The sequence below is a fragment of the Enterococcus sp. AZ071 genome (genome assembly GCF_050499065.1).
In the GTDB taxonomy this organism is placed as follows: domain Bacteria; phylum Bacillota; class Bacilli; order Lactobacillales; family Enterococcaceae; genus Enterococcus_A; species Enterococcus_A ferrettii.
The window spans coordinates 1-49,601 of the sequence record NZ_JBIPAS010000003.1 but is presented as its reverse complement, the minus strand read 5'-3'; the positions used below and the strand labels follow the sequence as shown (position 1 = coordinate 49,601).

Sequence of the window (49,601 nt, the reverse complement as noted above, 5' to 3'; positions counted from 1 at the left end):
GAGGAGCTCATAACTCATCAAGCAATTAAATTAGAAAAAAAAGATCGTTCACGACGTAGGTATACGGTCTACTCTCTTACCTACAAAGATGGATCAGAGTATCTTGTTTATGGGTCTTCCCAACGAACTGCCTGTAATATAGTAGGAAAATCAGAGAACAAGCTCTCTAGGGCAGTCATAATAAACAAAGAGTATCATAGTAGCTATTATTTGGAACGCGACACCGGAGCGCTCACTCCCCTTAGTTTATACTTATCGGAACGGTCACGAAATAAGAGCTACCTTATTGCAGAGAAACAACAAACAAAAATTAAGGCTTCTGGCGTTTGCTATAACGAGGCTCCAATCCAATTTTTCAAGTACTCTCCTGGTGCACTCAAACAGTTGGGCGTCTTTTGTGATCACTTACCTATCGTAAAAAACAAAAAATTCAAGTCTAATGGACGAGTTACTATTCAAACAAAACGTGGAGCGATCGGTTTAGGTTCCGGACAACTATTAATAAAAATAGGACAGGAGATATTTTTCACTATGGACAAAGAGGAGTTCGAACAAAATTTTGTTGTAGAAGAATCGCTGGTGTGGGCTGAAAAATAGTTCTATTCCAACCAAGATTGCTACCTGGGATTTGTTGAATCAGGGGTTCATCATGCAATCGTACAAAAAAGGACCATAGGATGATTCAAATAAAACACAAGAATGCTATTATACCAACATTCTTGTGTTTTTCTTCTAAAAAAATAGGAATAATTCCTATTATCAACTGTACAAAAAAAGACCATAGAATTTCTAAAGACGAACATTCTCAACTCTCCGTACGATTTAATGCACGTAGCTTCCCATTCTCAAGATCCTTATCATATTGAAAACTGTACTGGCCTACAAAGTTAATATGTTCAAATAATAATGGAGATAAAGATTCAATATCCTGATTTGTATAAGGTATCCCTTCTGCAGTTATTTGTGTCAAAACTTTTTCTAGATATAATGCATTCCAGTAAATAACGGCGTTGGTAACTAATCCTAAAGCAGAAAGTTGTTCTTCCATGCCTTCGTAATACGCTTGATACAGTTTCCCATTCTTCCCAAAATATATTTTTCTACATAGATTATGTCGAGATTCCCCTTTATTTAATTGATTAAGAATCGCTCTAGCATAGTTTTCATCACAATAGTAGCGAAGAAGGTGTTTTGTCTTGTAAATCTTCCCAACCTCTTCAAGTGCTTGCCCTAAACTTGTTGAATGATTTTCTCTACGTAGCGCCCGAATAAGCTCTGTTGCAGAAACAAGGCCTTCTTTTAATGAACCAATCACTTTTAAAATGTCTGCCCAATGTTTTTCGATTAGATCTACTCGAATTGTATTTTTAGAAAATGGATTTAATTCTTTATAATCAGCTTGTTTATTTGTCCGCCAGATCTTTGAATTTCCTGAATCTGCGATTCGAGGACTAAATTGATACCCTAATAATCCAAAAAGACCAAATACGAGATCGCTGTACCCAGCTGTATCTGTAGAGATTTGTTGTATGGACAGTTCGCTTGATTGCTCCAGCAATCCTTCTAAAATGTATAAAGAATCTCTTTCCGTCCCTGGAATAGCCATTCCCTGAAAGCCAATGTAGTGATCAGAAACAAAATTATAATAAGTAATGCCCTTATGTCCTTTACCGTAATACTTATTATTTGCTTTACTATAGATTGATTTTCTAGGCGTAACGTAGCGGATACCGTCTGCTGAAGCTACTGTTCCATCACCCCAATAGGCAGCCATATCTAATTGATTATACGAAGTGGTAATACAATTATTGGCAGCAATTAACGTTTCTAATCGTTCATAGTTTAGGCGGACATAAGAAAGTCGCCCTTGTTTTAAGCTTGCTACATTCTTTTTAGAAACTGAACCAATGCCAATATTCGTTGCTTCTGCAAGCAACACAGCCATCATACTAATATCTAAGTCAGTCATTCGGGTTTCGTTTTGACTAATATGATAAAAATATTGGGTAAGATCTAGTCTCTGATTAATTTCCATTAATAAATCCGCCAAATCAATCGCAGGCATCAACTCTTTTACTCGTTTTAAGAATCGTTTAAATTCTTTTGTTTCTCTCTTCTTTCGAATAGTAGAAACAACCAAGTGATCTTTCTCAATTCTAGCCATCGTATTTTTAGACCACTCTTGAAGCGTGTGATCGTAAGATAAATGAAGTTCGCTCGAAAGTTTCTGAATGGCTTTTTTGGGATTTTCAGATAAATTTAACTGCTTTAGTAGAGGATCTCTTCTGGATTTCCATGTGTCATCTGAGATAAGTTCTGCCATAGGATCTTTAAACGCTCTACTATAAGAGATATAGGCATTATGGTTTTTCAAAGAAGGAACTAGTAAGTCAATAATAACAATGCATAGCGCTCGATTGCACTCGTCAGGATTATTTTCAATAAAATGTTGCCACTTCTTTGGAACAAATTGCTTAACCGCTGAATAATCTTCGAAAGTAAACTTCTTTGGATGACGGTTACAAAGTAAATTCCATAGTGATTTTAGTTGATTACCTTGCTTCGTTTCAGCAAATTGTAAGGGTAAAAGTTCAATCATGTCTGTTAAAAAGCAGGTAAATATAGGATATTTATCAATCAATTCCTTTACAGCCACGGGTTCATAAGTACTTTTAGCAGTTTGTTCTATAAAATCTAATTGATCTTCTAAACTTTCTTCAGTTAATAGCTCTTTTAAGCGGTCTCTCGCTTGCTGATCCGTTAATGCTTCATTTTTCACAATTTCTTTCATTTCTGAAAAAGCTTCAGTTAAAGATAAGGTAGCAGAATCGTATTTTTTCAAGGATTGTTTCCTTTCAGAAAGCTCTTTGTTCTTCGCGTGTGTAAACTTTTCAGAATAGTAAACAATCAATGCTTGAAGCAATTCATCCAATGCTTTTACTCTATAGATAGCAACAAAAGCTACTAAATGGGCAATCTTTTGATTTCCTGTAAAGCGCTGAACGGATTGAGAAGTTGAAACTGCTGTGTATTCTGCCATTTTCTTTAACCTAGTGTGTGGAATGCCTGATAGATCCCAAGTTTCTGTTTGAAATGCATTTAGTTGTTTTAAACGTTGAAAACCTCGTTCAAGCTCTCTTTTACCTTCTGTAAGAGATTGCTTGAGGTGATCCATCTTGGTAATGGAAGAACCAAATTTATTTGCAGTAACAAGGACTAATAAATCTTCTAGTTGCTTGATTTTTTCCTTCGGAACAGCGGCTACCAACCGCATATAAATCTCTTCTTTTGCTTGATCAAGTGTTGACGCTACTAATCGTTCAAAAGACGTAATTTTTGGTAGCAAGATATGTTCTGTGAGTAACAAATGAAGAAATTGGTCAATTAAAACACTCTCTCGCTCACTAGTGACCACTGCACGTTCAAAAAGCCAAGCTAGCATTTTTTTCCGTGTTTCACCAGTAAGTTTACGGTAGTTAAACGTGTTCTGAATTTTTTGCTTATGATTTTTTATCGTTGTAGCACTTGTATAGTCATTAACGATATTGGGGTTAAGTTTTAGTTGGCTGGCAACATAGTGAACAACCGTAATCGGAATATCTTCTATTGAATCAAAAAATCCTCCTAAAAAGCGGACAGTTCCTAACTGTAAAGCAAAACCCAGTTTATTGCTATCCGTCCTAGCTTCATTGATTTGTTCCAGATCGATTTCTGAAAAATAAAAGTATTGATCTAATTGCACTATGGATAGCTCTCCTGCATATTGTCGATAAAAATTTCTTTGTTCTTCTTTTAAAACTGCTCTAGGCAATCGTTCACTTCCTTAATTATTCTAAAAAACTAGAGATTTTTAGAATAGTAATTTATTTTTGGGCTTCCGTATAACAGCAAGGTTTCTAAGTTCTAAAAACTCGTTAAAAAAAAGATTATACTATACCCTTGCAAAAAGAAGTCATTTTTTAGATAATAAAAAAATAAAGGAGGACGACTACCGATGATGATTGGCTACGCACGCGTATCAAAAGAAGAACAAAATTTAAATCGGCAAATCGATCAATTAACCGCCTATGGCGCTGAAAAAATAATTCAAGAAAAATATACAGGAACCCGAAGAGATAGGCCAGGGATTGATACACTTTTCAATATTTTACGACCAGGAGATTCTTTAGTGGTTGAAAGTATTTCTAGATTGGGGCGGAATACATTGGACATATTACTGTTAGTTCAGGAATTAACAATGAAAGAAGTGCAATTTATTTCATTAAAAGAAAACATGAATACCGCTACGCCTACAGGAAAGGCTATGCTTCAAATGATGAGTGTGATTTCAGAATTAGAGCGAAATTTATTAGCAGATCGTGTACGTGAAGGTATTGCGGCTAGCAAAAAACGGGGTGTTAAAATGGGCCGACCAAAAGTCACACAAGAAAAACTAGATGTCGCTATCCGCATGTATCAAAGTGGTGAGTATTCAGTAAAAGAAATTGCAGAAACCAACCAACTTTCTTTAGGGACTTTGTATAAAGAACTTAACCGAAGAAAACTTTCTAAGATAAAGAACAAAGCAAGCAAGTGATGGTATTTGCTTGCTTTTATAAATATTTTGTGCAATTAAAGTCGGATTTCGATAGTTTAAATAACTTATTCTTGATATATTTAGATTGGTTGAGTGACTAAAATTAGAAAGAACGAGGAGGAATCATATGAAAAAGAAACTATCCACATATTTGAGTTTGTTGGTAATGATAAGTTCATTCATTACGACACCGCTAACCGTTTTAGCGGAAACAACAAGCACTACTAATAGTACGCAGCAAACACAAGCTGACAGTACAAAACTTGAAGAATCGATCACAAAAGAAACGGAGGTAAGTAATGCTTCGCAAGTAGAAAGTCCGGTTAAAGAAACCACAGAGACCACGACAAATGATTCCTCTACTTTAGAGAGCACGCAAACAGATCGAAAACAAGCATCAGAAACTACTCAATCAACGGATCAACAAACCCGTGCGCCAAATCAAACTGGAAGTATAAAAAAGTCTACGTTAAAGATACTTGAAAATAGCTTAAGTGTAAAATCATCTATCAGTTATCCCCCCGGACAAAATTACATGACAGCCACTTCAGATTGGTTGAAAGTAACTATGAATTTAACATTACCACCTATGAAAACAGGAGAGACAATACAATTAACCGTAGCTAATTCAGAATGGGATTATTCTACAGAACCTTTTATTGTTGGGGATTATACAATAACACCTGATAGCAAAAAAGATGGAACTTTTAGCATAAAAGCAAATACAGATACTGGAACAGAATCTATAGTGGTAAACATTAACATTAGATACAAGGAAAATATTTCATCCTCTAAAGAAATAAAGGAAATACCAATATCTATTCAATATCAAAATCAAGTTAGTAATGATAGTAAGAGCGTCGAAGTTCATAGATTTGCAGATACTGTACCAAAAAACGAAATTATCAAGAAAGTAGCCTACGGAATAGATAAAAACGGAAATGCTTTATGGGGATTATTTCTTAATTACAATAATTTTAATTTAAGAGGAACAGATACTGCCCCTTTTATATTTAAAGATATTTCAAATAAGGGACAAAAAATAATCCCAGAATCAATTCTGGCATATAATGTATCGAATCCTAAAGTTGAAATTGACGGAGCATTAGAAAGAAATACATTACATGATGATTACAATTACAATTTGTCAAAATATTTAATGGATAACACAGAAAATGGAATTATTGACATTATGTCAACTTCCTCTAATCCCATTGGACTTGATGATATAACAAAATCCTTTTATATCTTTTTTGCAACAAAGCCAGATAAACAAATCGAATCTGGAGAAATCCTTTCGAATAAGGTTGATATTCAAATAGTAGGAGAAAACGGAGAGACACAAAAAGATGATAGTGAAGCTTCGGTCACTGTCCCCCCTAATAATAACGGAGATCAATTTATTAAGATATCGGGGACAAAAACCTGGAACGATGCCAACAATCAAGATGGCAAACGACCGGACAAAATTACCGTGAACCTCCTTGCAGATGGTGAACAAGTGGCGACAAAAGAAGTCACAGAAGCCGACGGCTGGAACTATGAATTTAAGGATCTACCAAAATTCAAAGACGGCAACGAAATTGTCTATACGGTGACTGAAAATCAAGTGGCGGATTACAATACTGAAGTTAAAGGATTTAATCTTACCAACCGCTATACACCCGGTAAAACAAGCGTCTCTGTGACGAAGAAATGGGAAGATGCCAATAACCAAGATGGCAAACGGCCAAACAGTATCCAAGTACAATTGTTAGCGGATGGCAAAAAACAAGGCGACGTAGTGGAACTAAACGCAGCCAACAACTGGACTACAACGTGGAATGACTTGCCGCAAAAAGCCAATGGGAAAGACATTGCCTACACCATTGAAGAAGTAAAAGTCCCTGGTTATACCACGACTGTGAACGATACGGATAAAGGAAATATTCTCTTAACCAACACTTACACACCAGAAACAACAGAAGTCAAAGGGACAAAAACTTGGAACGATGCCAACAATCAAGATGGCAAACGACCGGACAAAATTACCGTGAACCTCCTTGCAGATGGTGAACAAGTGGCGACAAAAGAAGTCACAGAAGCCGACGGCTGGAACTATAAATTTAAGGATCTACCAAAATTCAAAGACGGCAACGAAATTGTCTATACGGTGACTGAAAATCAAGTGGCGGATTACAATACTGAAGTTAAAGGATTTAATCTTACCAACCGCTATACACCCGGTAAAACAAGCGTCTCTGTGACGAAGAAATGGGAAGATGCCAATAACCAAGATGGCAAACGGCCAAACAGTATCCAAGTACAATTGTTAGCGGATGGCAAAAAACAAGGCGACGTAGTGGAACTAAACGCAGCCAACAACTGGACTACAACGTGGAATGACTTGACGCAAAAAGCCAATGGGAAAGACATTGCCTACACCATTGAAGAAGTAAAAGTCCCTGGTTATACCACGACTGTGAACGATACGGATAAAGGAAATATTCTCTTAACCAACACTTACACACCAGAAACAACAGAAGTCAAAGGGACAAAAACTTGGAACGATGCCAATAATCAAGATGGCAAACGACCGGACAAAATTACCGTGAACCTCCTTGCAGATGGTGAACAAGTGGCGACAAAAGAAGTCACAGAAGCCGACGGCTGGAACTATGAATTTAAGGATCTACCAAAATTCAAAGACGGACAAGAGATCGTTTATACGGTGACTGAAAATACTGTAAAAGATTATACAACTAAGATTAAGGGCTACAATATTACCAATACGTATAATCCAGGAAAAATTAGTGGGACTGTAACCAAGCGTTGGGAAGATGCTAATAATCAAGATGGACTTCGTCCAGACAGTATCAAGATTCAATTATATGCTAATGGAAAAAAACAAGGTCAGCCTGTTGAATTAACTGAAAAAGGACATTGGACCTATTCTTGGAAAGAATTAGACGCAACAGATAAAGATGGAAAAGGAATTCACTATTCAATCAAAGAAGTTGATGTCGTTAATGGCTATGCTGCAACAATCACAGGTGAAAACACAGGAAATCTGTTAATTACCAATACGCATACGCCAACAACTCCTAACAAACCAAAAACACCGACAAAATCTGAGACACCAAGCACACCTGGGAAACATTTACCGAAAACAGGAGAAATAAACGCCATTTGGTGGACTGTAGTAGGTGCACTGTTGATTAGTAGTATCGGTGGGTATCTTTATTTTAGAAAAAAAGTAGAACGTTAGAAGAAGCTAAACGTTAAATCAAAAACGAATGATTAACATTTAAATCATGTTGTTCGTTCGTTTTTCTATGGTCCTTTTTTGTACGGTTGCATGATGAACCCCAATCATAACTGGGTGAGAAATGGTATAATACAGACAGGACAGTAAAAGCGAATATGACGGTGGCTATCTTTTCTGAAACGAGGTGGTGCGTATGATCTTACGCAAAAAATCTGAAGAAAGGAGATGCCCTTTTGTCTGCTTACGAGACGGTCCAAGTGATTTTAGGTTTTGGTATGTTTACCATTGCTCTAATTAGCTTGGTTGTCGAGTTGCTAAAAAAAGACAAAAAAAAATAACCGTCGCTTTTTCGCTGAGGACGATTATTTTTAAGTAATTAACCGAAGCCGCCGTCTTAAACGGTGAAGCTGTCCCAAGGGAGGTTGTTAGTGCAACTTCCCTTTTCGTCTATATTATAGCATATTACCCGGTAATACGAAAACTTATTACCATATAAATTTTGGTATGATAAAAGACAAACTATCTTTTAGTGCCAGAAATTTTCAATATGCTATTAATTATATAAATATCGATAAAGTATACCAGTATACTGGTATACTATTTTTTTATCATTTCATATTGCATTTCGTACATGGATTTAAATGCTTCTTGCTGCCTAGTAGTTAATCTAGTACCAGTATAACTGTCAATCAATAGATCGATAATTTCGTTAACTGTAGCTTTAGGCATATTCTCTAATTCACCTAAAAAGGGTTTTAATGTGTTAATTTTCAAATTAACAGCAGGAGATACCTTCTGGGTCATAGTTGCTTTCAATCGTGGATCTTCTTCATTTATCATTAATTTCTTTTGTGGAGCAACCTTTTTTGTATTAGAGTCACCAGCAATCCGGCCAAAGTCCTTATTTCCTTTTATAGCAACCTGTTTTTCTTCTAGGGTTGTTTTAGCAGGGGTAGAGCTTTTTGAGTTATCAATTAAGGGAGTAAATTTTTTTGTCATAATTTTACCCTCTTTCTAAATAGTCTTCGTGCTCATTTAATTCATTCAAAACGTCTATGAAGACTTGATGTGCTTTTAAATCCCAACCATCAGGCTTTCCAGTGTATGAATAATTTATTTTTATTCCTTCAACATCATATACCTTGAGCCGTTCTTGGTATTTAACTATGGTATCTATTACATTGCCACCATAAAGTTCATGTGCTTGATTCAATACCTTGTTGTCCACACGTCCTCCAGGTCTGAGCATACATGGAATAATTCCTAGGACTTGAAGGCTGTTCGAATAATTATCTGCTAAATATTGCATATAAGCAATGTATGTTTGTGCTCCATCTAATGATAATTCTTGTGTTTGTAAGACGATGATGCAATAGTCTGCTGCTAACATAGCATTGTCGCTATAATCTGAAATTGTTGGTGGAACATCAATATATATGGAATCATAATCAGCTTTAAGAGGTTCAATCAACTTGTTTAAATAAGTGATTTGACTACTTTCATCATCAGGAAAATTTTGAATAAGAATTTTAGACAAATTCCTAAATGCGGTATTTGAAGCAATTAAGTCTAAATTATTAATGATTGGTGTAATCTGACTGGACAAATCCCCTTGTAAAAAACCATCAGTGACATTTTTTGAAATATCCTCTACGTTCCCGGTTTTTGCAAGAATAGTTGTGGCATTGCCTTGCGGATCTAAATCGATAACTAGTGTTTTCTTGTTGAATTGGGTAGCATTTTCATAAGCCAACATAGTAACAGTCTTGGTCTTCCCTACACCACCTTTGAAATTTCCGACAACATAAACTTTACCCATACTATATCCTCCGTATACTCTTATTAAGTTAGCAATAGTATACCACGGTGAAGTATCAAGAGCAAGCAAATAGAAAACTTTATTTCAAAAGTATACTAGTATACTTTTGAAATAAAGAACATAGATCTTATAAGTATACTAGTATACCAGTATACTTATATACTAGTATACTAGTATATTTTCAAATTTTGTCTTAATCTCACGGGAGTAGTACAAGTTAAATGTGGATGTAGTATACTGGTATACTTTACAAAAAGTATACCAGTATACTTTTGTGGTATACCAGTATACTGGTATACTTATACACTGGTATACTGGTGATAAAGTTGATTGTATTTTTTCATTTACAAAAGTCTGCTGATAATATACTTTGAAGATAGTAAAAAAAAAACAGTCATTAATTCAACTTCGACCCTGAATTAATGGCTGCTCATGCTTTTGGAAAATCCAATTTATTGATTACATAATATCAAAAAAGCGCTAAAAACTCAATTGTTTTAGGCTTATTTGAGTATGAGAATGAATCAATAAAACAAATGCATGACTTTTTAGTCATGCATTTTTAATTTGAGAATAGTAGGTGATTATATGTACCAGGCAAACGATATGGTAACAATGGTTTTGAATGATGGTTTGAGAATTTACAAGTATAAGAATAGCAAGATTAAGCCAGCTGGTACTGCTGAGGAGAACAAAGGGGCTGTTTTTGGTTACCGGTCTAAGGAGCATATGATTCAAGGGAGAGGCATGGTCATTACTTCTGAAGAAGCAGCAATAGAGAATGGGGATCAACTTACTCATTGGACACCAAACGTGTATAGATTTGGAACATATGCTGATAAAAGCCGCCAGTTTACAAAAGGGCATAGTGAAGAAAATCTGCGTCAAATCAATACTTTTGTTGTTGATATTGACGTTACCGGTGAAAAATTTAGTCATGGTGAGATTGTACTTGCAGCGTTTGATCGTATTGGTTTGTTACCAACGTTGATTGTAGATACACCTGGAGGATACCAGGCTTATTTTGCTTTAGAAAAAGCTGTCTATGTTACTAAGAAAAGTAACTTCAAAGTGATCAATGTGGCAAAGCGGATCTCCGAGAATATTCGCAAAGAACTTGCTAAAGAATTACCAGGAGTGGACCTGGGTTGCAATCATTTTGGTATTGCGCGAATTCCACGTAGCGACAACGTTCTTTTCTTTGAGGAATCTTACCGGTATTCTTTCCAAGAGTGGATCTCTTGGTCTATGAAAAAATCTGGAGATAAGCCAGGAGTGGTGATCCCGTTCCCAACTGCTAAAAAAAATGAGATACGTCAGGTTGATGAAAAGTGGTTTGATTTGCTGCTGCATTCTGAAAAATTAAAAGGATCAAAAGGCTTATTGGGTCGAAACAATGCTGTTTTTACCCTTTCTTTAGCATACTATTCTTCAGGATATGATAAAGCCACATGTGAGTACAACATGATCATGCTGAATGAACGCTTCAGCAATCCTTTGAGAGAATCAGAGATCCTGCGAGTCGTGAAAAGCGCCTACTCAGGAGAGTACCAGGCAGCTTCAAAAGATTTTGTCCGGGAGATTTGCCATGCTTGGGTTTCACCAAATTTGACAGATGATCAGCTATTTAGTAACAAAGCCGGTTGGTGGAAATTCAAAAAGGATCGAAAGGATCGAGTGAAAAGTCACTCAAAAGAATGGCAGCAAGATATTCTCCATTACCTAAACGAACAAAGTTATACCTATAAGCCATTTGTTTACTCTACAAAGAAAGAGATTCGTGAAGAAATTGGCGTGCCGGAGAGAAGTTTTGATGCTGCACTGAAAAAGCTGAAAGAGAGTAACCAGGTGTTTTATCGAGTTACGCGCGGCCGCGGCGGCGGAATCATGATAGCTTCAGTTAAAGCGTTGATGCGAACAATCATCTTAACCAAAAAAGAAGTCCGCGAGGCTTATTTTCAAGCGATTAGGGAAGCTTTTAGTGTGGCCGGTACATTAGTTCAAGAGATTTTTGAACAGCTATTACCGATGGGAAATGGATACACTCAAATTGAATTGCTGAAGGCGGCTCCTGGCTGAAAATAAAACCCGCAAACTGCCTATACAATATATCTATGATACTGCTTTGTCTTTCCGTGGTGTTGTGAATACTAAGTAATTTGGCAGTCCTTTGATTGCATTCGCGATATTTATAAGGCGTTTGTTGCTGTCCGCTCTTATCCTTTATTCTTTTTAGTTTCTTTATTGTTGATTGATAGTGGTTGCTGCATTAGCAGCTTCTTGGGTTTTTGGATTAAATGAAATTAGCTTATTTTAGCTGGGCCTTAGCCCAATGTTGATTCTATATTTCATCTTTGAACGCTTTAGCGAACATACGTTTGCATTCGGTTAAAAATCTGTTATAATTTTATGTGAGATTAAGACGTTAATTTCATTTTGAGTTAATCGCCATGGCTAGTTCCCCAGCAAGAGATGACTTATTTTGCCAGTAAGATGCTAATTTGTTTAGTGAAATCTCTATCCAGTATTGATAAAAAAGATTGCTAAAATAAATAACGATAGTTTTGGTTGGTTAAATACTTTTGTTTTTGGGAATAATTGTTTAAACATTCTAAAAATGATTAGTGAGAGGAGACTGGATATTTTATAAAAAAACAAAAAAATGAGATGTAAGGTTTGAAGAACGGTGAGGAGTGAAGTTTGAGCAGTTTGTTTCTCAGAGGAATCACAGAAATATTGCTTGACTTATCAGCAATAAAAGGATTAGACTGAAAGCGAATTGATTCTTGCTCCTCAAGCAAGATACCAAAGTGTTTGAAAAAAATAACCAAAGGCTCAGCTGATCTCAGGAGTTTCTCAGGCTCCGTCATAGACCAGCTGTAGGCAGTAAGTATAGGCCTTACTGCGTTAACCTTCGGGTCATGGATTTCTCCAGACATTCGTCATTATATCAAAATTGGATCGGTATTGTTAGGATTTTCATCGAAAAAGGGGAATAATTTTTCTCGAAATTCCTAATAGTGTCAGTCAAATTAATATAATGATCAAGCGGAACTTGGGGAAATGATACACATGATCTGATAAAGGGAAACGTAGTGTAGACTGCGTTTCCCTTTTTTTGTTGTTTTTCGGGCAGGAATCAATTCTTTAAGTTTTTTGTTTATTCACGTCGCATATAAACGAGTAAAGGAGTGAAAGTATGTCGAAAGGTATTGTTGTAAAGGTAACCGACCTAGAGAAAAAACGATGTAGGGTCCAGTGTTTCAATAAACACACATGGAATATTCGCCAGGGTGTGGCGTATAGAGTAGTTCCTACAGGGAACATGGGAGAAGAAGTTGAGCTCTATGAAGTACCAGTTAGTAAGATCTTTAACCAAATAAAATTTGTTTGGTTTAGAGGGGACTTGGTAGCCTGCTGGAACGGTGAAGTAGTTGTAACGACGGGTGATAATAATTTTGTGAAAATTAGAAGCAAAAATAGCGACAAAATCCAATCCGAATTGAATAAGCAGGCTTTCAGAGATGCAGTACACTATGAAAGCCGTAAAAAGATGTTGGATCAAGCGAGAAAGATCTATTCTAAACTGGACAGGCAAGAGTTCCAATGTTGGGTTTTTGGTATTCGAGATTTTTGGTATACGAAGAAAGATACTTAAATGCCAGGGTTAACTTAATTTCACTTCAAAATAAAAAAGGGAGAGTGAGACGATGATTATAAAAATTGTGATTTTCTTTGTTGGTTTTTATATTGGAGCAGCGATCATGTCGGTTCTGGCTATGGGGAAAATATCAGAACTTTATCGGCGCCTAGAAAAATGAGCGTACGAGCTTAAACACCTTTTGTTTGCTAGGCTTTCAAAACAGGAACTAGCAAAGATTTTCTAACACAAAGAATCTGGATTTATACTCGCTGTGGTTGTTGATAACGAACACGACAGACAGTATATACTCGGAGGATAATTGAATATAAAACTAGCTAGACTTACTCCAAGCTAATCATCAGCAGCTACTAAAGGGCTTGGAGGAATACCTGCAATCAGCAAAATGTTGAATAGGTGTGCTGCTACTATCAGAGGGAGAATTGCCAAGATCTGTAAGAGTTTTACAGGGAGCGATTAACCATACTCAAAGGTTATCTTGTGAAAATAACCTTGTTTCTCAAAGTTTGGACGTGAATGGATGCTTAAACGTCTGAGGTTACTGTTAACTCAGTGATTATCACATTGTCTATGCAAAGCTAGTAAACAAAAGGTGTTTAGGAGTATGTACCATTTCATTGAGTTAGTGGATGATTTTAAATACAAGGAGAAAAAATGCCAGAAGAAAAAAAGGTAACGATTCAATTGTTGGTCGTGTTGTTGGTAGCAAGTATTGTCATGTTAATTGTCTCATGGATCAATCAGGTCGGCATCGGGATTTGTATCCTGTGTATCTTTTTGAACCTGGCTGGTATGGTCCTAATTACTTTCGATCGAGAGGAGGAATCCAACGTTGAAAAAGTTAGAACCACTCACACTAGACGATCTGACCCTAAATAAGTATTGCAGATTGCAAGGAAAAGGGTACACCATCCAAGAGATCTATCAAGCTTTATTAGAAGGATCGAAAAACGAAAAAAAGTCTGTCATAAAAGCAGAATTTCTATACTGGCGGAAAGCCCATGGTTTTTCGTCAGCAAAGAAAAGATAAATAGGATTCAAAAAAAGAATGGAGGCAACCGATGCAAGAGAAAAAAACAATCACACTTCCAATTGGGAAGACAGTTAATCCGGTTTTTGATGGGCAAAACAACCTGTCTTTTCTGAAAGTCTCTCCCAATATGACGGCCTCGTTGATCGATAATAACGTAGTGGATGATCAATCGATTTTAGAAGTAAAAGAAGTGATCTTGTTATCTAAATTTCGGATGAAAACAATCATTCCGATTCAGTCTGTACGAATAATCTCGAGTGGTACGTACTGTCTATATGTGAAAAATGGTGTGAAAATTAATCGAGGTAGAATTGTTCAGCCACGAGGCAGGCAAAAAAGAGGCGGATAAGTGAACTGGTCTTTTGTTGGTGGGCCCATTTCCACTAACTCAGCAATGGAGGAAACAGTCCACAAATGGGCTTTAGAAGGTCTTTTTAAAGGAGATGAATGGTCTTGTCAGAAAGACTACTGACGTACAAGAATGATGTTCGAGAAAATTTGATAGGTTATGAGGACGAGAAAAATCTTATCATGAATCCCTCAGCCCAGTTGGAATGGAGCCTAATAGCTAAGTTTGAAAAAAAGAAAGGTATTAAGATTGAAAATTTAACTGACGATAACGAATTTTTTTGTTGGAAACAGAAAGAACTCGAAAAAAGAACGATCCCTGTTTATAAGAAGATAATTGCTTTTTTACTCAGAAAGTAAGCTAGCGGAGGAAATCGAATAGATTTTATGTCCGCACATGACCGAAAGAACGGAATAAGAAAGAGGATGACAAATGAAAAAAGAAGAGTTCTTAGAAAAAATTGATAAAGCAATTACTAATGGTTGGGGGATCAAAGTATATGTGAATATGCCAGATTTACCCAAACCAGAAATCATCTGCAACCCACCTGAAAATATAAAAGGCAAGCGGGATTATTATGACAAGGCCTATGACGATGATATGAAGTTAAAAACGCTTGACCAAATAAACATTATTGATCTTCAGTTTTTGAATTTGAAGTGAGGCGAAATCTTATGAAGTACTGCAACTATGAAAGAGATTTTGTGGATGAAGGTACAACTCCTAAATGGGATGTAACTACTGATTGCGGTTGGAAATTCAGACTTACCCGAGACAATAGATGGTGGCGTTTGTATCTTAGAACACTTGAACCTCATCCGACAGGAACGTTATTAGGTGTCAAATGTCCTAAGTGTGGTAAAGAGGTTAATTTCTTCGATCCAACCTCTGAAACGTCCTGGCGGATTTTACCGCCAAATAAAAAATGAAATGCGAGGAAGAATAATGATCAATCAAAAAATAATTCAAACATTACTTGAAATGGCAAAAGCTGAACCCACTGATAATAGAATTGATGTGAACGATGATAGAAACCCAATGTGGGTCGACGGATATGTGGAAGGTGTAAAGCAGTCAATCAATACAATTTACTCGGTAGAAAAAAGTATCAATACATCTGGGGCAAACCTTGATTTATTGAAAGAAGCTGCTAAGGAACTGCAGGCTATAAAAAACGGCAAGGGAATTAACAAACAGATGGATAAGATGACCGCTTTTAGAGCTTTACATGAGTTAAACGTCCTTATTGAAAAATTGGAAGCAGGCAATTAACCAAGGATAGAAGGGAGAAAAGTATGAGTCTAATTTACAACAATGGTAAACCGATTGGGCGATGTGATTCTTTTTCTATCGAAGAAGTACAAGGAACCAGTGATTTTATAAAGCTGAGAAATTTCAGCTTTCTGAATAGCAATCTAACAGAAAATCAGGATATTTTGCTTAATTGGATGTTAGATGAAACAAAAGAAGTTCGAGAGTACGGCTTTCATCCGACTGGCATTATCAATGAGTTAGCAGCTGGGAGGTCGTGGGTTCCACGTCAATTAGTTGAGCTTTGGAAATGTATGGAAGAGTACAAAAGGCAAGAAGTGCTATTGCGATTCCTGGCAATAAAAAATGATTATGCAGTTAACTAACCACCAGGATAGTGGAATAGTAAGAAGATAAAAAAGATAGCACTAAAATCGCACTATCTCTTAGAAGTTATTTTATTTTTCTGCCAAATTATTTCCAGTAGAATTCTCATCACTAATAAAAAGACTACAAAACAAATTATAATTAATTGAGGACGGATGTTGATTCTTATAACAAAAGTAACTGAAAGTAAAATTAGTGAGCAGCAGCCAACAACTAGCCAAGTTTTTCCAAGAAAGCTATTGGAAAATTTGAGGTACTCTTCTTTCTTTTCTTTGCGAAAGAGAATAGTAAAATCACGCCAAGGAACATTAGGTGTAAGTATTGAAAGACTACCAAAAAAACCGAGAGCACAAAAAGCAACAAGTAGAAACTGTACTTGGCTCATTCTAAATCACCTCAATCTTTTTTTATTAATTATATCATTATCAAAAAAATTTAAAAAGGGAATGCAGTAGTAAGAGATTGAAACAAGTCAGTTAACTCAGCAAATGGAAGAATTAACGGAATTAGGAGGGCAGAGATGATTACGATTAATTTAACTGAGAAAGAGGCTAATTATTTAGTGGCACTATTGAAGAACGATACTGCTAAGAGCCAATCAGTTATGAAAAAGGAGCCTGCATTGAAGGGGTTCTTCTCGGAGAATAATTCATTAAATGGGACTATTTGTAGAAAAATCACTAATAGCCGTAAAAAATCCAATGAAGCAGAATGCAATTGACAAGATGTGAAATATTAAAACGAATCAACAAGTGCAGGAAATTCGATAGTCAGTTAACGACCGATTGTATGCAAAGGAGAGGCATTACCGTGAATAACTCTCCTTATCTTAAGTATTAACTAATCTTCGATTGATTGATCAAGTACAAGTTGAATGTCATTTTTCATTCCGGGGTGTCTTTTGTATTCAGATTCAAGTCCTAATTTGACTAATTCCTGTATGGCTCTAGATCTTGATGAATATTTTTTTACTTGTTTGTAGGCGTCAATTTCTTTAGTAAGATCTTTTGGAGTTGTAATAGGTACACGGTCAGTTTTATTTCGATTAATAGACATAGTAAACCCTCCTTTATGAACATTATAAAGTGACGTCACTTTACTTGCAATAGCTTTCTAAATATGTTACATTACTTTTGTGAAGTGGCGCCACTTTTTCGTTTTGACTAAAGATCCATGTGGATCAGTAGGAAAGAAATCAGAATCGACCTAAATATGGTCATAACGCAGAAGGATTATTTTTTTGGTTAAGGTATAATGTACGTATGATTGTTTTAAAGGTAATTAAAAATCCAAGGAGGAAAATTAAAATGAAAAAGGTAAATTTATTGAAAGCAGCATTAATAGTTGGTTTAGGATTAGGAGCATTTGCAGCAGGGAGTGAAGCTGCTGATGCAGCAACCTTGTACCGTGCATACAATCCGAACACTGGGGAACATCTATATACAGCAAATGGGAACGAAATTCCATTTGTGGTTAATGCAGGTTGGAGAGCTGAAGGAAATGCCTGGGAAGTGCCTGCCAAAGGGACTCCAGTCTACCGAGTATTTAACCCAAATAACGGGGGAGATCATCATTATACTTTGAATAAAAATGAAGTCACTAACCTGACCAATCAAGGCTGGCGAGATGAAGGAATTGCATGGCAATCAGGCGGTTCCACACCAGTTCACAGACTGTATAATCCCAATGCTAAGACCGGAACACATCACTTTACAACTGATGTGAACGAAAAAAATAACTTAGTGAGTGCTGGCTGGAGATACGAAGGTGTTGCAATGTATAGTGGAGGAGATCAGGGTACAACGAATCCTACTAATCCAACAAAGCCTGTTGAGCCTAAGTTAGTTTGGACAGTTTGGTTTGATGTTGCACATTCAGAAGATGCTAAATATGGGATTAAGGAAGGTTCAAAAATATTCAACACGGAAAGTGAAGCTAAAGCTTGGATTGATGATTATGCTAGAAAAGTATTGATCGAAAATAGCGTGTCTTCACCAAGTTATGGTTACAGACAAATTTTCAAATAAAATAGTTAAAATTCAGACTTCACAATAAAATTGTGGAGTCTTTTTTATATAAATTGAAAGGTGGGATAAAATGAAATTAAATAGTTCATAGAACAGATTCTACTAATGATGTTGGCTAATCGAATTCGATTAGCTATTTTTTTTGGAAGGAGAACGAGATAATGAAAAAATCTTTCTTAGGATTTTTTAGCATCATCTTAGCTATAATCCTTTTTCTTTGTGGTCAGAGTGTTGTTCATGCCACTGAAGATAAAGACCAGGATATTAAGTTAAGAACTACGAGACAGACAGTAACAGGTAGAGTTTTTTACGATACTGACAATTTATATACTATGAGAGGTACAAAAAGTGGGGTTGCTTGGTCAGATGTAACAGCTTCATTGGCTGTTCAGTATCCAGATGGTCATAACGAAATGGTTTTTTGTGTAGCTCCAGGAGTTCCATTGACAGGTGGTCAGTGGACCGATGGGTATGAGGGAATAGAATCATCTGCGGTAGATAGAGACGCATTGATTGCCGCTTGTATTTGGCAAAATGTTTTTCCAAATAAGACACAACACGAAGAGATTGCTACAAGAGCGGTGGTTTGGAGTTATTTGAAAGCATATGATCTCAACATTACATCAATTGATCAAATTCCAGAATTTCCTCAGCTGAAGCAAACACTGATGAATGCAGTTGAAGATTATAAAAAAGCTCCTAGTTTTGACAAAAGTACAGTTCAATTGGAATATGGAAAAACGAAAACACTAAATAGTGGAGGAGTAGATTTAAGAGCCTATGATAATGTTGTGTCCAACGATTCCAATGTTAGATTTGAAATTGCTCCTGATGGATTATCGGTTAATGTTACTCCAACAGATCCGACCAAGGTAACAGGTACTTATGCTGCCTTGAAAAGTTTTGCTAATGGAACACCAATAATTTGGACAAAAGAAAATTCTCAAACAGTTGTTACTCCTAGAATTTCCGATCCAGCAAGCTATTCGGTCAAATGGGATATTAAAACCACTGGGGACATTGAAATCGGCAAAGTAGACAAAGACTCGAATGCCTATTTGCCAGATACAAAATTTAAAGCGGAATTCAGTGGAGAAAATGCACCAGCTGCTAAAACAGTCACTACCGGCAGTAACGGAAAAGTTAAAGTTATAGATATTCCAAATGGTGTGAAATACAAAATAACTGAAATCGGTGTTCCAAAACCCTATGTCTTGGGTTCGGCTATCGGCGAAAGCGATACTTACGAAGGTGTTGTGAAAGCAGGGGGGACGGCCATCGTGACAGCACGAAACGTCAAAGCTACCGGGCAGATCGTGATTGAAAAAACAGGTGTTGAAAGTGGAAAAGACCCTTGGAACAGTAACTATTCTCGTGCTGGGAATGTGTTTGAGATCCGCGAAAAAGATAAAGACGGCAAGGTAGTAGAAACGATCACTTCAAATGACCAAGGGATTGCGACTTCTAGCAACAAGCTGCCTTTAGGAACCTATTATGTCTCCGAAAAGACTGCTGCTAACGGGTTTGTGAACACCTTTAAACCAGTGACCGTAAAAATTGAATATAAAGATCAAAAGACACCGGTTGTTGTAGTGAATGACAAGGGAACAAACCAAGAAGTGACCGGATCCTCTATCTTAACTAAAGAAGATGAAGAAACCAAGAAGGACACACAAGGCCGGGCTTCGTTTGAAGGTGCTGAGTACGGTTTGTTCTATAAAGATGGTAAACCTGTGAAATGGACGGATCGGGTAAAACCTGAGTTGACAAACGGCACGAAAGTAAAAATGGACGATGATTCTGTTGTTATTCGTATTGACGATAAAGATCAGACCGCTGGAGTGAAGCACTTAGCACTAAATGGCTATTATTGGCTAGAAACGAAAGCGCCCGAAGGGTACCAACTTGATTCAACAAAACGTGAATTTGAACTGAAGTACAAAGATCAAGACACGAAAGTTGTTTCCGACGACGTGACTTCCCAAGAAAAGGTCATTAAATTGTCAATCGACGGCTTTAAGTACCTGCAATCAAAATCCGGAAAAGTGAATTCTGGCTACAACGGGATCAAGTTTGCTCTGACACCGATTGATCCAACAAAAGGTGAACCTGTAGAAGTTGAAACACAAACAGATGCGAACGGTTATGATGGCTATTGGGCGTTCAAAGAGTTTCCTTATGGCGATTATCGTATTTCTGAAGTAGCCGCACCAGATGGCTACAAGAAAATGACAGACCTGATCTTAAAATCTACGTTCGATACAGAAAAACGTGAATACAATGTGACAATTACAGAAGAAGGACAAAAGGAACCAATCAAAACGCTGACTGTTGAAGAAAGTAAGATCAATGAAGGATCTAACCATATTTCTCTAGGCAAGTTAATGATTACCAACGATTTGGTTAAAGCGCCTCAGATTTCCACTAAAGCAAGTGTAGATGGGAAACAAACATTTGTGCCAGGAAAAGAAACACCGATGAAAGATACGATCAGCCTTTCTGATCTGAATAAAGGCGGAAATTATCGCCTAAGACGAATCAAACTGTGGAGAATCCAAAATGATGACAAAGAAAACGCAACAGTTGTCTATGAAGCAGACGAAGATTTTGTCGCTGAAAAAGAAACCATGGAAAAAGTCGTTGAAACTATCGTAGATACGTCAAACGATGATGAAAATACGAGGTATGTTTGGACAGAAGCACTCGACGAATTGGATAAAGAGGGCAATGGGAAAGAAGCGGCAGATCACAACGATTTAGACAACAAAGAACAAACAGTGACGCCAGAAATTCCTAATGTGCCTGAAGAGGAACCAAAAATTGAAACGTTGTTTACTACGCTGAATGGTGATCAGGAAATAGACGCGACAAAGGATCAAAAGCTTGCGGACAAAGTAAGTCAAGAATTTCCTGAATCACAAATTGGTCAGAAAAAGTATTGGATTCACAAATTGCACAAGGTCCAAGATACAAAAGCTACGACAAGCAGCGATGCAGCTGCCACAAAAGACCCTAAGTCTGAAGTGTTAGAAACCATTAAAGACACACGAGAAGTCAAGAATGGAAAAGAGGAATTCACGGTAGACTTCCAATACTATGCGAAGAAATACAATTTGAAAAAGGGCGAAAAACTGGTTGTAACGCATGAAGTGTTTAATGATGAAAAGCATACAGACAAATACACCGAGCACTTCGATTTAAATAATGAGAAACAAACCATCCGCCCTGAGAAAGTAGAAGAAAAACCAGTGACTCCAGCTGTAAAAGAAACACCAAAGGAAACTCCAAAAGAGACTCCACAAGAAAAAACAATGCCTCAAACGAGTCAAAGTAATAAGAAATCTGTCTTGCCAATCTTCTTAGCAAGTGTTGGTGTGATTGCTACGGGTGTGATTGTTTATGATGTTAAATTCCAAAAGAGTCGTTGATGGCTTATGGTAGTAAAAAAAATTACAGTCAAAAAAAGAAAATATCTTAGTAAAGGAGCAATGATCGCTATTGCTCTTTTATTTATTCTGTCAGCGGGCGCTTATACAAGTTATCGTCATTTTCTGGCACGAGATTTGAAACAGGAAAAAGTGCATGCTGCGGAAGTAAAAAGGAACGCTTCGTTGAATGAAAAAACTTCTCCAAAATTGATTACTTATGATCTAAACGATGTTGTAGAAGTAAGCGCTGATGATGTGGTAGCCGCCAATTTTAGGAATGCTAGAGGTACCAGCAAGAAAATTCTAACTGGAGGAATGTACATGCCAGATACAAACATCCATTTAGGCATCTTTAAGGGGTTTTACGGCGATAACCAATATTTAGGTGCATGTACCTACTATGATGCTGAGAACAGCAGCGAGAGACAATTAGGCAAAGGAAATTATGTTTTAGTTGGTCACAATATGGCAAGTAGAACATCTTTATTTGCTCCATTGAAAAACTCGAAAATTGGCAGTTATGTTTATTTAACTGATTATCAAGAAGTATTCACTTTTCGAGTAACCAGTAATGATGTGTTCAATGATACAAGGACGGACTTGTTAGAAGATATTCCTGACGACGAAACACCGATTTGTACCCTAGTAACTTGCTACGGCGGTGCTGGTACTAAGAGACGTCGAATCGTGAAGGGTGAGTTGATAGAACAAAAAACTCTTTCTAATAGTCCAGCTCATGTTAAAGAAGCTTTTCAAGTGAATTAAATCAATGAAAAAAGAATAATATCCCCCCTACTTTAAAAAGGATTGTTGAACATATTTCCAGTAGCAATTAATAGGGGAATAAAGATGGAGGAATATATGGCAAAGAAAAGATTGACAGATATAGAAGCAGCAACAAAAAGAATTCTTGAAAAAAAGGGCATCCATAATTTAGAAGAATGGCAAAAGCAAAAATTGAATGAGCGAAAAATGTTAGTGCTTCAAGGTGACGATAAGGAATGGGAAAAAAGCGTTTTAGATCAAGAAATGATGAAAGTTGTTTTAGGCAGCTTAAAACAAGGGGGCAATTAATATGTTGGAAAAATTATTATGGAAAGCAAATTTTTGGGTTGTCGGTAGTGTTGGCGACAATCTAGCAAAGTCATTTAATGATGTAGTAAAAGAAACAAAAAAAGTAGCACCACCATTAATGGTTCTTTGTATCGTTGCTGCTGGTTTTCTTTTTATGAGTGGTAGAAAGGGAGCGGATACGGCTAAACCTTGGCTGCTGTATATTTTTGGAGGTGGGGCGCTAATTTTTGGTGCTTTAACGATTGCCTCATGGATTCAGACAACAACGACATTTTAGGATTAGGGATTCTTCTTAGAATCCCTTTTAAACTGGTAATTTTTGAAAGTTCGTTTTTTTCTTAAAAAATGCGTGGATATTCTTCCTTCAGCTGGAAAATATTTAAGTAAATCCGAACGAATATCCGCCCTGGCATGAATCCTGATGGTGATTATTCTGAACAATATTGAGGGGTGTACAAATGAACACAAATGAAATTTATACAATACGCTTCGATAGATTGAACAAAGAAGCGAAAAAATTAAAGAAGTTGTCGCTAAAAAAAGAAATGAACCTTTCTTCTGCTGATATAGCTTTGCAAGATTTATTAGCCAGCTGTGCAGAAAATGGCGTTAGTGTAGTGACTCTTTCTATGTCGTTAGTCGGTAAGGAATTCGGTAAAAATTTCGTTTTTGAGGACATAGAGATAGATACTGATGATCCTTCAAGTCTCGATAGTGTGCTTGTAGATGATATTTATCAAACACTTGCATCTGTGAGCAGTGAAGAAGCGCAAGAACTTGAAGTATTGAGTGATACGCTTCTTGAACAATTTCAAGACGAAAGAGAAAATCCTTCTAAGTATAACTTTAGCAAAGACAATAAAATGACTAAATTCAAATCAGCTTTGCTATCTAAAGGTCCAAAAGGGTTTCCAAAATTAAGCCCATCATCTTTAAAAAATAATGGACAGCAAAAGGAAGCAACCGCGCCAAGTGACACGCATCAAAAGGAAAATGATACAAAGGAAAAGATTCCACTAGATGTCTTAACGAACACAAAAGAGTCTGAAAAGTCTCTAGGTTCACTTTCAGAAGAATCAGCACCTATTGAATATGATGATATTCCAGAAATTTTGACGGCGAATAATCCTGAAACTAGCCAAGAAGTAGATGCTGCAACTCCTACTTTAGAAGTAAATCCTATTAACAATATTCAGACTGAACCTGCTTTTATAGATATTAATGACTATCTTAATATCGAAAATTCAGAAAAAGTAATACAAAACTATATAGATTTGCTGGAACAAAAAGAGAAGAGAACCAAAGAAATATTTTGCGATCTCTTAGGATTTGTTGATCAAGAAAGTAGATTAGGGCAGAAGAAAAAAGCGCTAATATCTGAAGCTATTGATCCGAAATTTTATCAAAAAGTGAAGACTGATTTTGAGTCTAATGTTTTAGAATTGAAAGAAGCAACATCTGATACTCTTGAAAGTGTCTTTTTTGAAAGTGATTTGAGTGAGGATAACTTCGAAAAAAAGATCGAAGAATTTCAACAGAGTCTAGAGCAACAGCAAAAGGCGAAAATATCAGAAAGTATCGCTCAATTAGAAAAAGCAGAAAAAGACAAATTTGAAGTTGAAAAAGAAAATTTAGTTACCGAACAAGAGGAAGAAATCGCACAGCTGAAAAAGAGACATAAGAAAGATATGGATATCTTCATTAAGAAGCGATTTGCAGAAATTAACGAAATTGTCTGTGACTTTGAAAAGGCGAGGGATCTTCAATTTCAATCAGAATTCGTGGTAGCTGTTAGAGAAAAAGAAGTATCACTAAAACGCTCCGCTACCGAGTCTATTTTACTGACGAAAAAAGAGATTTTAGACCGGATGACAAAAGCTATTCAAGAATTGAAAGTGACTGCTGAAACATCCGAGACAGCCTACTTAGCTGAGTTGCAGAATACTTTAAATGAAAATGAACAGAAGCTTAAAGACGAAGTTCAAAGAGATTTAGAGAACCAGCAGCGAGAAGCTGAATTGAAGTTGATCGAAGAACAAAACAAATTGAAAGAAAGAGAGATATCTTTAAGTGAAACAAACTTTAAAGATAAGGAAATCAAATCAGCGCATGTTGAAAAATCTTATGATGATTTGTTATTAGCCCAATCAACTTTATCTCAACAATCATTAGAAATTCAACGTGAACAAATGAAAAGTATTATGGAAATGTTGAATCAGCAAACAAACAATGTGCCCGCTGTACAACAAAATGTAGAAGCTCCAGCATTGATCAAATCATGGTCGCTTTCGAAGGTTCTTCCATTCGTAGCTTTGTTCACTTTAGCAGGTGGTTCGGTTGCTTATGGTGTTTCTCAGCATATTTCCAATAAGAACATGCAATCTGATCTTGCAGCGACTAATCAAGTTCTGTCAGAAAGCAAAAAGGCTCTTGAACAGTTCATGACAGGCGATTCTTCAAACAGCGAAATAGAGAATAAGAGCTATGATTCACTCATGCGTGAAGGAAAGTACCTCGAAGCTGCAAAAGAATTTCCGTCAAAAGTGAATGAAATCGAACAAGCAATATTTGCAGACAAAGACTTAGAAGCTCTTAAGAAGTTCAACCGTTCTTTTTCTTCTGATAGTGGTTCTTTAGATGAGAATTTATTGAAAGATGATGTAGATAGTGTTGTGGCAAGTTTTGAAAACGACAAAGATTACTTCAAAAATCTTAGCACGGATCGTAAAGAAGCCGTTGCTCTGTGTTTATATCAACGTGGTAAAGATAAGGAAGCGAATAGTCTATTGGGGAAGTAGCAGAGAGAAAAGGAAAGGGGTGATTCCTCTGTGGTTCAAATAAAGACTAAAAGTAAAGATTCTGGATTCGAAATGATTAGGAAACAGATGATTGAGAGAGTAAACATAAATAAACGAAAAAATGTTTCCATAGATGGGGAAGACTTACCCGACGAAAAGCCGAGAGTTCCACAATGGGTTTTTTACTTTTCTCTGACTACTGGAAGTGTCATTTTTCTGCTAATAAACTATTTCTTTTCAACGATATATCTTTTGTTACCGCTACTATTTCAACGATTGAGAGGGATACTTACAAGCGAGAGATACACCAGTTTGTATGATGAGATTGAACCAGTAAAGCTTATCAATGCGTTTAAATTAAGAATGCCTATTCCAGCATATGTTGTGATCCTTTGTATCTCTGCTGGGATAGTTTTTTTTGTATATAAAAAATTATCATTTCGTTTCAAGAAACTTGCTATCGGTCAAAAAGGGGATAGCCGATTGCTAACTATTGACGAAATAAAAAAACAGTATAAAGAGATACCAGACCGCAAAGAAACCTATAAAGGTCGTGGCGGTTTTCCAATAAGTCATCATAAAGGGAAATACTACATAGATACTAACACTGTGAATAACAGGATTATTGGTATTTCTCGTGTTGGTAAAGATGAAATGTACTTGATTCCCAACATTGATATTTTGTCTAGGGCAGAAATAAAAGACTCTTTGGTACTAAATGATATAAAAGGAGAAGAATTTGCAGCTGCAAACGACCCTTTGAAGGAACGCGGCTATATAAACCTTGTATTAAATCTTATTGATCCGTTGCAAGGTATGAGTTTTCAGCTTCTTCATTTGGCAATAACTTACTGGAAATTGCAGGATTACGATACTGTGCAGCTGCTGGTAAACTCTATCACATTTTCTTTATATCATAATCCGAAAGCTACAGGCACTACAGTTCACTTTAACGAGACAGCGCAAGGTGTAATTAATGCGATCATTTTAGCTCTACTAGAAAAAGAAAGCCAAACCAATGAACTACACAAAGTCACTATGTATAATGTCGCCCAATTTTTGATAGAAATGGGAAATTACAAATGGGTGAATCCTGAAACAATGCAAGAAAAGAATGCGTTAGATGAATACTTTCGGCAGTTACCACAAGGAAGTATTGCAAAGGCGCAGTATGCTTCAACAGGTTTCGCTGGAGATCGTGAGAGGGGAAGTATACTTTCAACCGCAATTAGAGGGCTAAGAATTTTTCAATTTGAGAAAGTCGCAAAAATGACATCAATTAATAGTTTTGACTTGAAGCGACTTGGTTTTCCGAAGGATATAGAAATAGTCTTTTCTAAGGAAATGAGCAACCAACGTATAAAGGTGAAATTCATGCGTGGCAAACGACTTCTTGGAATGGAAACCATTAAACCTAGCGTAAATGGAGTTGCAGTTTTGAACTTCAACTATGATTTGAAAAATGGAGATATCTTGAAAATTGTTTATCAGGATTCCAAAAAAGCTATATTCGAAAATAGCTATTCAATCGACCTATCGAGTTTAGGTGAAGACTATAAAGTAAAACTCACTAAGATAACTGATCATTTTGACAAGCTACTTTCTATTGAAATGACCTACTTAGATAAACCGATTGCTGTATTTATGATTATTCCCGATGCAGACAAATCACTACATCCTATTTCAAGTATCTTTGTCTCTCAGGTTTATCAAGAGCTGGTCAAAAATTGCACAATAACAAGAGGTGGTTCTTGTCACCGATGGGTAGGGCATAAGCTGAATGAATTTGGTCAAATGCCAGTGATTAGCAATTTAGAGAACATCGTAACTGCTTGTTTGGGTCGTAATATTTACTTTGATTTCTATGTTCAGAGTAATTCTCAATTTAATAAATATGGAAAAGATGAAGGAAAGACAATCAAAGAAAACTGTCAAAATACCATCTACTTAATGTCAAAGGATAAAGACACCATTGAAGACGTTCGAAGAGAAGTTGGAAACAGGACAATTGCTGAGTCAAATTCGAGTGAAAAAGCATTGAGCCTAGAGAATAATGCGACAAAGAAACCAGAAAGCGAATACTTGCTTACCTACGAGCGATTAAGCTCGTTGTTAGAAGGAGAGACGGTTGTTACTAGAACGTTGCACAGGAAAGATTTAGAGGGAAATAGAGTGCGACCTTATCCGATCTTTAACACGAAAGAAACAATTATGCCGTATCGTCATACTTTCTTAGCAGACGAATTTGATACTAAAAAAGATTGGATTAATTTTGATATTGAATCAAAACACAGAGACTTAGATTTAGAGGATTTTGCAATTGACTTCAACAAATACATTGAGGAAATTTTTATGTTTGATACGTCAGATGAAGAAGTTGAATTGGTAGAAGAAGAACCTGTCATTATTGATCAGCTCTTCAAATCTTATTCGATTTCTTTAGAAGATAGAGAAAGGATATTGAAAAAATTATCTGAGTCAGCAAGTCAAGGAATTGTTGAAGTTAAGCAGACGATTCAAAATTCAGAAGCAGCTGAAAGACTGATTGATTTTATCAAAGAAAATCATACTTAAAGGAGGACTTCGATTGGATGCGAACAACACACTAAAGAGATTATTCGTTGGAATGTTGCAGGAAACTTTTAAAGAAAGTGAGAGTTATTCGGATTTTAAAGTTGCTATTGTTTCAAAAGAAATAAAGTCAAAATTCGGACGATATACACCCAATGACCGAATGATTGAAGTGTTCAATTTATCAAGAAAATCAACCTCAGTTTTGATAACCGGCATACATGAATTAGCGCATCATGTTGAGTTTATGGAAACAGGAGAAAAGACACACAAAAAATCGTTCTATTCATATTACCATCAATTACTTTTGACAGGCTTACGTTTAGGGTTGATCTCGGTAGAGGATCTAAAATATTCTGCTACCGATTCTCCTGACTTATCGAAACTGGAAGAATGGTATGGAGATATTGACTCTTGGAAATTCTCAAAGAAAAGGGATTCAGAGGCCTATATTGTCGTTTTCAATTGCTTCAATGAAAAAGACGATTTAAAGCAGCGTGGTTATACCTATTTTCCTCACAACAAATCATGGAGGAAAAAATTTCAGAACGTTCAAGAAGCAGAAAAAGAACGAAAGTTACTGCTTTTCACGCTACATTTAAACGAATTAAATATTAAACTTGGTGATCTTTCGACTGCATTATTTACGCAACAATATACTCTGGCAGTTCATGGGGCTTTCAGCAAAAAAGAGACTCTTTCTAAGCTAGGCTACGGATGGGAAATATTCAACGTAAAAAAAGCTTGGGTCAAAAGGATTTTTGCGGATCAATACGAAGAAGAAGTACGAAATTTGAAAGAAGCAAGATTGACTTTCAAAAATTTGAAAGTGTAAGGAGGTGTATCTATTTTGCTAGATTTTCTACAGAAATACGCTGATTGGATTAGGCATGCGGATATCCTTTCTTGGATATTTCACACAATTAAATGGGGTTTTACTAAATTTCTTTATATTATCTCGACTGGTTCGGAGGATTTAATCGACAATGTTTTTTCAATTTTCGGATTTATGGATTACGGACCAGTTAAGAAGGCGTTCTCTGCTATGCAGACAGTATCCTTAAGTATTTTAGTGCTAGCGCTTGTTTGGATTGGTTTACGAATGATCACTAACCAAAAGGTAAAACTAAAGGATACTGGTATTCGCTTGATTGTTTTAACCAGCTTAATATTTCAACTTCCAACAATCATGGATTTTGGATTTAATGCTGCTAAGACTATGTTCAACGATTCAAAGCAGCTGGTCACCAGTGGGGCAAAAGAGAGTTTGTCCTACAAGATAATTCAAACTAACACAGCTGATATGAATTACATCGCCTATCAAGGATTTAAAAAGCTGGATAAATCAGAGACAGTCAAAAATAAAATGACAGAGAAACAATTTAAACTCGTCCAGCTGAATCAAGTTTTGACTATTAGTGACATAGAGGAACTTCAAAAAGAATCAAAAAATGAAGATGTAGAAAACCTGAAATACTACATTGCGATGAAGCAGAATGGAGACGGATTAGAGGAAAAGGAAATAGAGAATGGTTGGTTTGATATTTTTGACGAAGGGGTGTTTCGTTTCACTGCTACCTTTGGTCAAATGAATGTCGCTTTATTTGCGCTTGCCCTCTTCAATGCACTGCTCTTTAGTAAGTTAGTATTGATTGCTATTGACTTAGTTTTTGCTAAAGTTGCTTATCCACTTGTGGCGTATTTGGATGGTGAAACAGGTCAAAAGCCAAAGCAACTGTTGTTAGGAATCGTTTCTAGTTTCGCAACGATCGGCTTTTTAGGAATTAGCCAATCATTATATATCGCTTATTTTGCTTTCATTGGTACGTTGAGTTTTAACTTTATCGGATATGGCATTTTAGCCATCGTAGGGGCATTCGGATTCTTAAGAGGATCAGATACCATTGCAAGACAGTTCGGGATCAATACAAGCCTTAAAGAGGGTCTAGTAGGAGCTGCTGCGGTCTATGGTGCTTATAAAGCAGCAAAAGCAGCGCCAGAACTTGCGAAAGGTATTGGCGGATCGCTTCAGGCTGCTAAAGACACGATCAAACAGACTCCTAAAATGGCGAAAGAATCGTTTGATAAATTTCAAGATAAAATTGCTAACCCTATGGCGAATGCAGCTGGTAATGTAGCAGGTCATCTTTCCGAACGTGGGTTTAAGGGAACCGCTCATGACATGATTGATACATCTATGAACAAAGCAAGTGAAGCAGGAAAGAACTTTTCTGCGGGTGTTACTCAACCAGTGAAAGATGTTAAAGAACAATTTGACGAGGGTGTCGATGCTGGAATTTCATCTGGTATGAATCATCGAGCAGGGCATAATCGTAGAAAAACTGATCAGTCTGATCCAAAACAATACTCAAGTAATCCACGTACCACAACGAATTCAAGTGATGTTCCAGAATCAAATACAGGTAGCAAAGTTGGAGAAGGGCAACAACGAGTGAAAGATGTTCCCGTATCTTCTAAGAATTTTGTTCAAAACGATAAATCAGAAGCGGCAAGTTTCCAAGCTGAACCAATTGGATCAACATTAGAAAAACAAAAAAACTCAGATGGTGGAAATGCGACAGCAGCAACTAATACCAATTCTAACGTTAATGGCCAAAATTCTACATTCAACGAGTCTACGGTTGATCAAAAAAACAAAGTGAATATGAAAAATTCTACTGAGACAAGCGGGATCGGCAGCGACGGAAACGGGCTACACTCAAAACCGCCAATCAATACGAAAGCAGGGGAAACTTCTAACTCTGATGTAACGAACGTACAAAAAACGAATGTCAGTCAGCAACATATGACATCTACTAATGCTGAACCGAGAGGGACAACGCATACACCAGCACCAAGCAACAGTAACCTATCAATCAGTAAAGATAGAACGGTATCTGTTGAAGTTAAATCAAATCATCATGAATTCAGCACAAAGAAAGAGAATTCTTACAGTGATCTTTATAAGAATTTGAAAAAGAGAAAGTAAACAGAGGTGATCTAAATGGGAGTATATGGAAACATGCTTATACCTAAAACGTTAAACGCAGCAATAAAACTAGCATGGTTTTATCTAGTCGATCTTTTAATCGTTGGGGGCTGTATTGTAGTTGGATATTACATTCAAGAGCTATTGGTTTTCCCTCCGAAAACCTTCTTGATGTTACAAGTAACGAATATTTTATTTGGGATTTTTCTATGTTTGCCAACGAAGCATAAACCGAAAACAAGAACTATTCAGATAATTATTCAAGCGATTTTGAAAGATAGAAAACGATATCTTTCAAGTTTTTATCGAATGTAAAGGAGGGTTTAAATGGTACAGACTAAGGCAGTTAAACAAAAAACAGATAATCGAGTGGAGAATCAAAAAGACTTGTTGGAAATCGTCGATGTGTTCCCTTACAAAAGGATGGAGGGAACATATCTTGTAACGAAGGATAATACTTATCAAACATTGATGAAGATTGAAACAAAAAACATCTACAACCTTAGTGAAGGTGAGCAATACGATATGATGGACGCGTTCACTAACTTGTGTCGACTTTATGTAGAAGACTTCGGGATCGTAAGCCTAATGTTTCCTGCGAATACAAGTAAAAATCTGGAATTTTGGCGAAAAAAATTGTTGATCGCTCGTGAACAGAAAAATATTACACAAATGATGATCAACAACAATCAGATTAAGCGCATGATGTGGGTTGAAAAAGCTCTTGCAAATCATGAATTCTATGTGTTTGTATATGGAAAATCGAAACAAGCTTTAGAAACCAATAAAAAAGCTTTGGTTCGAAATAGTTCTTTGGAGCTGTCGATCGCTAATGTATCACCTGAAACTATTGAATTGATCTTGTTTAAGTTAAACAACCAAAATACAGAAATCTGATGTGCTTAAGAGAAGTTCGTTCCAAAAAGTAATTTCTGGTAAACGTTCTTCTCTAAAAAACACAAAAAGGAGTAGAAAAAATGGACGAAACAAAACGACAATATTTAATCCTCGTTTTTAGTAAATTCGGGAAATTTGCTGCAACAAGCATTGTAACAATTTATAGCATTCTGGCTTCATCAAAAATTATTTTCAAAAGGTTGCAGGAAATAACGATTTTCGGAGATATGACCATCATTGATAAAGGAACGACTGCTGGAGGTAAGCTGGTTCAACAAACAATCCCGATAACAGATTTCTTAATTGGGATTATTTCATTGATTATAACTATTTATCTGGTAGCCTTTGGGGCTAAATTCATTTACCAAATACAAATAACTGGAACGATTAACTTCAAAAAAGAAGTTTCTAAAGGTGTACTAATTTTGATGTTTATCGCTTTTATCTGCTTGGTTGATAAGGAGGATTTTTCACCTGCACTTCCTATTATATATTCATGGGTATCACTATTAATCCTTATTGAAATTCTCAACATGGAAATAGTAATCATCCAAAAAAAGATATGTTTCGGTTCTACTTTCGAAGAGTTTTATAATTTTGATCGAGCTATCACTAGAGATGTGAACAACTACCTATCCCCAAAATGGGAACAATGGCTAGTTCCTCAGAGAATCGAAAATAATAGTGTCGCATATGCAGTAAAAGAAACAGATATGACAAACAATACGACGCAGATAATTTGGCATTCAAATAGACCAAATGAAAGTATTAATATTGTATTTCGCTTGAAATACACACCATTTGCAATATCTTTACACAAAGATATTGGGAACTACTCCGAGTATGGGGAATTAGCTAGTGCTGCGCCAGCAGTTAAGGAAAGGACTGAAAAAGATGAGTGAGGTATTTGTATTTTTTGAGCTTTTGCTCCTTATGGGGTTGGCCGCCAGTATCAAGATGGAAGCAACGTCAATTTTTAGAGCAATCGTATTTGTAATTTTTTCTATAGGGGTAATCTCTTGCATAATGGCGGATGGATCATCAGGTGTTTTTTCAGGAATCCATACATTAGCTTTGATCCTTTGTCTGTTGCTGATCGCCCAAAAGTGCAGAATCATTATTCCGTTCGCAAAAGAAGCAAGACAAAAATTTAATGATCGAAAAAGGAGTGGAAATTGATTGCTTACAAAAAAGAGAATTCAACAACTAAAAAATGATGGATATGATCTTGATTTTATCCAGAGAGTGAAGCCACAAGGTGGAATCACTCATAAGAATAATTTCTATACTCAAACAGGTGACGGCTATACGACTTGCTTACATGTATACAATCTACCAACACAAGTACCTCCATTTTGGCTAATGAATTTAACCGATAACTTAAATACAATTACAAAGATAGACATAGCGACAGCCAACAAAGAAAAAGTTTTAAGTTCCATTAACCGCACATTATCAGAGTATAAGGACCGATCAGAAAATGAACGAACCTATACTAATCGAAATGACGCTTTAGACGAGTTTATCAATCTTCAAGATTTTGCTAGTAGGGTGACTCAAGGCGGCGAAGTAGTGAAGCTGATTCATATACGAATTTTTATTAGTGACAGTTCGTTAGAAGTATTAGAAAGCCGAAAAAAAGAAATTGTAGACAATTTAGGGAACTATAAAGCGACAACCTACCTTTTTGACGAAAAAGAGGAATGGTTGTCGCTTTTTGAATCCTCTGAGGAACAAGAAAAACACTTTTGCAGCAAAGAAGGAATTGCTGTGCCGGCTACTGCGATAGGTGGTGGATATCCCTTTAATCATCAGTATTTGATTGATTCACGTGGAGGGTATATCGGTCAGACAGATACAGGCGGTGCATTCATCTTTGATCCATTTAATGTAACAGAGAACAGAACGTCTTTTAGTGGTATTGGTGTTGGCTTACCAGGATATGGTAAATCTACATTATTAAAAACGATTGAAGAATATTTGGTTGGAAGACAAACTATCATACGTGGATTTGAAAAAAACGGTGACTGGTACAAGCTTATTGAGTCTCAAAACGGGAAGATAGTTGATCTTTCAGGAGCAAACAATCAAATGATCAATCCGTTGGAAGTGTTAGCAACTAAAACGGATAAATCAGGACTGTTCCTAGATGAATTGGGTTCTTATATGCAGCATAAAGCGAAACTGTTAAATCAAATCCGATTCTTAAATCCTAAAATGGGGGAAGTTGATTCCCTCATGTTCGGTGGAATTATTGATAGCTTTTATATCGCTCATAGATTGCTGCCGCATAACTATCTTCTAAATCGAGATACGATTCATATTACTGGACTTCCTTCTACTCAGTATCCAACAATGCGTGAATTTAGAGATTTCTATTATGAATTTATCACTCGTAAAGAATACAAAACAGGAACTACGGAAAAGAAAAGAGCGTTGGAAGAGTTCGGGATCGTACTTGATGCAATGGTCAATGATTACGGAGCTTTATACAATGGGCACACCACTTTCGATGATTTCTCTAAAGAGCAGATAGTCTTTTTCGACATTGACGGGATCTCTTCGCTAGATAAAAAAGTGTTTAACAGTCAGTTATTTACTGCTATGACAATGAATTGGAATCAAGCAATGTTGAATGGTCGTAAGATGAAAACACTTCTTGAGAATCGAGAAATTACAGCAGATGAAGTGACGTTTTTCATGAACTTCATGGACGAGTGTCAGAACATCTTGAATATTCACAACTTCTTTGCTGTCGATTATGTTGTTGATTTCTTAAAGGAAATGCGAAAATTTTCAGCTGGAACATATCTAATGACTCAGTCGCCACAGGAGTTATTGCCAGAGAGCAGCGACAGTATTTATATCTCAAAAATTAAACAAGTCTTTGAGTTGTGTCCAACGAAAATGTTTCTACATTTAGATGATTCTGTCGTTGGTAGATTGAAGGAAGTTCTCGGAACAGGATTCAAAGATTCTGATTATCAAACCATGCGTGAACTGAAAAAGACACAAGTCTTATTTAGTTTTGGAAGTGGTCAGACTTATAAAGTAAACGTTGATCCAACAGAAGAACAGTTAGAACGATTTGCAGGAGGTCATTAAAACTAGGAGGTGTTTGTTAATGAAAAAGAGAGATAGTTCGATGATCGATTCAGCAATATTCTTTAATCACAGAAGCGTATGGACGGAAAAAGATGATGCTGAATTAATGCAACTAAGTGAAAGTTATCCTGACAGAGAGATAGCTGTTTTGATCGGTCGAACCATTCCATCTATTTGGAATAGACGTAATTATTTAATTAACGCTACTGCTGTAGGTAAGGAAGTGAAAGGGTGAAATTCTTCTTATATCTATCTAAATGGCTTCGTGGTGAAGCTAAGACAAGAGAAAAAGGTTATGTCTTAAAACGAGTTGCCGTTCTTTTTACAAGCAGCGCGGCAGCTATTTTTTTATTCTTAATTACACTAATAGCACTCTTTCTGCTACTGATTGCTGGTAATAAGGGGTCTGATGATGGCAGCTTTACAGAAGCTGTCTTTCCTGATGCGGTTGAATCATGGCGCAGCGTAGTCGTTAAGGAATGCAACAAGAATGAGATACCCGAAGCTGTAGACAATATACTAGCGATAATCTCGGTTGAAACGGGAGGAAATGCAATTTCCTATCCTGATATAATGCAATGCTCAGAGAGTCAAGGAAAGGCTCCAAACTCGATTAAAGACCCTAATGAATCTATACAAGTCGGCGTGAAATACTTTGCGGACATGTATAAAGGTACAGGAAAAAAAGACGTTTGGAATGTCACACAAGCCTATAACTATGGCGGCGGATATTTAAGTTCATCTGGAGATACGTACACTTTTGAAGCAGCAAAAGATTTCTCTTTTAAAAAATCTGGTGGTGTTCAAGTCACCTATACAAACCCTATTGCATTAGCAATGGGGTATTCCTATAGATACAACTATGGCAACATGTTTTATGTTCCACTGTGCCAACAATACTTTACTTCTGGTGGAAATGGAACAGGCGGATCACGTTCTAAGTTTGTTGAAATTGCAACCGCACAGGAAGGTAAACCCTACGTTTGGGGAGCAGAAGGTCCAAATAGTTTTGATTGTTCTGGTTTGGTTATGTGGGCTTTAAAACAAGTCGGAGTCGTATATCCTCACTATACAGGTGATCAATGGGGGAAAGTTGAGAGGATTTCAGAAGCACAATTAAAGCCTGGAGATTTGATCTTTTACGGTACTAATGCTTCAAGACATGTATCAATTTATATCGGACCCAATAAGACATTTGAAGCTATGAGTCCATCTCAAGGGATTGGATATAGTACCTATAAATCTGCAAATGATATATGTGGTTATGGTCGGATCAAAGAGTTATCCGATAAGTCTTCTAGTGACGGTGGTGGAAATGATAAGACGTGGTTATGCCCAATATCTAACCCAACGGTAACGAGCGAATACGGATATAGAGCTTCTCCTTTAGGTGGTGGTGGTGAGTTACACAATGCAATTGATTTGGTAAATGGTAATCCGAATACGCCAATATTTGCAACGATGAGCGGAACAGTTGTTGAAGCCAGCGGAAATTATTTTGGTTGGTATGGAAACTATGTAGTGATCAAACACTCGAATGGAAAGTATAGTGGTTATGCTCATTTATCAAAGATAAATTGTCAAGTTGGTCAAAAGGTTAAGCAAGGAGAGACCATCGGTTTGATGGGAACGACAGGACCATCTACAGGACCGCACTTACATTTCCAAATTGGAAATTATACAGGCGGTGGCGGTGGGAACTGGGAAAATCCTAGAAATTATGTGAAGTTTTAAAAGGAGGAAATATAGTGAATAAACGTATAGCTGGCGGCTTGTTAATTGGACTGGTAATAAGTTTTGCACTTAATATTTACCTGATTAATTCCACTGAAAAGCAGAGTGATATATCAACGCTAGAACAAAAACACAGCGAAAAACTAGAAAATAAAGATCAACGGATTAAGGAATTAGAGGAAATAATCAATCGTAAATCTGATGAAGGTGAGAAAGAAGACAGCAAGAATCAAGCAGCTGTTCGGGAATTTTTATCAGCTTTTTACACTTTCAAAAAAGAAACATCTACTACCAGATTTGAAAGAATTAAAGAGCTGACAACACCAGAATTATACAAAGAATTAAGCAAGTTACCGAAAGAAGATGCAGACGTTAATCAATCAGACACAAGTGTAACGATTGACGATATTGAAATATTTTCTGATAACAATGGGAAGTATTTAGCGAAATATTCTCTCTCATTTGTCATGGTTGGAAATCAGAAAAATAAACAAGACGCTATCGCTTTGGTAGAAGTGGCAGAGGGAAAAGTATCAGCATTTACGCAACCGGCTATTTAGAAAGTAGGTATATGATGGAAAAAATTAAATTGATTTTAGCCAGTGTTCAAGCAATATACAAAAGGTTTAACGCAGCTTATAAACAAAAAATTCAGTATAAGTATTTCTTTATTTTAGCCCTATTTTTAGGAGTGTACATTTTCATTTTTTACACTGGCTTTTCTGATTCAGGAAGAAATGACTATCAAGTTTATGCAATAGGAGACACTCAACCAGTAACTAGTTTCAATTATGAAGTTGCTGGAAGAACTTACGATCCAGAAACGAAAAAGTACAAACTTGATCTTTGGTTAAGTTCAGATAATGCTATCGATTTATATTCTATACAAGCCAAAGCGACAACAGTTGCTAAAGGCGATCCTGAAAAAAAATTATCAACTAAGGTTGTCCGAACAGATGGAAATTTTGTCTCTTTCGTGATCTCTGATGTTCCCAAAAACTTTGAGTTTATACGGACAGATATTGTATTTAAAGATGAAAGTACCGACGGTAATTCATCGAATGAAGAACCATTGGAAGTACGTCTTTACTCTAAGGAATCTGGTACAAAGGCAGACTCTTTTGAAGCAAATCAAAAATCGTTAATTGCCGATTCTGTTGATTATGAAATCAAAAAAACAAGAATTAAAATCAAGGAAGATGAGAAAGAAGTTTCTAACAAGTCAACAAGTATTAGGAAGCTTGAACGGAAAAATGAGAAGTTGGAAAGTGATTCCAAGTTCCAATTAGGAGAGGAATTAGAGAATACTCAAACCGCAATTGATTCTAATTCAGGAGACATTCGCCAGTTGGAAGAATCAATAAAGGAGAAAGAAAGTCAAATCGGATTAGCAAAAGAAAAAATCAAAATGTTGAAGAAAAAGGCTGGAAAATAGGGTGTGCGGAATACGGTCTGTAATGGGAGTTTCTACGGTGGGTAACGAGGGCAAAGACCGACCGCATACGGTGTTTTTGCCGTCCGCTTTTGAACTGAAAGTGTTGCGCTCTTGCAACGCTTTACGCTCTTGAAAACCCAACAGGCACAGCCTGTTATCACTTCGTGCTCTTCGAAGTGTTGCGGGTTTTCCTTATGCCCTTTCCTTTACGCTTTTTTTAGAACTGGATTATTTGAATTTTGGAAGGATGGTGTTTAGTGAAAGATGGCGAATGATAGAGGGGCTGTGTATATACGTGATCTCGATCCAACTCTAAATTTTAGACTTGAACAGCTAGCAGATGAACACAAAACATCGGTAAATAAAATGGCAAAAGCTCTTTTGGAAAAATCCTTGAAAGAAAGCATCCTATCAGATGAACTTAGTGAGTTAAGAGATATGAGGAATGGCATTGAATCCCTGAGCGAAACAGTGCGAGAATTCCTCTCCTATAATATTGAACTTGTCAATTTGGCGATTAGTAATGGTGAGGGGGAAAGGTAATGTTTGAAAGAAAGTATTCGGTCAATGAGGAAGTTTTAGAAGTGTTAGAAACGATAAAAAATGAAGTGCCAGGCATCGACAATAATAGTCAAGCGCTACGTTACATTGTATTAGAAAACTATCGAGACTATGAAGACGAAAAAAATAAATTAGGCAGCATGGCTCGTGATGTTGCAATTATCGTCGAGCTAGTAGCTGGGTTATCAGATTCCCTCAAAGCAGATATTGCGGATTCAGAGCTTTCAGAAACTTATGCGATAGCAAAAGAAATCATTAAAGCAAGGAAGAAAAAGCAATCGGCAGCATTTCGAAAGAGAGGGTAGTTTATGGCTAGTCCTGCGATAATCTTAACCTCTGAATTTACGGTAAAAAATAATTATGGTTCATACATTAGTTACATGGATAGAGAGCGAGCAAAAGAAAAGAACTTAAAAAAATTGACGATCGAAAAAGAAGCCGAAGATCTGTTGGCAGAAAATTTTTTTCAGACTCAAAACTTTGCGGCTTCAGAGGGATCATTCGAAAACTATTTAAACTACCTATCAAGGAAAACGGCTTTAGAGAAAAAAGCCAAACTCACACCAGATGAACAAATGAGCTATCAGTTTGTTACTAATCGACTGACTGAAATAGAAAAAAATCAATCGAGTATTTCCGCTATTAGTAAAGAGAATGATCTAAACAAACTTAAGACTGGTATGTTCAACCAAGAAATAAGTGATATGAAAAAGCGTGAAGTACAGTGGCAGAAAAAAATTTTTTCTGATTCTGGAAAAAAAGGCTGTGTGCTATTCAAAGATGTTTTTTCTTTTGATACCAACCATTTAATCAAGTTAGGGATTTATGATCCTGTCAATGATCACTTGAACAGACAGCCTTTAATTCAAGCGACTAGAAAAGCAATGGCAAAAATGCTTAAACAAGAAAAGCTAAGTGATACGACTGTGTGGGTTGGTGAGATCCATTACAACACGAAGCATTTTCATATTCATGTAGCGACAACTGAACAAATGAATACTCGCAAAGATAAAATCGTTGTATCGGATGATGGCGAAATGATCAAGCAACCTAGAGGAAAACGGAAGCTATCAACTTTGAACAGTATGAAAACTACTTTTATGAATAGTTTGCTTGATCGTTCAACTGAATTAGAGAAGATTTCAGCGCTGCGAAACGATTTGGTAAATACAATAAGAGAGCAGACAGACTTGAAAAGCAATCAAAAAATGATTGCAGAACTTATTGAAAACATGCCAGCGTCAAAAAAGGAGTGGGTCTATAAACGTCTTTCAAGTGACAACAAAGAAAGAGTCGATAAAATTACTGAATATCTGTTGAAAGATAATCCGAAGTATCAAGAATACAAGCATCTTTTATCTGAGGAAGGGCGCTACAGAAATTCACTCTATAACAAAAATGATTCACAGAATGACTACTTAAAAAATCAATCGGCAGATGTCAAAAAGAGGTTAGGGAATGCTCTTTTGAAGAATCTGAAAACATCCGTTGACGAGTATAAAAAAGAATCAATTAAGCAAAAAGAAAATTCAAAAGAGAGTGGCAGAAAAAAATTTTTTCGGGAAGAAAATATAGTTCCTACTTTGGCTGAATCATTCAATAATAATTTGAATCATTATTCAAAGCATAATCGTAAAATGATTTTGGATCAAATGCCAGAAGCAACACATGTGAGAACAAAATTTGGGTGGCTGGCTGAGAAGAGAAACATCGTAAATGAAAATCCAATTGTGATAACCAGACCGATACTTAAGCATGATAAAATTATCGGTTTTGAGCCGCTAGAAGTTTTTGATATCAGTCAGACAACTAAATTTTCTATATCAAGAGAATTTTCAGAAACAGAAAAACTTGATAGAACAGAACCAATCAGTGAAAAATTTTCTGCTTTAAAAACAAGTAAAATCGAAGAAAATTTAAAAAGATTTTCTGCTGGAAATAGGGCAGCCATTTTGAAGCAATGCCCCAAAGCGAAAACTGTCTTTCCAAAATGGGAATGGTTTTCAAAAGGATATAAGGTAAATGATTCAGTTGAACCATTGATAATTTCCGCCCCGCTAATTGATAAAGCTACCGATAAGGTTCTTGGGTTTAAAGAGGTCGAAGTTTACGACATATCCCAAGTATCCAAGATGACTTCGAGGGAACACAGAGAAATAAAAAAAAACCTTGAACAGATGAGGAAAAAGTATGAGATCGGACAATCTGATTCTTACAAAGATATTCAGCTTAGAGATCACATTCCTGTTGATCGGAAAATACAAAACAACTTAAAGCAGGCGTTGAATAATGAATTTGAGCGGCAGCAGCAGTTAAGAGAGTTTGAAAAAATGCAGCAAAAAATAGAACAAATAAAACAGCAGCAAGATTTTTCTCTTTAGAGGAAACTTGCTGCTGTTTTGTTTAAAAGAAAGTAGGGAACTTTATGAATTATTGTTTTGTGAATAAGATCGATTTTAGGCTTGAATTGATGGAAGTACAAAGTATTGAGACTAAAAGAAAGAAAACAATTTTACTAACTTCTGAGGAAGTAAAATCACTATCTAGCCTTGTCGACTCATTGGAAGATGATACGGAACCTTTGATTGTGCAAATTGATGCAGCTGGAAAGGTGGTACTCTAATGGCTTACAAAAAGAACTATCAACGAAAAACACGTGCTCAAATTGACGAAGAAATTCAATTGTTTTCTGATAAAGCGCTAACCAATATCAAAGCATTCACAAATAAACCAGAAGATATTTTGGAACTCTCAGATTTTATGAGCAACTTTTATCATTATAGTAGTAATAACATGGCTATGATTCACTCGCAATTTAAGGGAGCTTATGCAGTAGGTAGCTTTAAAAGTTTCTCAGATGCAGGGTTTAAAATAGATAAGGGAAGTAAAGGAATAAAAATCCTTGTACCTGTTGAAGTGACACTGTTTGAAGATCAGGAGGGGGCAACTAAAAGTATTTCAAGTGCGACTGCTGCTGAAAAAGCAAAAATAAAATCTGGTGTGATCGAAACAAAAAAGGTTCGTCGATATAAGCTAGGAAATGTATTTGATATCTCGCAAACAAATGCAAAGCCAGAGGATTTACCTAAAATATTCCCGAACCGTCACTATAATTTTGATTTACCAAGTAATTCCAAACATTTATTTGCTGCTCTTGAATCAATAGGGGATAAAATCAACGTACCTTTTGGGATAGACCATGATCGAAGTTTAGGCAATGCAAAAGGGGCATATGCCAAACTATCAAATGGGTCAGAAGTAATTCTTATGAATCCCAAAAATCTTCCTGCTGAAAATATTTCTGTTGGTATTCATGAGTTAACTCATGCCAAACTCCACGATTTTAATGATAAAAGGAAACAAGCCCTTAGTCCAAGTGCAAAAGAGTTTCAAGCAGAGCTTACTTCTCATATCGTTTCGAAACATTTTGGTATCGATACAACAGAAGCAGCAATTCCATATATTGCAACTTGGACCAAGAATGGAGAATCTTTGGACCAGAAAGCAGAATTATTAAGAGAGGTTCACGATGCAGCAAGAAACTTGATTTCTGAAATTCATCATGAGCTGGAAATACAACAAGACATTGAGACGGAAAGAAAAATATCAGCTGAAACTACTATTCCTGTAAAGGAAAAAGAGTCGCATGTTCAGTCTGAACCAGCTGCTAAAAAATCATCTTCGAAGAAAAGAATCAGCGAAGCGGATGTAGTCAGAGCAACAGAAGTCGATTTATTGGACTTTGCTAATTCGCAAGGATACCAATTCAAAAAAGATAGTAATAGATATTATCGAAATATTGATCATGACAGTCTGATAATTGATAGACAAAAAAATATGTTTAACTGGAATAGTCAAAGTAAACATGGTAATACAATCAACTTTGCCAGAGAAGTATTAGGTATAGAAAACTTTCATGATGCAGTCGCAACTATTCTTGGTGAGGATATAAAGAAGCATGACTATATCGAAACAGTGGTAGAGCCGTATGTTTATGATCCCACTAAAGAAAGCAAGAATTTTACAAAAGCAAGAAATTATCTTGTAAATGAGCGAAGAATAAGCTCCCCAATAGTCGATTGCTTGCACAAAAAAGGATATATCCGACAAGACAAACGAGGAAATGTCATTTTCTGCTGGGTAGACAATAAAAGGATTGTCGGCGTATCAGAACAGGGTACAATACACTCGGATAAATTTAAACGTGGCAGCTGGAAGCACATCCAAGAACGTTCAGGACATGATAAAGCCTTTAACTTTACTATCGGTCAGCCTAAAAATTTAAAGTATTTTGAAAGTTCAATTGATGCTTTAAGTTACGTAACACTACACCCCAATATTCAAGATACGAAGTTTATTGCTATGGAAGGCGTGAAAGACGCAGCTTTTAAATACTATTTAAAAGATACTATCAACGTACTAGGAACGACACCAGATAGCATTAAATTGTGTGTTGACAACGATACTGGAGGTAGAAAATTTGCTGGCAAAGAGTCTTTATTTGATTTCTACAAGAGTCTTGGCGGGGATCGCTTGGCGAAGATCGAAACGGAATTTCCTCCTATACCAGAAAATAAGATTGGCATTGATAAATGGGATTGGAACGATCAAGCGAAATACATGTTTGAAAAAAAGATAGCTAGTAGAAATCAATCATTAGAACAGGGGTTTGAGCGAGAACAATCTATGTGAAAAATGAGGTGGTTATGTGTACTTTGAAGGGAAAGCAGTTTGTATTTCAGGGAAAATATCAGGATATACACGAACGGAAGTTATAGAATGCTTGGAGCAATTGAATGCTGTATTCAAGCCTAATGTTTCTAATCAACTTGATATTTTGGTATTAGGTCATACACAGATGAATCTATTTTATGAACAAAAAAAAACAACAAAGCACATAAAAGTCGAACGGCTAATTGAGGAAGGTTCTAAAATTGAAATATTGACAGAAGAAAATTTTTTGAACATCGTAATGGATAATGAAGAGATTAGGTACTAATATTAAACTTAGCCAATAATACGTATCGAGCAGTTTATGTACCGGATGTTCACCTATTCAATAAAGTGGCTGCATGTACCAATGATCAATGCGATTTCAAAATATGGTTGAAAATGGCTGACAAGAACCTTACTAAAACAAACATTCAGCAGCTAGTATCAAAAGGAAGAACCAGTTCATCCGTTAAAGGTTTTACAGGTAAGAAAGGAAAGTTTGATGCATTCGTCATACTAAAAGAAGATTTTAGCCTGGGGTTCGAATTCCCGGAAAGGAAGAAGAAAGATGAAAAAAACAACGTACAAAGGAAAAAAAATTGATCAAGAAAAAGAGAATTTACGAAAGCAGATCCAACAAACAAAAATGACGAAACAGAAGATTGAAGACCTGAAGCGGCAGCAGCAGTTACGAAGAGACCTGGAGTGGGATAGATAATCTTGTTGTTACATATAAATCCTCGGGGTATGATTAAGAGGGCTTAAATGTAACGGAGGAGATTCACTATGAAAGATAAGTTACTTCAGCTGTTAGAAAAGAGAGACGGAAATTTCAGTCAAGAGAAATGGAGCGGTAAAAATGATAAATAATACAGTTTTAGTTGGTCGATTAACAAAAGATCCTGATTTACGTTATACGCAAAGTGGAGCAGCTGTTGCTACGTTTACATTAGCAGTAAATAGAAATTTCACGAATCAAGACGGAAAACGAGAAGCAGACTTTATTAATTGTGTAATCTGGCGAAAATCAGCTGAAACTTTGGCAAATTATGCGAAGAAAGGAACATTAATAGGAGTTACGGGCCGTATACAAACAAGAAACTATGAAAATCAGCAAGGGCAGCGTGTTTATGTTACTGAAGTTGTAGCCGAAAACTTCCAGCTGCTAGAATCTCGGAGCACAACCGACAGCCACGAAACTTACAATGATGCGAATGAAAGCCCAGGTGAGAATCAAAAAGATCCCATTGATTTAACGAAAAGCCTTAAAGGAAGTGATATTGATATTTCAGATGATGATTTGCCATTCTGAGGGCTTTGTCAAGCCTCGGTCATTAAAAAACGAAAAAGGAGATCAGCATGACAAAAGAGCAGCAAGCAATCATCGATGAAATCGAGCGGACAGTTGAATTGGGCATCTTCACCCCAATGAAAGCCATCGTGCGCTACATTAGTTTTTATCAAGGTGGCGCCTATGAAACGCTGGATGAAGCCGCCGCAAGCCAGGTATTAAAAGAGCTGGTCAATAAAAACTTGTAGCAATCGTTTAGTTGTAACCTTTAAGTATACCCCTATTCTCTATTTTTAAACGGTCAAGAAAACGTTGTACAATTGTTAAAAAATGACCCGAGCTAACTATAGAAGGAAGGTGATTGACATGCCTAGAAAGATTCTTAAGATTGATTACGAGCTGACTATTCCATCAGAAGAATTTGAGGAAATCAGGGTAGGGAATAAACTGTTTGAAATTAAAAGAAACGACGAATACTTTCAGGTAGGGCATCTGTTGCTGTTGAAAGATCAGAGTGAGACAGGATTGACCGGTAAAACGCTCTTGGTAGAGGTTACGTATGTAACCAATTATGGACAAAAAAAAGGGTTCGTTGTTTTTGGATTTAAGAAGCGAAAGAAGCCGGCTAAAAAAGACATGAAGCTAGTGGGAAAAGAGAAGAAACAAGTAAGAAAGAAGCGAAAGAAGGCGCAACAATCCGTTAGGAAAGGACAAGACTTTCGAAAATTTTTAAACCGAAAAAGAACGGATACGAACAGAGATAGAGACAGTATAAAAGACTAAGGACGACGGTTCTCTCTACAATAACAAGCGAAGCAAATTACCTGGTTATCTGGTGTTTGCTTCGCTTGTTTTGACGATATAATAGCTGTTTTGGTGATAACCAGCAGCAAGCGCAATGTAAAAGGCGAAGCGGTCTTCCCCTTCTTCATTTATGAGTTGCTGCCCTGATCCCCACAAGTGGTCAAAAAATTCTTGTCTGCTTATGTAGCGCTGCTCGTAGTATCGTATGATATTCACTTGACTACTCCTCTATGAATGGTTGGTAAAACTCGTCTTTGACTCGCTCCACCTCTTGTATCTTATCTGTCTCTGGGGTAGAAGCTGCTGGTTTCAGCGACTCAAAGAAGTCAATGTCTGACCATTTTTTATTGTCGGTCAATCGGGCATGGCGCACGTCCTCCCATTGAATGAGTTTATCATTGAAGACAAAATAGTCTTCGTAGGCTTCACCCTGGAATGTACCAATCAAGGGATCAAGCAGCCGTCCGAACTCGTCACGTAGGTGAAGCTGGATAAGCAGCTCTTTTGTTTGCAAAAAAGACTCTGAAAGAACGAGATCGATTGCTGCACGCTCCATTTCTGGCAATGCAGCATGATCCTTGAGTGCGTAATCTTCGTTGGCGTGCACTTTCTTCATGAGATCGTCCATCGCAAAAGCGGTACCCCACTTCAAGCCGAAGACGCGATCTCTAAAGTCGTTATAGTCTCTAAACTCTTTCTTAGTACGCTTGACCATTGGGATCACCTTCAATTCCAGACATGCCCCCGGCATGTCCACCGACAAGGCTTGATCGTTCGATAGCTCTTGCGCCTTCTAAAAGAGAGTGGGCACGTACAATCGATTGAAAGCCGTATTTTTTACGGACATTGTCAATGACAAAATCGATCTTATGATCGTCCAGCTGTTTTTCTGGTTCCTGGAACAAATTCATTTGAAAAGCAGTTGTATAGGTAAGTCGGGAACAATTTACGCCGATGTTCCTTATATCCTGGCGCTTATAGTGCTTATCCAATAGGATCAGCAAGTATTCCGCAATCTCTTTACTTGAATTCGTTAGTGGCACACGTATTTGTTGATGAAAACTGGTCTTGCCCTGCTGGTCAAAGTAATTGAGGGAATAACCGCACCACAAGGACACGCATTCTGTTTTAGCTCCCGCACGTCGTAACCTGGTGGCAACTTGATCCGCCATTTCTCGAATGACGATTTGCAGTTCTTCTTTCCGTGTATAATCCTTGTTAAGAACCTGACTATTCCCGATCGATTTTGATTTGGGTTCATATTTTTGACCTAAGAAGCTCCGGTCAATTCCCCAGGCGATCGCGTACATTTGAGTACCAATGATGCCAAATTTACTTTTTAACCGGTAGTAATCGGCATGTGCTAGGTCATACATGGTATGTATGTTCATTTTGTGGAGTTTTTCGGCAGTTTTCTTGCCGATTCCCCACACGTCGGTCAGCTGATCAATCGACCAAATCTTTTCTTGTACAGTTTCATAACGAATTTCCCCTCGCATCGTTCGATTGTGCTTGGAATAGATATCTAAAGCGATTTTCGCTTGTGTCGGGTTATCTCCGATGCCGACCGTTACGTAAATTCCAGTATTTCTGTAGACATCGATCTGAATTAAACGTGCCAGCTGATCGGTTGTTTCGCAATTATACAACTTCAACGAGTCGGTAATATCTAAAAAGGATTCGTCTACTGAGTAAACGGAGTGGTTCTTCTCGTCAGCATATTTGCGATAGATGTTGTTGATCTCTGCATTCTTTTGCATATAAAGATTCATTCTAGGCGGAACGATCCAAAGATCGTCAGGATACGGAAAAGGTAAATCCCTGGCACGAGAAACATTTGTAATGCCATAGGCAGCCTTTGCGGCAGGCGAAGCGGCTAAGGTCAATCCGCTCCCTCTTGTGCCGTCGTCGTTAGCAGGATAGCTCATAACAACTAATTTAGTGGTTAAAGGGTCTAGTCCCCTTTCCGCACACTCTACAGAGCTATAAAAGGATTTACAGTCGCAACACAAAATGTCCCTGGCAGGTTCCTTGTTATAGTCAAATCTTGGATTATCGTCAAAAAACATAGAAACTCCCCCAAACTAATATAGAACATATGTTCGTTTTAAGTTTATGATGAATTTCTACTCTTGTCAATTCTGAAAGTCTTTTCTAGAGCATTACCAGCAAAGAAAGGATGTTTGTAGTAAGAAAACTTTGGTATAATAGACCTGCTAACGAAAACTGATTCGTGAACGGTGGCTATCTTGAGAGGTGGTGGTGCTTATGAAAGTATCCACTGAAATCTATGAAAGGAGACGCCTTTTGTCCGCATATGAGACAATCCAGACAATCTTAGGCTTTGGTATGTTTGCCATTGCTTTAGTTGGTTTGGTTGTTACCGTGCTAAAAAACGACAAAAAAAAGTAACCGTTCAGCGATCCCAAGCTTGACACGGATACTTTTTTTTGTATAAGTAAAACAAGCTGCCGTTCTTGAAACGGTGTTCAAGTTAGCGACTAAGAGGCATATTACTAGTATGCCTCTTTTTCACTTTCTATTTTATCATGGGTTTTGGGAAAAGTATAGTGATGAAAATTCTTGATTAAGTTGATCGCCTAATCTAACAGCTTGTACGTATGATTTCAAACCACAATAGATTATCCCCTATTGTGCTTTTTCAATTGCTTATAGAAATAAAAATAGCCAAGAACCAATGTAACACAATCCCATTGTGTTACATTTATCGAAATAGCTCAATCCCTTGCGGCTCTAAGGAAATTTCTAAATTTCCAGAGCCGTTTTTTATTCGGCCCGCTTTTAATGTAACATAACTAGTGGTATAATGTAATTATGTTACATTTGTTTGGAGGAATAAATATGGAGTTTGTCGAACCGATTCGAGACAAAAAAAAGATCGATGCGATGAAGGTAATTTTAGCTGACGACCGTTTCGGTGATCGAAATGTGCTCTTATTTACATTGGGAATTAATACCGCCTATCGGATCTCAGATTTACGAACACTGAAGCTGGAAGATGTTTTAGAAATTTCAAGAAACAAAGTGATCGCTAGAGAGCGCCTAGCCATGAAAGAAAAAAAGACGGGTAAAAACAATTCAGTGTTTATCTCAAAGAAGTTGAGAAAGCGTATTGAGAAATACACACTGGATCATTTTCCTGAAGAGTTGGCCACAAGAAATTTTAATCGCTACCTCTTCCCTTCCCAAAAAGGAGTAGATCAACCGCTGTCACGTGTTTCACTATGGCGGATATTATCAAACGCTGCGGATCGTGTGGGGTTAACGAGTATTGGCACCCATAGCATGAGAAAGACATTTGGGTACTTTATGTATAAGAACAAAACAGATCTCACATTGATCCAAGACCTATTGAATCATAGCAGCCAGCGAGAAACCTTACGTTATATTGGAATTACTCAAGAGGAAAAGGATACGGCTGTGCGAAGTTTGGATCTTTAGTACTTCTTTCCAGTAAGACAGGTTCTACGACATAGATAGGCTAAAAAGGTTCAGCAAAAACGTACTTAGCCCTTCCCTACTCCTACGTTCGTTTTTTAGTGTAAGATCCTGGAGATTAAACACGAACAATCACTACAGAAACAATAGCAACAAATAGAAAGAAGGTCTACTAAATGACGCTGTCAGATTATCAGCAAGCCCAAAATGAGTATGAGAAACACACTACTGAGTTGACTAAAGTGATAAAGGTGCATCAAGAAGACCCCGATCTGTCACACTCTATAGGTAGTGATAAAAATTGTGCATATTGTGATCAGTATAAAAAGTTAAACCAGCTTCAGGAAAAACTTATGCAACAGTTGAAGACACTCGAAAGAGATAATTCGGTT

General features: G+C 36.8%; 54 protein-coding genes. 46 read left to right on the top strand and 8 right to left on the bottom strand.

What is annotated here, in order from left to right; genetic code table 11:
* Window positions 1–597 (top strand): hypothetical protein (locus tag IGI49_RS24940; RefSeq protein WP_429969611.1); only part of this gene is annotated, 597 nt, incomplete at its 5' end.
* A gap of 208 nt (window positions 598–805) precedes the next feature.
* Here the strand turns inward: IGI49_RS24940 and IGI49_RS24935 are convergent.
* Window positions 806–3,811: a Tn3 family transposase gene (locus tag IGI49_RS24935; RefSeq protein WP_429966098.1), complete on the bottom strand. Its 3,006-nt coding sequence runs from the start codon at window positions 3,809–3,811 to the stop codon at window positions 806–808.
* Window positions 3,812–3,994: 183 nt separating this feature from the next.
* On the opposite strand from IGI49_RS24935, the gene IGI49_RS24930 reads away from it, so the two are divergent.
* The 3 genes from IGI49_RS24930 to IGI49_RS24920 all read left to right on the top strand — a co-directional run bounded on the left by IGI49_RS24930 (window position 3,995) and on the right by IGI49_RS24920 (window position 8,161).
* Window positions 3,995–4,576 (top strand): recombinase family protein, encoded by a 582-nt coding sequence (locus IGI49_RS24930; protein ID WP_429966099.1) that lies wholly within the window; start codon window positions 3,995–3,997, stop codon window positions 4,574–4,576.
* Between the two features lie 127 nt (window positions 4,577–4,703).
* Window positions 4,704–7,823, top strand: coding sequence for a Cna B-type domain-containing protein (locus IGI49_RS24925; protein WP_429966100.1), 3,120 nt, complete (start codon window positions 4,704–4,706; stop codon window positions 7,821–7,823).
* 212 nt (window positions 7,824–8,035) lie between these two features.
* The gene (locus IGI49_RS24920; protein ID WP_429966152.1) at window positions 8,036–8,161 is read left to right on the top strand and encodes a putative holin-like toxin; all 126 of its coding nucleotides are present in this window, start codon (window positions 8,036–8,038) and stop codon (window positions 8,159–8,161) included.
* Between the two features lie 259 nt (window positions 8,162–8,420).
* Here the strand turns inward: IGI49_RS24920 and IGI49_RS24915 are convergent, their stop codons facing one another.
* Both IGI49_RS24915 and IGI49_RS24910 read right to left on the bottom strand, forming a co-directional pair.
* Entirely contained in the window at window positions 8,421–8,822 is a 402-nt protein-coding gene (locus IGI49_RS24915) for a hypothetical protein (protein ID WP_429966101.1), read from the bottom strand.
* 4 nt (window positions 8,823–8,826) lie between these two features.
* Window positions 8,827–9,642: an AAA family ATPase gene (locus IGI49_RS24910; protein WP_429966102.1), complete on the bottom strand. Its 816-nt coding sequence runs from the start codon at window positions 9,640–9,642 to the stop codon at window positions 8,827–8,829.
* Between the two features lie 588 nt (window positions 9,643–10,230).
* Here IGI49_RS24910 and IGI49_RS24905 point away from each other — a divergent pair.
* The 9 genes from IGI49_RS24905 to IGI49_RS24865 all read left to right on the top strand — a co-directional run bounded on the left by IGI49_RS24905 (window position 10,231) and on the right by IGI49_RS24865 (window position 16,322).
* The gene (locus tag IGI49_RS24905; RefSeq protein ID WP_429966103.1) at window positions 10,231–11,721 is read left to right on the top strand and encodes a primase C-terminal domain-containing protein; all 1,491 of its coding nucleotides are present in this window, start codon (window positions 10,231–10,233) and stop codon (window positions 11,719–11,721) included.
* A gap of 1,120 nt (window positions 11,722–12,841) precedes the next feature.
* Window positions 12,842–13,300: a hypothetical protein gene (locus IGI49_RS24900; protein WP_429966104.1), complete on the top strand. Its 459-nt coding sequence runs from the start codon at window positions 12,842–12,844 to the stop codon at window positions 13,298–13,300.
* A 657-nt stretch (window positions 13,301–13,957) separates the two neighbouring features.
* Window positions 13,958–14,182: a hypothetical protein gene (locus tag IGI49_RS24895; RefSeq protein WP_429966105.1), complete on the top strand. Its 225-nt coding sequence runs from the start codon at window positions 13,958–13,960 to the stop codon at window positions 14,180–14,182.
* 182 nt (window positions 14,183–14,364) lie between these two features.
* Window positions 14,365–14,685: a hypothetical protein gene (locus tag IGI49_RS24890; RefSeq protein ID WP_429966106.1), complete on the top strand. Its 321-nt coding sequence runs from the start codon at window positions 14,365–14,367 to the stop codon at window positions 14,683–14,685.
* Window positions 14,686–14,789: 104 nt separating this feature from the next.
* Complete coding sequence (locus IGI49_RS24885; RefSeq protein WP_429966107.1) at window positions 14,790–15,044, top strand: hypothetical protein; 255 nt, start codon at window positions 14,790–14,792, stop codon at window positions 15,042–15,044.
* A 73-nt stretch (window positions 15,045–15,117) separates the two neighbouring features.
* The gene (locus IGI49_RS24880) at window positions 15,118–15,348 is read left to right on the top strand and encodes a hypothetical protein (RefSeq protein WP_429966108.1); all 231 of its coding nucleotides are present in this window, start codon (window positions 15,118–15,120) and stop codon (window positions 15,346–15,348) included.
* 11 nt (window positions 15,349–15,359) lie between these two features.
* On the top strand, window positions 15,360–15,614 hold the full coding sequence (locus IGI49_RS24875; protein ID WP_429966109.1) for a hypothetical protein: 255 nt from the start codon (window positions 15,360–15,362) through the stop codon (window positions 15,612–15,614).
* A 16-nt stretch (window positions 15,615–15,630) separates the two neighbouring features.
* On the top strand, window positions 15,631–15,957 hold the full coding sequence (locus IGI49_RS24870; protein WP_429966110.1) for a hypothetical protein: 327 nt from the start codon (window positions 15,631–15,633) through the stop codon (window positions 15,955–15,957).
* Window positions 15,958–15,980: 23 nt separating this feature from the next.
* Window positions 15,981–16,322: a hypothetical protein gene (locus IGI49_RS24865; RefSeq protein ID WP_429966112.1), complete on the top strand. Its 342-nt coding sequence runs from the start codon at window positions 15,981–15,983 to the stop codon at window positions 16,320–16,322.
* Window positions 16,323–16,375: 53 nt separating this feature from the next.
* Here IGI49_RS24865 and IGI49_RS24860 read toward each other — a convergent pair whose 3' ends face one another.
* Window positions 16,376–16,708, bottom strand: coding sequence for a hypothetical protein (locus IGI49_RS24860; protein ID WP_429966113.1), 333 nt, complete (start codon window positions 16,706–16,708; stop codon window positions 16,376–16,378).
* 135 nt (window positions 16,709–16,843) lie between these two features.
* Between IGI49_RS24860 and IGI49_RS24855 the strand changes: the two genes are divergently transcribed.
* Window positions 16,844–17,044, top strand: coding sequence for a hypothetical protein (locus tag IGI49_RS24855; protein WP_429966114.1), 201 nt, complete (start codon window positions 16,844–16,846; stop codon window positions 17,042–17,044).
* Window positions 17,045–17,163: 119 nt separating this feature from the next.
* Here IGI49_RS24855 and IGI49_RS24850 read toward each other — a convergent pair whose 3' ends face one another.
* Window positions 17,164–17,379 (bottom strand): CopG family ribbon-helix-helix protein, encoded by a 216-nt coding sequence (locus IGI49_RS24850; RefSeq protein ID WP_429966115.1) that lies wholly within the window; start codon window positions 17,377–17,379, stop codon window positions 17,164–17,166.
* Window positions 17,380–17,630: 251 nt separating this feature from the next.
* Here IGI49_RS24850 and IGI49_RS24845 point away from each other — a divergent pair, with 251 nt between their 5' ends.
* From IGI49_RS24845 to IGI49_RS24705, 29 genes are all read left to right on the top strand, one after another.
* Window positions 17,631–18,350, top strand: coding sequence for a hypothetical protein (locus IGI49_RS24845; protein WP_429966116.1), 720 nt, complete (start codon window positions 17,631–17,633; stop codon window positions 18,348–18,350).
* A gap of 161 nt (window positions 18,351–18,511) precedes the next feature.
* Window positions 18,512–21,778 (top strand): SpaA isopeptide-forming pilin-related protein, encoded by a 3,267-nt coding sequence (locus IGI49_RS24840; RefSeq protein ID WP_429966117.1) that lies wholly within the window; start codon window positions 18,512–18,514, stop codon window positions 21,776–21,778.
* A 6-nt stretch (window positions 21,779–21,784) separates the two neighbouring features.
* Window positions 21,785–22,543 (top strand): class A sortase, encoded by a 759-nt coding sequence (locus tag IGI49_RS24835; protein ID WP_429966118.1) that lies wholly within the window; start codon window positions 21,785–21,787, stop codon window positions 22,541–22,543.
* A gap of 96 nt (window positions 22,544–22,639) precedes the next feature.
* On the top strand, window positions 22,640–22,852 hold the full coding sequence (locus IGI49_RS24830; RefSeq protein ID WP_429966119.1) for a DUF5415 family protein: 213 nt from the start codon (window positions 22,640–22,642) through the stop codon (window positions 22,850–22,852).
* A 1-nt stretch (window position 22,853) separates the two neighbouring features.
* On the top strand, window positions 22,854–23,129 hold the full coding sequence (locus IGI49_RS24825) for a TrbC/VirB2 family protein (RefSeq protein WP_429966120.1): 276 nt from the start codon (window positions 22,854–22,856) through the stop codon (window positions 23,127–23,129).
* A gap of 181 nt (window positions 23,130–23,310) precedes the next feature.
* Window positions 23,311–25,650 (top strand): hypothetical protein, encoded by a 2,340-nt coding sequence (locus IGI49_RS24820; RefSeq protein WP_429966121.1) that lies wholly within the window; start codon window positions 23,311–23,313, stop codon window positions 25,648–25,650.
* 30 nt (window positions 25,651–25,680) lie between these two features.
* Window positions 25,681–28,224, top strand: coding sequence for a VirD4-like conjugal transfer protein, CD1115 family (locus IGI49_RS24815; RefSeq protein ID WP_429966123.1), 2,544 nt, complete (start codon window positions 25,681–25,683; stop codon window positions 28,222–28,224).
* Window positions 28,196–29,056 carry a hypothetical protein gene (locus IGI49_RS24810; RefSeq protein ID WP_429966124.1) on the top strand — a complete coding sequence of 287 codons (861 nt, stop codon included), beginning with the start codon at window positions 28,196–28,198 and terminating at the stop codon, window positions 29,054–29,056. Before IGI49_RS24815 ends, IGI49_RS24810 begins: the two co-directional genes overlap by 29 nt.
* A 15-nt stretch (window positions 29,057–29,071) precedes the next feature.
* Window positions 29,072–31,210: a pLS20_p028 family conjugation system transmembrane protein gene (locus IGI49_RS24805; RefSeq protein WP_429966126.1), complete on the top strand. Its 2,139-nt coding sequence runs from the start codon at window positions 29,072–29,074 to the stop codon at window positions 31,208–31,210.
* Between the two features lie 15 nt (window positions 31,211–31,225).
* Complete coding sequence (locus IGI49_RS24800; RefSeq protein ID WP_429966127.1) at window positions 31,226–31,525, top strand: DUF5592 family protein; 300 nt, start codon at window positions 31,226–31,228, stop codon at window positions 31,523–31,525.
* Between the two features lie 12 nt (window positions 31,526–31,537).
* Complete coding sequence (locus IGI49_RS24795; protein ID WP_429966128.1) at window positions 31,538–32,107, top strand: hypothetical protein; 570 nt, start codon at window positions 31,538–31,540, stop codon at window positions 32,105–32,107.
* An 80-nt stretch (window positions 32,108–32,187) separates the two neighbouring features.
* Window positions 32,188–33,009, top strand: coding sequence for a hypothetical protein (locus IGI49_RS24790; protein ID WP_429966129.1), 822 nt, complete (start codon window positions 32,188–32,190; stop codon window positions 33,007–33,009).
* Entirely contained in the window at window positions 33,002–33,286 is a 285-nt protein-coding gene (locus tag IGI49_RS24785) for a hypothetical protein (RefSeq protein WP_429966130.1), read from the top strand. The genes IGI49_RS24790 and IGI49_RS24785 overlap by 8 nt, the downstream gene beginning before the upstream one ends.
* Window positions 33,287–35,212 (top strand): VirB4 family type IV secretion system protein, encoded by a 1,926-nt coding sequence (locus IGI49_RS24780; RefSeq protein WP_429966131.1) that lies wholly within the window; start codon window positions 33,287–33,289, stop codon window positions 35,210–35,212.
* A gap of 19 nt (window positions 35,213–35,231) precedes the next feature.
* Window positions 35,232–35,447: a hypothetical protein gene (locus IGI49_RS24775; protein WP_429966132.1), complete on the top strand. Its 216-nt coding sequence runs from the start codon at window positions 35,232–35,234 to the stop codon at window positions 35,445–35,447.
* Window positions 35,444–36,946 carry a lysozyme family protein gene (locus tag IGI49_RS24770; protein ID WP_429966133.1) on the top strand — a complete coding sequence of 501 codons (1,503 nt, stop codon included), beginning with the start codon at window positions 35,444–35,446 and terminating at the stop codon, window positions 36,944–36,946. Before IGI49_RS24775 ends, IGI49_RS24770 begins: the two co-directional genes overlap by 4 nt.
* A 14-nt stretch (window positions 36,947–36,960) precedes the next feature.
* Complete coding sequence (locus IGI49_RS24765; RefSeq protein WP_429966134.1) at window positions 36,961–37,506, top strand: hypothetical protein; 546 nt, start codon at window positions 36,961–36,963, stop codon at window positions 37,504–37,506.
* Between the two features lie 14 nt (window positions 37,507–37,520).
* Window positions 37,521–38,381 (top strand): hypothetical protein, encoded by an 861-nt coding sequence (locus tag IGI49_RS24760; RefSeq protein WP_429966135.1) that lies wholly within the window; start codon window positions 37,521–37,523, stop codon window positions 38,379–38,381.
* A 264-nt stretch (window positions 38,382–38,645) separates the two neighbouring features.
* Window positions 38,646–38,924 carry a hypothetical protein gene (locus IGI49_RS24755; RefSeq protein WP_429966136.1) on the top strand — a complete coding sequence of 93 codons (279 nt, stop codon included), beginning with the start codon at window positions 38,646–38,648 and terminating at the stop codon, window positions 38,922–38,924.
* Window positions 38,924–39,247: a hypothetical protein gene (locus IGI49_RS24750; protein ID WP_429966137.1), complete on the top strand. Its 324-nt coding sequence runs from the start codon at window positions 38,924–38,926 to the stop codon at window positions 39,245–39,247. The genes IGI49_RS24755 and IGI49_RS24750 overlap by 1 nt, the downstream gene beginning before the upstream one ends.
* A gap of 3 nt (window positions 39,248–39,250) precedes the next feature.
* On the top strand, window positions 39,251–41,323 hold the full coding sequence (gene mobP2 / locus IGI49_RS24745) for a MobP2 family relaxase (RefSeq protein ID WP_429966138.1): 2,073 nt from the start codon (window positions 39,251–39,253) through the stop codon (window positions 41,321–41,323).
* Window positions 41,324–41,367: 44 nt separating this feature from the next.
* Entirely contained in the window at window positions 41,368–41,565 is a 198-nt protein-coding gene (locus IGI49_RS24740) for a hypothetical protein (RefSeq protein ID WP_429966139.1), read from the top strand.
* Window positions 41,565–43,634 carry a DUF3991 domain-containing protein gene (locus IGI49_RS24735; protein WP_429966140.1) on the top strand — a complete coding sequence of 690 codons (2,070 nt, stop codon included), beginning with the start codon at window positions 41,565–41,567 and terminating at the stop codon, window positions 43,632–43,634. Before IGI49_RS24740 ends, IGI49_RS24735 begins: the two co-directional genes overlap by 1 nt.
* A gap of 16 nt (window positions 43,635–43,650) precedes the next feature.
* Window positions 43,651–43,941, top strand: coding sequence for a BRCT domain-containing protein (locus IGI49_RS24730; RefSeq protein ID WP_429966141.1), 291 nt, complete (start codon window positions 43,651–43,653; stop codon window positions 43,939–43,941).
* Between the two features lie 65 nt (window positions 43,942–44,006).
* On the top strand, window positions 44,007–44,258 hold the full coding sequence (locus IGI49_RS24725; protein ID WP_429966142.1) for a topoisomerase C-terminal repeat-containing protein: 252 nt from the start codon (window positions 44,007–44,009) through the stop codon (window positions 44,256–44,258).
* Window positions 44,224–44,373 (top strand): hypothetical protein, encoded by a 150-nt coding sequence (locus IGI49_RS24720; RefSeq protein WP_429966143.1) that lies wholly within the window; start codon window positions 44,224–44,226, stop codon window positions 44,371–44,373. The genes IGI49_RS24725 and IGI49_RS24720 overlap by 35 nt, the downstream gene beginning before the upstream one ends.
* A gap of 141 nt (window positions 44,374–44,514) precedes the next feature.
* Window positions 44,515–44,967, top strand: coding sequence for a single-stranded DNA-binding protein (gene ssb / locus IGI49_RS24715; RefSeq protein ID WP_429966144.1), 453 nt, complete (start codon window positions 44,515–44,517; stop codon window positions 44,965–44,967).
* Between the two features lie 47 nt (window positions 44,968–45,014).
* Entirely contained in the window at window positions 45,015–45,194 is a 180-nt protein-coding gene (locus IGI49_RS24710) for a hypothetical protein (protein ID WP_429966145.1), read from the top strand.
* A 118-nt stretch (window positions 45,195–45,312) separates the two neighbouring features.
* Entirely contained in the window at window positions 45,313–45,729 is a 417-nt protein-coding gene (locus IGI49_RS24705; RefSeq protein ID WP_429966147.1) for a DUF3850 domain-containing protein, read from the top strand.
* A 45-nt stretch (window positions 45,730–45,774) separates the two neighbouring features.
* On the opposite strand, the gene IGI49_RS24700 is transcribed toward IGI49_RS24705, so the two are convergent.
* From IGI49_RS24700 to IGI49_RS24690, 3 genes are read right to left on the bottom strand one after another with little or no spacing between them, the layout of a single operon-like run.
* Window positions 45,775–45,966 carry a hypothetical protein gene (locus IGI49_RS24700; RefSeq protein ID WP_429966148.1) on the bottom strand — a complete coding sequence of 64 codons (192 nt, stop codon included), beginning with the start codon at window positions 45,964–45,966 and terminating at the stop codon, window positions 45,775–45,777.
* 4 nt (window positions 45,967–45,970) lie between these two features.
* Window positions 45,971–46,465, bottom strand: coding sequence for a hypothetical protein (locus IGI49_RS24695; RefSeq protein ID WP_429966149.1), 495 nt, complete (start codon window positions 46,463–46,465; stop codon window positions 45,971–45,973).
* Window positions 46,449–47,819 carry a Y-family DNA polymerase gene (locus IGI49_RS24690; RefSeq protein ID WP_429966150.1) on the bottom strand — a complete coding sequence of 457 codons (1,371 nt, stop codon included), beginning with the start codon at window positions 47,817–47,819 and terminating at the stop codon, window positions 46,449–46,451. The genes IGI49_RS24695 and IGI49_RS24690 overlap by 17 nt, the downstream gene beginning before the upstream one ends.
* Window positions 47,820–48,018: 199 nt before the next feature.
* On the opposite strand from IGI49_RS24690, the gene pepG1 reads away from it, so the two are divergent.
* The 3 genes from pepG1 to IGI49_RS24675 form a co-directional block, all read left to right on the top strand.
* Window positions 48,019–48,162, top strand: a complete 144-nt coding sequence (pepG1, locus tag IGI49_RS24685) for a type I toxin-antitoxin system toxin PepG1 (protein WP_429966151.1) — start codon at window positions 48,019–48,021, stop codon at window positions 48,160–48,162.
* Window positions 48,163–48,612: 450 nt separating this feature from the next.
* On the top strand, window positions 48,613–49,212 hold the full coding sequence (locus IGI49_RS24680; protein WP_429966095.1) for a tyrosine-type recombinase/integrase: 600 nt from the start codon (window positions 48,613–48,615) through the stop codon (window positions 49,210–49,212).
* A gap of 173 nt (window positions 49,213–49,385) precedes the next feature.
* A partial coding sequence (locus IGI49_RS24675) for a hypothetical protein (RefSeq protein ID WP_429969610.1) occupies window positions 49,386–49,601 on the top strand: 216 nt, incomplete at its 3' end.

What these genes read in the sequence shown, in the direction of transcription:
- IGI49_RS24930 (WP_429966099.1), top strand. Translation starts at nt 3,995, where the DNA reads ATGATGATTGGCTACGCACGCGTATCAAAAGAAGAACAAAATTTAAAT.
- IGI49_RS24925 (WP_429966100.1), top strand. Translation starts at nt 4,704, where the DNA reads ATGAAAAAGAAACTATCCACATATTTGAGTTTGTTGGTAATGATAAGT.
- IGI49_RS24915 (WP_429966101.1), bottom strand. Translation starts at nt 8,822, where the DNA reads ATGACAAAAAAATTTACTCCCTTAATTGATAACTCAAAAAGCTCTACC.
- IGI49_RS24910 (WP_429966102.1), bottom strand. Translation starts at nt 9,642, where the DNA reads ATGGGTAAAGTTTATGTTGTCGGAAATTTCAAAGGTGGTGTAGGGAAG.
- IGI49_RS24905 (WP_429966103.1), top strand. Translation starts at nt 10,231, where the DNA reads ATGTACCAGGCAAACGATATGGTAACAATGGTTTTGAATGATGGTTTG.
- IGI49_RS24900 (WP_429966104.1), top strand. Translation starts at nt 12,842, where the DNA reads ATGTCGAAAGGTATTGTTGTAAAGGTAACCGACCTAGAGAAAAAACGA.
- IGI49_RS24895 (WP_429966105.1), top strand. Translation starts at nt 13,958, where the DNA reads ATGCCAGAAGAAAAAAAGGTAACGATTCAATTGTTGGTCGTGTTGTTG.
- IGI49_RS24890 (WP_429966106.1), top strand. Translation starts at nt 14,365, where the DNA reads ATGCAAGAGAAAAAAACAATCACACTTCCAATTGGGAAGACAGTTAAT.
- IGI49_RS24880 (WP_429966108.1), top strand. Translation starts at nt 15,118, where the DNA reads ATGAAAAAAGAAGAGTTCTTAGAAAAAATTGATAAAGCAATTACTAAT.
- IGI49_RS24875 (WP_429966109.1), top strand. Translation starts at nt 15,360, where the DNA reads ATGAAGTACTGCAACTATGAAAGAGATTTTGTGGATGAAGGTACAACT.
- IGI49_RS24870 (WP_429966110.1), top strand. Translation starts at nt 15,631, where the DNA reads ATGATCAATCAAAAAATAATTCAAACATTACTTGAAATGGCAAAAGCT.
- IGI49_RS24865 (WP_429966112.1), top strand. Translation starts at nt 15,981, where the DNA reads ATGAGTCTAATTTACAACAATGGTAAACCGATTGGGCGATGTGATTCT.
- IGI49_RS24860 (WP_429966113.1), bottom strand. Translation starts at nt 16,708, where the DNA reads ATGAGCCAAGTACAGTTTCTACTTGTTGCTTTTTGTGCTCTCGGTTTT.
- IGI49_RS24855 (WP_429966114.1), top strand. Translation starts at nt 16,844, where the DNA reads ATGATTACGATTAATTTAACTGAGAAAGAGGCTAATTATTTAGTGGCA.
- IGI49_RS24850 (WP_429966115.1), bottom strand. Translation starts at nt 17,379, where the DNA reads ATGTCTATTAATCGAAATAAAACTGACCGTGTACCTATTACAACTCCA.
- IGI49_RS24845 (WP_429966116.1), top strand. Translation starts at nt 17,631, where the DNA reads ATGAAAAAGGTAAATTTATTGAAAGCAGCATTAATAGTTGGTTTAGGA.
- IGI49_RS24840 (WP_429966117.1), top strand. Translation starts at nt 18,512, where the DNA reads ATGAAAAAATCTTTCTTAGGATTTTTTAGCATCATCTTAGCTATAATC.
- IGI49_RS24835 (WP_429966118.1), top strand. Translation starts at nt 21,785, where the DNA reads ATGGTAGTAAAAAAAATTACAGTCAAAAAAAGAAAATATCTTAGTAAA.
- IGI49_RS24830 (WP_429966119.1), top strand. Translation starts at nt 22,640, where the DNA reads ATGGCAAAGAAAAGATTGACAGATATAGAAGCAGCAACAAAAAGAATT.
- IGI49_RS24825 (WP_429966120.1), top strand. Translation starts at nt 22,854, where the DNA reads ATGTTGGAAAAATTATTATGGAAAGCAAATTTTTGGGTTGTCGGTAGT.
- IGI49_RS24820 (WP_429966121.1), top strand. Translation starts at nt 23,311, where the DNA reads ATGAACACAAATGAAATTTATACAATACGCTTCGATAGATTGAACAAA.
- IGI49_RS24800 (WP_429966127.1), top strand. Translation starts at nt 31,226, where the DNA reads ATGGGAGTATATGGAAACATGCTTATACCTAAAACGTTAAACGCAGCA.
- IGI49_RS24795 (WP_429966128.1), top strand. Translation starts at nt 31,538, where the DNA reads ATGGTACAGACTAAGGCAGTTAAACAAAAAACAGATAATCGAGTGGAG.
- IGI49_RS24790 (WP_429966129.1), top strand. Translation starts at nt 32,188, where the DNA reads ATGGACGAAACAAAACGACAATATTTAATCCTCGTTTTTAGTAAATTC.
- IGI49_RS24785 (WP_429966130.1), top strand. Translation starts at nt 33,002, where the DNA reads ATGAGTGAGGTATTTGTATTTTTTGAGCTTTTGCTCCTTATGGGGTTG.
- IGI49_RS24775 (WP_429966132.1), top strand. Translation starts at nt 35,232, where the DNA reads ATGAAAAAGAGAGATAGTTCGATGATCGATTCAGCAATATTCTTTAAT.
- IGI49_RS24760 (WP_429966135.1), top strand. Translation starts at nt 37,521, where the DNA reads ATGGAAAAAATTAAATTGATTTTAGCCAGTGTTCAAGCAATATACAAA.
- IGI49_RS24755 (WP_429966136.1), top strand. Translation starts at nt 38,646, where the DNA reads ATGGCGAATGATAGAGGGGCTGTGTATATACGTGATCTCGATCCAACT.
- IGI49_RS24750 (WP_429966137.1), top strand. Translation starts at nt 38,924, where the DNA reads ATGTTTGAAAGAAAGTATTCGGTCAATGAGGAAGTTTTAGAAGTGTTA.
- mobP2 (WP_429966138.1), top strand. Translation starts at nt 39,251, where the DNA reads ATGGCTAGTCCTGCGATAATCTTAACCTCTGAATTTACGGTAAAAAAT.
- IGI49_RS24740 (WP_429966139.1), top strand. Translation starts at nt 41,368, where the DNA reads ATGAATTATTGTTTTGTGAATAAGATCGATTTTAGGCTTGAATTGATG.
- IGI49_RS24735 (WP_429966140.1), top strand. Translation starts at nt 41,565, where the DNA reads ATGGCTTACAAAAAGAACTATCAACGAAAAACACGTGCTCAAATTGAC.
- IGI49_RS24720 (WP_429966143.1), top strand. Translation starts at nt 44,224, where the DNA reads ATGAAAAAAACAACGTACAAAGGAAAAAAAATTGATCAAGAAAAAGAG.
- ssb (WP_429966144.1), top strand. Translation starts at nt 44,515, where the DNA reads ATGATAAATAATACAGTTTTAGTTGGTCGATTAACAAAAGATCCTGAT.
- IGI49_RS24710 (WP_429966145.1), top strand. Translation starts at nt 45,015, where the DNA reads ATGACAAAAGAGCAGCAAGCAATCATCGATGAAATCGAGCGGACAGTT.
- IGI49_RS24705 (WP_429966147.1), top strand. Translation starts at nt 45,313, where the DNA reads ATGCCTAGAAAGATTCTTAAGATTGATTACGAGCTGACTATTCCATCA.
- IGI49_RS24695 (WP_429966149.1), bottom strand. Translation starts at nt 46,465, where the DNA reads ATGGTCAAGCGTACTAAGAAAGAGTTTAGAGACTATAACGACTTTAGA.
- IGI49_RS24690 (WP_429966150.1), bottom strand. Translation starts at nt 47,819, where the DNA reads ATGTTTTTTGACGATAATCCAAGATTTGACTATAACAAGGAACCTGCC.
- pepG1 (WP_429966151.1), top strand. Translation starts at nt 48,019, where the DNA reads ATGAAAGTATCCACTGAAATCTATGAAAGGAGACGCCTTTTGTCCGCA.
- IGI49_RS24680 (WP_429966095.1), top strand. Translation starts at nt 48,613, where the DNA reads ATGGAGTTTGTCGAACCGATTCGAGACAAAAAAAAGATCGATGCGATG.